A 57,671-nucleotide genomic window follows, 5' to 3' on the forward strand; every position below is an offset into this window, starting at 1 on the left:
CCGGTACTTGGGCTAGGTGAGTGAGCAGCGACATCGGCGCAAAGCGCCCAATTTAGCGCTCCATTCCGAATGCGTTTAGTCTGTAGTAAGTCTCTGAATTTAACGCTGATTGTCTTAGAAATGATTACCAGGGGCTGGCTGGCAGCCGCTGGCATGAAGCGAGGCAAAAACACAAAAAGGCCCCGCATGAGTATGCGGGGCCTTTGCCAGGTTGTGGCAGCAGTGCGCTGCGCGGATTATAAATCTGCGCTACGGCTGGGTTAGTTGGCTACTTCGCTCAGGAACTTGATGCGTACCAGGCGCAGCTCTTCCTCGGTGTAGTCGTCGGTACCCAGCTCCTGCAGGGCCACGGCGATGTTGTCGGTGCTGGCCGTCATGAAGTAGTCGTAAATCTCCTCCTGCTTGTCCTCGTCAATCATGTCCTGGATGTAGTAGTCCAGGTTGAGCCGGGTGCCGGAGTAGCAGATGTGCTCAATTTCCTCCATCAGCTCGTGCATGGTGATGCCCTTGGAGGAAGCAATGTCTTCCAGGGCCATCTTCTTGTCGATTTGCTGGATAACGTAAATCTTGATTTTTGACCGGTTCACGGCCGACTTCACAATAACATCCGACTCGGTCTCAATGTCGTTGTCCTCGACGTACTTCTTGATGAGGGCGACGAAGGGTGCCCCAAACTTCTGGGCCTTGCCCTGGCCCACGCCCGATACGTGGGTAAGGTCGTGCAGCGAAGTGGGGAAGGTGGTGGCCATCTCCTTCAGGCTGGGGTCCTGGAACAGCACGTAGGGCGGCAGGTTTTTCTGCTTGGCTACCTGCTTGCGCAGCTCCTTGAGCTGGTGGAACAGGGCCTCGTCGTGGCCGGCAGCCTGCTGCTCTTCTACTTTGTCCTCGTCAGCCTGCTTTTCGGCTTCGAAGTTGTGGTCCTTGGTCAGGGTTATCGGGTAGGGGCTCTCGATGAAGTCCATGCCCTTGTCGGTGATTTTCACCAGCCCGATGCTGTCGATGTCCTTTTCCAGGAAGCCGTTGAGCAGGCACTGGCGCAGCACCGAGTGCCAGAACTGGGCGTCGCCCAGCTCTTTGCCCTGGCCATACACCGGTAGGGCGTTGTGGGCGTAGCTTTCGATGTGGGGGTTGGTGAGGCCCAGCAGCACCTGCCCGATGTGGGTGAGGTTGAAGCGGGCTTCGGTCTGCACCACCGTGCGCAATGCCAGGCCCACGGCTTCTTCACCCTCAAACCGCTCCTTGGGGTGACGGCAGTTGTCGCAGAAGCCGCAGTCCTTCTCCAGCGTCTCGCCGAAGTAGTGCAGCAGCTGCCGGCGGCGGCACACCGCGCTTTCGGCGTAGTTGGTCATTTCCTGCAGCAGCTGGTGGGCGTTGTCGCGCTCCGTCACCGGCTTGTCCTTGCTGAACTTTTCCAGCTTGAGAATATCGTCGTAGCTGTAGAACATCAGGCAGTTGCCTTCCAGGCCGTCGCGGCCGCCGCGGCCGGTTTCCTGGTAGTAGCCTTCAATGCTCTTGGGCGCATCGTAGTGAATCACAAAGCGCACGTCGGGCTTGTCGATGCCCATACCGAAGGCAATGGTGGCCACAATCACGTCGCACTCCTCATTCAGGAAGGCATCCTGGTTTTCGATGCGCACCTGCTGGTCGAGGCCGGCGTGGTAGGGGCGGGCCCGCACGTCGTTTACCCGCAGCAGCTCGGCAATCTCCTCCACTTTCTTGCGGCTCAAGCAGTAGATGATACCGGCTTTGCCCTTGTGCTGCTTCACATACTGTATCAGCTGCTTTTTGGTGTTGTGCTTGGCCCGTACCTCATAATAAAGGTTGGTGCGGTTGAAGCTGGTCTTGAACACCGAGGCATCGTCCATGTGCAGGTTTTTCTGGATATCCAGCTGCACTTTGGGCGTGGCCGTAGCCGTAAGGGCAATAATGGGAATAGTATTATTCCCAAGATTGTCGATGATGCCGCGAATCTTGCGGTACTCGGGGCGGAAGTCGTGGCCCCACTCCGAGATGCAGTGGGCTTCGTCGATGGCCACGAAGCTGATGGTCGACTTTTGCAGGAACTCGATGGTGTCGTCCTTGGTCAGGCTTTCCGGGGCCACGTACAGCAGGCGCACGGCCCCGCTGATAACGTCCTTTTTCACCCGGTTCATCTCCGTTTTGGTCAGGGTCGAGTTGTACACCTGGGCATTCACGCCAAAAGCCCCCAGCTGGTCGACCTGGTTTTTCATCAGGGCGATGAGGGGGGAGATGACAATGGCTGTGCCTGGAACCACCAGGGCCGGCAGCTGGTAGCACAGGCTTTTGCCGGCGCCGGTGGGCATAATCACGAAGGTGTTGCGCCCGGTCAGCACATTTTTGATGACTGCCTCCTGCGTGCCCCGGAACTGGCCATAGCCAAACACTTCTTTCAGAGTGTGTTTAAGATTAGCTACGAGCGCCGGAGCTTCTTCGAGGGCGTATGAGGACATGTGAGGTGCAGCTTGGTGTTGGTGGAGTGCAGAAGCAGATGTCAACGAAGATAAGCACAAGGGCAAACTCCCGCCAAGTAATTGGACTTTTTTTGTGTTGGGTCTGAAAATAACCAGGGGCACCAGGCCGGCCTATTTCCGCAGTTTGTTGCGGCGCGGCTCGGATGCCGGTTCCGCTAGGCGAGGGCTGAGCCGGAAAAGGAGGTGCTGGCCGGTCAGCTTAGTCCTACACCTGCTGTATATGCGTGGCAGTGAAGCGGCTCAGTGCTGCGGGGCATTTCGCTCCCTGTTGGCAGGCTGGCATTTACATTTTACTGAAGCCGCGCATTTCCCCTTATCTTCCGCCGCTATTCACTTTTTCTATCCTAATTTCTAATGCTTGACTTCCGCTCGTTTTTTGCCAGCCTGGGACTGGCCTCGCTAGCATTTGCAGCTCACGCACAAAGCACTGCGCCCGAGACGGCGGCTCCTGGCACGACGGCCCCTAAGCCTGCGGCAACGGCTGCTGCCGCGGTGCGGCGATACCCGGCCGTGGCGCTGGGCCTCACCCTGGGCTATGGCGCGCCCTATGGCTGGGGCGTCGACCTGAGCAGTATGGTCACGCCCAGGCTTGATGTGGGCGGCGGCTTTGGGTTCAGCATTACCGGCGGCAAAATCGGGCTGGGTGCGCGGTATTACTTTTCGCCCGAACACAAGGTTTCCCCGTTCGCCGGGGCCAACCTGGTCTACAGCTCCGGCCTTAAGCACGTCACGGTCACGAATAGCAGCCGCAGCGGCACCTACTCAAATGGCGTGTACACCAACACGAGTGGGGTAACGGTTGTCAACTTTCGTTCGAGCAGTCAGCTGCACCTGCGCGGTGGGGCCCGCTGGCAGCCTACCAACCGCTTCGCCATGATTGGCGCTCTGGGCTATGGCATCGTGCTGGGCGGCGACCCGGTGGAGTATGTGTCCGGCGACACTTCGCCCAGTGCCCGCAACCTGGTGAGCATCTTTTCGCCCGGGGGGCTGGAGCTTTCCGTGGGGGTGTCGTTCGGGTTAAGCCCGCGCTACTAAGGCCGGGCCATGGAAAAAGCAGAAGCAGGGGTGGAGCTGTTGCCAGCGGCACTGCCCCTGCTGGCTGCGCTTGGCGGCTTATGAATAGCCGGGATACGGCCCCTGCCGGGGGCGGTGTAAGCCAGCGTCTTCGGCCGGCTTAGCTTCTGTTCCCCAATTTTGCGGTACCATTCCCTGCTTTACCATGCCCGCCTCCGCCGAATCCGCCCGTGTGTCTCTTGCCCCCGACGCTGCCATGCCGTCTGCCGATGTGCTGACCATTGCCCGGCAGGTGCTGCACGAGGAAGCCGCCGCCCTGCACGACGTAGCCGAGGCGCTGGCCGCCACGCCCGACTTTACCCGCTGCGTGCAGGCCATTCTGGGGCTGAAAGGCCGGGTGGTGGTCACCGGCATCGGCAAGAGTGCCCACATTGCCGGCAAAATCGTGGCCACGCTCAACAGCACGGGCACGCCGGCTCTGTTCATGCACGCCGCCGACGCCATTCACGGCGACCTGGGCATGATTCAGCCCGAAGACTTCGTGGTGGCCATCAGCAAGAGCGGCGACACCCCGGAAATAAAGGTGCTGGTGCCCCTGCTGCGCCGCAAGGGCGTGCCCCTGGCTGCGCTGGTGAGCAACGCCGACTCCTACCTGGCCCAGCAGGCCGACTACATCCTGCACGCGCCGGTGCAGAAAGAGGCCTGCCCCAACAACCTGGCGCCCACCACCAGCACCACGGCGGCCCTGGCCCTGGGCGATGCCCTGGCCGTGTGCCTGCTTGAAAGCCGGCAGTTTACCGCCGCCGACTTCGCTCGCCTGCACCCCGGCGGCACCCTGGGCAAAAAGCTCTACCTGAAGGTGGGCGACCTGAGCCGGCAGAACCAGCGGCCCCAGGTTGGCATTGATGCCCCCCTGAAGGAAGTGCTGCTGGAAATTTCCGGCAAGCGCCTCGGGGCCACGGCCGTGCTCGACGCCCAGGGCAACCTGGCCGGCATCATCACCGACGGCGACCTGCGCCGCATGCTGGGCTCGTTTTCCGACCTGGAAAACCTGCGGGCCCGCAACATTCTCACGCCCCAGCCCGCCACCATCGACGTCGACGACTTTGCCGCCGAAGCCCTGGCCCGCATGCAGCAGCGCAACATTACCCAGCTGGTAGTAACGGAAAGCGGCCGCTTTTCCGGCTTCATCCACTTGCACGATTTGCTGCGCGAAGGCCTGGTATAAGAGACAATGGGTGAATGGGCGAATGCCTGAATGGATGAATGAGGGGCAATGGGAGTAGCTTAGGGCTAATGGGCAAGGCTCTCAATCGGCCGATACCCACCGCTCTGGATTTTTCCTTGCAATTTTGCGGACCATTCTAGTCTACCTTACCTGGTGATGGGGCTCGAAATCATTCAGCCATTCACCCATTCACGCATTCACCCCTTGAGTAGCTCCTACCTCATCATCATGGCCGGCGGCATTGGCAGCCGCTTCTGGCCGTTCAGCCGCACCAGCCACCCCAAGCAGTTCCACGACGTGCTGGGCACCGGCCGCTCCATGCTGCAGCTCACCATGGACCGCTTCGCCGGCATCTGCCCGCCCGAGAATGTGTTTGTGGTCACCAACCGCGACTACACCCAGCTGGTGCACGAGCACCTGCCCGAGCTGCCCCTCGACCAGATTCTGGGCGAGCCCATCGGCCGCAACACGGCGCCCTGCATTGCTTACGCCTGCTACCGCATCGCCCAGCGCGACCCCCAGGCCACCGTCATCGTGAGCCCGGCCGACCACGCCGTGCTGCGCGAAGATGAGTTTCGCCGCCTGATTAACATCGCCGTGGACGCTGCCCGCAAAAACGACGTGCTTATCACCCTCGGCATTCAGCCCTCCCGCCCCGACACCGGCTACGGCTACATTCAGTTTGTGGACGACGGCGAGCATTCCCTGCCCGGCGGGCAGCTGCACAAGGTGAAGACCTTTACCGAAAAGCCCAACCTGGAGCTGGCCAAGGTATTCATGGAAAGCGGCGACTTCCTCTGGAACTCCGGTCTGTTTGTGTGGCGCGTCGACGTGATAATGCAGGCCTTCCGCAACTACCTGAGCGACATCTCTGAGGTGTTTGAAGAAGGTGCTGCCCAGCTCGGCACGTCCGACGAGGAGAAGTTCATCAGCGAGGCTTACTCGCGCTGCCGCAACATCAGCATCGACTACGGCGTGATGGAAAAGGCCGACAACGTGTATGTGCTGCCCGCCGACTTCGGCTGGAGCGACGTGGGCACCTGGGATTCCCTGCACCGCATCGGCCAGCACGACGACAACGGCAACATGGTGAACGGCGACGTGATGCTCTACGACACCAGCGGCTGCGTCATCAAAACCCCCTCCGAGCGCCTCGTAGTAATTCAGGGCCTGGAAGACTTCATCGTGGCTGAGTACGACAACGTGCTGCTCATCTGCAAGCGCGACCAGGAGCAGCGCGTGAAGGATTTCGTGGCTGATGTAAAAGCGAAGAAGGGCAACGGGTATAACTAATTCGGCTTTAGAATACACCCGCAGTGGTCAGGCTTGTCCCCGCATTTGTTCTTGCCAGCAGCTGCCTGCTGCTCACGGCTGGCGCTCCGCCTAAGGCTGTTCCGTTATGCCAAGCAGGCGAGACTACGCTGTTTGCCTTCCAAACAAAGGGTGGCAAAACGGCCTCGCTTTGCCGGGGGCCAAAGGGTAGCTACCTGGTGTACCGTTTCGGCACCCCAGGGAAGGTAGAGCTGCAATACCCCGCAGCGCTGAATGCCAGCAGCTGGCAAAAGTTTACTTACTGGTCGTACACCCGCGGGGGAGGAGCTGCCAATGCCGGACGTGAAACCAGTCAGCTAAAGTTTGAAAACGCTGGGGTGGAATACACTCTTAGCGACGAAACCATTGCAGGCTATGACAAAAACCGCGAAGAGGTTTACCGCCGTGAGGTAGGCATCGATGTGTTGGTAAAGGGGAAAAACATCCTGGTGAAGGGTAGCCCCAATACCGTGGTCGGCGGCCTGTATAAAGTCAGGGACGACAACAAGGTGAAAATCGACGAGGACATGCAATAGCTAGTCATAAAAAAGCCCCGGCACTGCGTAGTGCCGGGGCTTTTTTATCAAGGCCTTGCCATAGTAGAAGGCTGGTCGGCTTAAGAGGACGTGTTGGCTACGCCGAACTTTGTTTGCCGCGTTGTGCTGCGCTCCACTCGCAATGACAGACGGGGCGCTACTCCGCGCTCACCCGCTGCCGCGCCACCTCAAACAGCATGATGCCGGCGGCCACGCTCACGTTCAGGCTTTGAATCTGGCCGGCCATGGGCACTTTCAGCTTCACGTCGGCAATGCGCAGCAGCTCGGGCGAGATGCCGTCTTCTTCCGAGCCCATGAGCACGGCCACCGGGCCGGTGAAGTCCACATCGGCCTGGCCTACAGCCTCGTCGGCTTTTTCGGTACAGGCTACCACCGTCACGCCCGACTGCTGCAGGAAGCGCACGGTTTCCTGCAGGCTGGCCTCGCGGCACACCGGCAGCAGGTTCAGGGCACCCGCTGAGGTTTTCAGGGCGTCGCCGTTGATTTGGGCGGCGCCGCGGCCGGGCACCACAATGGCCTGCACGCCCAGGCACTCGGCCGTGCGGGCAATGGCGCCGAAGTTGCGCACGTCGGTAATGCGGTCGAGCAGCAGCAGGAAGGGCACCTTGCCTTCCTCAAACAGTCCCGACAGGATGTTGTCCAGCGGAGCGTAGTCGATGGGCGACACGAAGGCCACCGCACCCTGGTGGTTTTTGCGGGTCAGCCCGTCCAGCTTCTCCACCGGCACCAGCTGCACGGGAATGCTGGCTTCGCGGGCCAGGGTTGAAATTTCCGTTACCAGGCTGTTCTTGGTGCCGCGCAGCAGGAATATCTTTTCCAGCGTGCGCCCGGCGTGCAGGGCTTCCAGAATGGGGCGCAGGCCAAACAGCATGTCGATGCTGCGGTCGACGGCTGGCTTCTGACCGTAGCGCTGCCCGCCTCCGCGGGGCCCGGCTTCGCGGTCGCTGCGCTCCCGGAACGGCGGGCGGCTGCCGGGCTCGGAGTCGGGCTGGTTGTCGCTGCCACCCCGGCCACGGGGGCGGGCGGGGCGGTCGGCAAACTCGTCGGCCCGGCGGTCGGGCCGGTCGCCACGGTATTGCTTGGGCGTCACTTGGCGGTTTTGCTCATCGTAAAAGCGGCGGCCGGCTACCGGTTTCGGTCGGTTGGGGCGCTCGGGGCGGTCGGTGGGGTTCTCCATTGTTCAACGGCGGCATACCAGAGCAGTTCGTACTCGGGGCGGCGCACCAATTCGTAGTAGTCAGGCGCAAAGGTACTCGGCTTGGGGCGGAAGCTGAACGTAACCGGGCTGCCGCCCACGCCGGCCTCGGGGTAAAACCACCGTTCCTCGCCGCTGGCCAAGCGGCGCACGCTGGGCGGCGGCCCTAATACTACGTACAGCAGCCCCTTATCGGTCAGCCAGCCGGCCTTGTGGGCGGCAAACAGTCGGTTGGCCGCCTCCACCCGACCGTAGTAGCGCCGAATCAGCTCGCGGCCCTGGCTTTGGTTGCCCCGGGCGGCATCGAGCCAGAACTTGTCCACGGCCCGCTTGGGGGCCGGCGCATCGGTGAGACGCTGCCGCTCCTGGCTGGTAGTGAGGTAAAGCAGCGGCTCAATCAGCTCTGCGGCGGTGGTCAGGGCCGGGTAGTTATTGTCGGCCACCAGCACGGCTATGGTGTGCGGGGCCACGCCGCCCAGGCCGCCCACTTTCAGGGCGTACAGCCCCGGCTGCTCAAAGCGCAGCGGCTGCCCCGGCGCGGCCGTGGCCGAGTCCAGCACCGGCAGCACCCGCGGGCCGCCCGCCACCGAGCGCGGGTCCGTCATAGGGGGCAGCGCGGCCGAGGGCTGCACCTGGTAGCGCTTCCAGCGCACGGGCTGGTAAATGCCGAAGCTTTCCACGCCAAAGGTCTCGCCAGCCTGCACGTAGCGCCGCAGCAGCGGCTGCCCTACCGAGTCGGTCAGCACAAAAGGCCGGTTTAGCTGCTCGGGCGTGATGCGTAGCCAGGCCGTGGTGGCTGCATCCTGGTAGCTATCAGCCGAAGGCTCGCCGGCCTGCAGCTGCAGCACCAGCCCGTTGGGTAATTGCGCCAGCGGCAGGCTGAAGCTCAGGCGCAGGCCCTCACCCTCCGGCCGGGCGCGCCAGCGGCGGCGCGGGATGCTGTCCTGCCACAGCGGGGCCTTGGCCTCGAAGCTGGGCCAGCCCGCCACCCGCAGCGGGCGCCCGCCCCGCAGCCGGGCCGCATCGGGCAGGCGCAGCAGCAGGCGCAGGCTGTCGCCCTCGCGGCGGGTGTCGAGCTGCAGGGCCGGCGCGTCGCGGTACAGGCCCGCATAGTCGGGCCGCGGGGCCAGGGGCGCAAAGGCACAGAGTAGCGGCAGCAGCCACAGCATTCGGCGCCATGGGTTAAGACTTAATGACATAGTGGAGGTACGCAGCACAGCTTGTAAAGTCCTTTTATTGGCATCCGGTTTCAGGTAAATACGGCCCTAACTCACGAAAAATGGGTGAAATTCCTTGTTGATGGATTTTTTCAGCAGTAGAACAAAAGTCAGGCTATGCCAAATGTTGAGTTGATAAAGGCTAGCAAGGCCACCTAGCTTCGTATCGTCATTCATCTCACCTCAAGTCGTCTATGAAAACCCTTGCCCACCTGCTTTTGCTGACCCTTGCCCTCACCGGCTGTAAAAAAGATGCCCCGGAAGCCGGGCTGCCACCGGCTACGCAGGAAGGCCGCAACATCGGGGCCTGCCGTATTGATGGGCAGGTATGGCAAACCTCTTATTCGCAGGGAACTGCCATTTCTTCATCAGGGGTGTCGGCACTGGTTGTCAAAAGAGCCAGCCAATCAACGTACGAAGTCTCAATTAACTTGTCCAGCGGCAATCCTTCCCGCTATATCAAGCTGGACTGTAAAAGCACGCCGGGCTACGGCACCTGCTACTTTAATACCACGCTGCCGTCCTCAGCTGCTTTGCTGCCGAGCCATGCGCTTTATCAGAACCGAACGGGCAGCGGGCCACGGGGGGAGTTCACGACAAATGCCAGTGCAAATGGTCAATTAGATGTGACCTATTTTAATCTTGATAATCACACCATTGCCGGTCGTTTCTCCTTTGTAGCCCAGGATTCTCTTAGCCAGCGTCGGGTGAGCATCACCGATGGGCGGTTTGATATCCAGTTTGTTTACCTGGAGCTACCCTAAGCAAGTCGGAGGCTGAGCGGGTTCCACTCGCTTGTAAGCTTAAGCTAAACAAATAAAAAGCCGGTTCGCACCCTTGCGAACCGGCTTTTTCATGCTTAAAGCGCAGCAACAATTACCGCGGGTAATACTGGTTCATCAGCCCGATGGCCTTCTCAGCGCGGGCTTTGTCGCCCACCTGCTCGGCAGCGCGGTACACGCTCTGCAGGCTGATGAGGTGCATGCGCTGGTCGTCCTCAAACAGGGCGCCGTCGCGGCGGTTGGCGTAGTAGGCCAGCATCTGCTCCGAGCGGCGCGTGATGGTGTCCAGGATGTCGTTGGCCTTGGCCTGCTCGCCGCCGGCTACCAGGGCGGGCACCAGCAGGGGCGAGTAGTAGTCGTAGGGCACGGCCTTGTCGGGCATCAGCTCCAGGCTCTTCAGCGCCACTTCCTTGGCTTTGGCTACGTTGTCCTGCTCCAGGTAGCTCTGGGCCAGGCGCGCAAACTTGTCGCGGTAGTTGCTGGGGAAGCGCAGGTTGTTTTCGTCGTAGAAGATGTCCGGGTTCTGCAGGCCGCGGTAGCTGAATTTCTTCATCAGGCGCTCGTAGGCCAAGTCCTGGTGTACGTAGCCCTCGTCGGCGCTACGCGGCTCGTAGTTCGGGTCTTTCAGCGGCAGCAGGCGGTAGGCCAGGCCTTCCATCTGGAAGTAGGGCTGCAGGTTCATGTAGTCGCTGGGGGCCACCGTGGAGCTGAAGTAGATGGGCCGCTTCCAGTTGTTGGTCGCAATCATGTCCAGAATCACCAGATTCTTCTTTTCGATGGCGCGCTTGCCCATGCTCCACTCCATGCGCGACACCAGCTGCTTCTCGCGGCCCTTGGTTACGAGGCCCGTGGCCTTAAACGCCGCGGTATCTACCGGCAGGTAGAAGTTGGGCGTCGGGAACGACATCATGCTGGCCCCTCCTTCACTGTACTGCACCTGCAGCAGGGGGTTGTTCTGCTCTACCAGCTGAATAAACTCCTTCACGTTCACGCTCTGCACGGCCGGGTTGGCGGCGAAAGGCAGGTAGTCGTTGGTGCCCTGCGTGTAGCTCTTGTCGCTCATGCTGATGGGCAGCGGCTCCGACAGGTAGGAGCGGCGCTTCATCTGCTGAATGTACCAGTCGGTGTTCAGGTAGCTGAGCACGGCCACGCGCACGTCGGTGCGGTAGCCTTCCACCTCCTGGGCGTACCACAGCGGGAAGGTGTCGTTGTCGCCGTTGGTAAACAGAATGGCGTTGGGCGAGCAGGAGTCGAGCAGGTTCTTAGCCGAGTCCACCGAGTTGTAGCGGTTGGAGCGGTCGTGGTCGTCCCAGCCCTGGGCCACCAGCAGGGCCGGCGAGAGCACGCCCAGCAGCACGGCCAGCGCGGCCCGCAGGCCGTCGGCCTTCAGCACCTTGCGCAGCAGCTCGGCCAGGCCCAGCACGCCCAGGCCAATCCAGATGGCGAAGGCAAAGGTGGCCCCGGTGAAGGTGTAGTCGCGCTCGCGGGGCTCCCGCGGCGGCTGGTTCAGGTAAAGCACAATGGCCAGGCCGGTGAGCAGAAACAGCAGGCCCACCACGAAGGCATCGCGCGAGTCGCGCTTGCTCTGGAAGAACAAGCCAATCAAACCCAGAATGAGGGGGATGGCGAAGAAGTTGTTGTTGGCCGGGCTTTCCCCAATGCGGGGCGGCAGCGTGGTCTTGGCCGGGCTCAGCGGCGTTACCACGCCTGCCTGCTGAATGTCGGACTCGCGGCCCACGTAGTTCCACATAAAGTAGCGCCAGAACATGTGGCCCATCTGGTAGCGGAACAGGAAGCTTAGGTTCTGGCCCATGGTGGGCTTGACGCCCTCCTGAATGTCGACCCACTTCTTGTACTCGTTTACGTGGCTGGGCTCGTAGCTGTAGAGGCGTGGCAGCAGCATCATGTCGGCATCGGCGTAGATGGGCTCCTTGGCGCGGGGCAGCACTTCCTTGTAGGTGCCGCTTTGCGGGTCGCGGGTATAGCGCGGCGCCCCGTCCTTCTGGTCGACGGGCTGGGCGTTGAACTGCGGGCCGTAGAGCAGGGGCCGCGAGCCGTACTGCTCACGCTTGAGGTAGCTCACGAAGGAAAGCACATCCTCCGGGTTGTTTTCGTTGATGGTGGGGTGGAAGGAGCTGCGGATGGGCACAACCAGGTAGCTCGAGTACCCAATCAGGATAAACACCAGGCAGAGCATGGCCGTGTTCAGCAGGCGGCTGCCGTTCGTGTAAGAAAGCTTGAAGCCGAAGTAAATCAGCCCTACAAACAAAGCCAGGAAAATCAGCAGCCCCGAGTTGAAGGGCAGCCCGATGCTATTCACGAAGAACACCTCAAACCCACCGGCCAGCGAGGGCAGGCCGGGAATGATTCCGACCAGGATGATGCCCACAATGGCAAAGCTGATGGCCAGCACCAGCAGGCCGCCTTTCATCGTGGGGTTCTGGGTGCGGCGGTAGTAGTAGATAAAGCCCAGGGCGGGCAGCGTGAGCAGGTTGAGCAAGTGCACCCCGATGCTGAGGCCGATAACGTAGGCAATGAGGATTAGCCACTTGTCGGAGCCGGGCTCGTTGGCGTGGGCTTCCCACTTGAGCATAATCCACACCACGGCGGCCGTGCACAGGGTCGACATGGCGTACACCTCGCCCTCCACGGCGTTAAACCAGAACGAGTCGGAGAAGGCAAACGACAGCGCGCCCACCACGCCCGAACCCAGAATCAGTAGTTTCTGGTAGCCGGTGGGCTCTATGTGCTCGGCCACAATGTCGGTGCCGCGCAGCAGCAGCTTGCCGGCCAGGCGCGTAATAATCCAGAACAGAAACAGCACGGTAAAGGCGCTGCTCAGGCCCGACAAGGCGTTAACCAGCGGGGCCACTTTGGTGACATCCCCGAACGAGAGCAGCGACATAATGCGGCCCAGCAGCAGGAAGGTGGGAGCCCCGGGCGGGTGCGGCACCAGCAGCTTGTAGGAGCAGGCAATGAACTCGCCGCAGTCCCAGAACGAAGCCGTGGGCTCCAGTGTGGCGAGGTAAGTAACGGCGGCAATGGCAAAGACCAGCCAGCCCACGAGGTTATTCAGCGTTTTAAAGGAAGGCATAGAGTACCCGCCGCGAACAAAGGCAGGCCGAAAAATGGGTTGATAAATCAGCTAAGTGGCAAAAGTAGGCATTGCCGGGCAAGGCTGCCGCGCCAGGGCCCGCACCGGCCCACGCTATAAACGCGAAAAGCAGCCGACGGCTGCTTTTCGTTCAACACAGGAAAGAAGGGTTTGCTTAGTTCTGCAGCACCAGGCGCTTGGAGTTAATCACCTTGTCGTTGAGCAGCAGGCTGTAGAAATACATGCCCGACGGCAGGTCGCTCAGGTCCAGCTGTAGGCCGTTCTCGGCCACTTCCGGCTTCAGGGCCACCGTGCGGATTTCGCGGCCAATGATGTTGCTAAGGCGCAGCTTGTAGTCGCTGCCGGCTTTGTGCTGCTCCAGCTTCACCGTCACCAGCCCGCCCTTGCTGGGGTTGGGGAAGATGTTGAGGGGCATGGCCGCAAAGCTGGCATCGGCCGTGGCGCTGGGCATGCGTACAACCAGAGTACCCGTCATGCCCGAGTGGGCGGTGCAACGGAAGCTGAAAGTGCCGGGAGTGAAGCTGTTGGCCGGAAACACGCGGTTGGCGCTGCCCGGATTCATCTGGAAGGTAGCCCAGAGGCTGGAGGCCGTGGGGTGGCTGCCGCCGCCAACGTTCACAAACTCCAGCACATCATTCACATTCATGGTGATGGTGGAGGAACCCGATTGAACACCCTGGTAGAAATTGTCGCCCACCTCAACGGTGATGGTGGCCGCGCTGCCCAGCAGCGACGACAGCGCCAGGGATGCACTTAGAAAAAGCTTAGTAAAAACGCGCATGGGTAGCAGAAAAAACAGAGGTGGATGAGTTGATTTAAACCATGAGCAGCGCCAGGGGCCCTGCTGAAAAACGTATTTGCAAGCACCGTGCCGGGCTGGGCAGGCCCATCGCAACCAGACAAACAAGCCGGTGGCTGGTACTGCTAAGACCCCAGCGCTGGCGGAATAGTTGCGTAGCTGCTACCAACTCGGGCCGGCCGGGGCTAAGGTTGCCCGGGCCCGTATTTTTTCTTTCTGATGCCCGTTCGGATACTCAGGCTGCCTGCCCGTACCGGATTTCCTGCAGGGCAAAGCGGCGCAGCTCCCCGGCAATGAGCACGGCCAGGCGGCCGTCTTCCTCCACTCCCATGATTTGCCCGGTTACGGGCCGGCCCGCCACTTCAAACGGATGTATTTCCTGGTAGCGGTACAGCACCTGCAGGTAGGCGGTGCGCAGGGCCCCAATCTGCCCGGCCCGCAGCTGCAGGTAGCGCCGCTCCAGGCATTCGAGCAGGCGGCCAGCCAACGGCTCCCGGGCATAAAAGCGTCCGGTAAGCAGGCTCAGCGACGTGGCCGTGCCCGTGGCGAACTGCTGCTGATTGATATTTATTCCAATTCCTACAATGCTATGTTGAATCTTTGCACCGCTCAGTGCGTTTTCAATCAGAATGCCGGCCAGCTTTTGCTGTCCGAAATAAAGGTCGTTTGGCCATTTTACCTTTAGTTTGGCATCGGGCCCCAGTAAGGCCTGGGCCCAGTCGTGCAAGCCCAGGGCCACGGCCTGGCTGAGCAGGAACTGCTGGCTGGCGCTCAGGAAGGTAGGCTGCCATACCACCGACAGGGTCAGGTTCTCACCCGGGGCTGCTTCCCATTGATTGCCCCGCTGCCCGCGGCCGCTGGTTTGGAAGTCGGTGATAATAGTACAACCTTCACTGGCGCGGTTTTGGCCAAGCAGCGCCTGTGCCTCCGAATTAGTGGAGGCACACTCCGGCAACCAAATGAGTTGCCGGCCCGTGAATAGGGTTTGAGGACTGATGACCACGACCTTCTTTGCGTATCTTTAAGTAACCTTGCCCATAGTTGGCAAAGCTCAAACCTAACAAGACAATATGAAAAGCACCTTGGTCCGGCAGGATTCGGACACATTGGCAGATTTGGTAGTACGTGGGATGCAGGATAAAAAAGCATCTGACATTGTGGTGCTCAATCTGAAAGAATTGAAAAATGCCGTTGCCGATTATTTCGTTATCTGCTCGGCCAACTCCGATACCCAGCTGGACGCCGTGGCCCGCTCGGTTGAGGAAGAAGTAGAAAAGCTTACCGGCGAAAGCCCCTGGCAAACCGAGGGCCGCACCAACCGCGAATGGGTGCTGCTCGACTACGTGGACGTGGTGGTGCACGTGTTCCTGCGCGACCGCCGGCAGTTCTATGCCCTGGAAGAGCTGTGGGGCGATGCCGAAATCAGCTACATCGAAAACGACGCGGACTCCCGGTAAAATAAATACGCTGCTTGTTCGTCCTTCTGGCCGGCTCTCCGATGCACCAGGCACCTGGGGCGGCGTCGGCGGGCCGGCCATCGGCTTGTGAGGAGCTGGGCAACTACTGGTGCCAGTAGCGGGTCTTGCCCCAGAAACCAAGCCGAGCCCGGCGAACAATTGTTTTTTACGCGGTGTTCTGACCGTGACTTTTGCCTGCTTTTAACTACCTAATTCATGTCGGATAAAACGCCCAATAAGAAAAAGAAAAACATGCTGCCCTCGCCCAATCCGCGGCCGGGGGTGCAGCTGTGGGTGCTGGCGGGACTTCTGGTATTTTTGTTTGGCGTGATTTGGGCCACCAACCTGAACGCGCCCATCAAAGTAAACCAGCAGAAATTCCTGCAGTGGCTCGCCGCTGGCGACGTGCGCGACATTACCCTGCGCACCAGCAACGAAAAGAAAGAAGTTTACGTCAGCATCAAGCAGGAAGCCCTGCAAAAAGCGGAGTATCAACAAATGCTGAGCCGGCGCCCCGCCATTGGTACGGGGGGCGGCACCCAGTTCTGGTTTCCGATAGTAGACGCCAAGCTTTTCCAGGAAGACCTGGAAGAAGCCCAGAAAGACCTGCCGGCCGCGCAGCGTCTGCCCCTCAATATCGACACTACCGAAAGCTACGGCGACGTTATTGGCCGCTGGGGCATCATCATTCTCCTAATGGTAGGCTTCTGGTTCCTGATGCGCCGCATGAGCGGAGCGGGAGGGCCTGGTGGTCAGATTTTCAACATCGGCAAAAGCCGGGCGGCCTTGTTTGAGGGCGGCGACAAAGTAAAAATTACCTTCAAGGACGTCGCGGGCCTGGAAGAAGCCAAAGAAGAGATTCAGGAAATTGTGGAGTTCCTGAAGAACCCCTCCAAGTTCACCATCCTGGGCGGTAAGATTCCCAAGGGCGCCCTGCTGGTAGGCCCTCCCGGTACGGGCAAGACCCTGCTGGCAAAAGCCGTAGCCGGCGAGGCCGACGTGCCCTTCTTCTCGCTGTCGGGCTCCGACTTCGTGGAGATGTTCGTGGGCGTAGGTGCGGCCCGGGTACGTGACCTGTTCAAGCAAGCCAAGGCCAAGGCCCCTTGCATCATCTTCATCGACGAGATTGACGCCGTGGGCCGCAGCCGCAGCCGCGGCTCGGTGCCCGGCGGCAACGACGAGCGCGAAAACACCCTGAACTCGCTGCTGGTGGAAATGGACGGCTTCGGTACCGACTCCGGCGTTATCATCCTGGCCGCTACCAACCGCCCCGATACCCTGGACTCGGCCCTGCTGCGTCCGGGCCGCTTCGACCGCCAAATCAGCATCGACAAGCCCGACATCAACGGCCGCACCGAGATTTTCCAGGTGCACCTCAAGCCCCTGACCCTGGGCCCCGACGTGGATGCCCGCAAGCTCTCGGCCCAGACCCCCGGTTTCGCCGGCGCCGAAATTGCCAACGTCTGCAACGAGGCGGCCCTGATTGCCGCCCGCCGCGACAAGAAGATGGTAACCAACCAGGACTTCACCGATGCCATCGACCGCGTTATCGGCGGCCTGGAGAAGAAAAACAAAATCATCTCCCCTGGCGAAAAGCGCATTGTGGCCTACCACGAAGCCGGCCACGCCATTGCCGGCTGGTTCCTGGAGCACACCGACCCGCTGGTGAAGGTGAGCATCGTGCCCCGCGGCGTTGCCGCCCTGGGCTACGCCCAGTACCTGCCCAAGGAGCAGTTCCTCTACAACACCGAGCAGCTCATCGACGAGATGTGCATGGCCCTGGGCGGCCGCGCAGCCGAGGAGCTGGTGTTTGGTAAGATTTCGACCGGCGCCCTCAGCGACCTGGAGCGCATCACCAAGATGGCTTACTCCATCGTGACGATGTACGGCATGAACAACAAGCTCGGCAACGTGTCTTTCTACGACAGCAAGGGCCAGAACGAGTACGGCTTCTCCAAGCCTTACTCGGAAGCAACCTCGCAGATGATTGACGAAGAAGTGCGCCACATCATTGAGAGTGCCTACACCCGCACCAAGGAGCTGCTGACCGAGCGCCGCCACGAGCTGGAGGTAATTGCCAAGGAGCTGCTGGAGAAGGAAGTGCTGCTGCAGGACGACCTGGAGCGCCTCGTGGGCAAGCGCCCCTTCGACACCCAGACCACCTACCAGGCTCACATGGCCGGCACTGACCGCAGCGAAACGGCCAGCGAGCTGAAAAACGACCACCCCGGCACGGCCGGCACCCTGGGCAACGACCTGCCCGACCTGAACCTGCCCGGGGTAGACGACGACCGCCCGGCCCGCCCTGGCTCCGACGTGGGCGCCGGCAGTGCTGCCGCCCCGGTTTAGCCCCCGCCCAACCAAGATGAAAAGGCCAGCCCGCAACGGCTGGCCTTTTTTGTAGCCATAAGGCTACCTGCGGGCGTACTTTTGTTTTTATGTCCAACACCTCCCGCGAGGCTATTCTGGCCCGCATCCGCCAAGGCCTGCAGCAGCCCGCCCCCCTGCCAGTGCGTCCCGACTTTGAGCAGCCCGTGCACCCGCCCCTGTCGTCCGACGACAAGGTGGTGGCCTTTGCAGAGAGCTTCCAGCGCGTAGGGGGGGAGTTTTATTACTGTGAGTCGCTGCCGCACTTGGCTGCGCAGCTGGCCAGCTTTCAGCAGCGCCAGCAGCTGGGGCCGCCCATTGTATGGGAGCCGGCCCTGCAGGAGCTGCTGCGCCGGGCCGGCCTAAAGTACGTGGCCGACGAAACCGGCTTTATCGAGCAGGCCGACCTGGGAATGACTTCCTGTGAGGCCCTGGTAGCCCGCACCGGCAGCGTGCTGGTAAGCGCTGCCTCGGCCAGCGGGCGCCGGCTGAGCGTATACCCCGACCAGCACCTGGTACTGGCCCGCCCCAGCCAGGTAGTGGCCGAGATTGGCGAGGCCCTGCAGGTGGTGCAGCAGCGCTACGGCAGCAAGCCACCCTCAATGGTGTCGCTGACTACGGGGCCGAGCCGCACCGCCGACATCGAGAAAACCCTCGTACTGGGGGCGCACGGCCCCCGGCGCATTGCGCTGTTTCTGCTCGAAGAAGACGAATAATGATTAATAATTAGCGGTTAATGACGAATGTCGTTCAACCTCTTTTCTCATTTATCACTAATCATTAACCATTAATCATTGACAAATGATGTTGCCCGACCTGGTGCTGCCGCCCGGCAAGCGTGTGTACTTCGCTTCTGACTTCCACCTTGGCGCCCCCAATGCGGCGGCTTCGCTGGAGCGGGAGCGGCGCATTGTGCGCTGGCTGGATGCAGCCGCCAAGGACGCGGCGGCCATCTACCTGCTGGGCGACATCTTCGACTTCTGGTTTGAGTACCGGCACGCCATACCGCGGGGCTTTGCCCGCCTGCAGGGCAAGCTGGCCGAGCTGACGGATGCGGGCCTGCCCATCACTTTCTTTACCGGCAACCACGACATGTGGATGTTTGGCTACTTCACCCAGGAGATGGGCATTCCCATCATCCGCAAGCCCATCACGCAGCGCATTGGCGGCAAGCTGTTTCACATCGGGCACGGCGACGGCCTGGGGCCCAAAGACCACAGCTACAAGGTGCTGAAGAAGGTGTTTGCCTCGCCGCTGCTGCAGTGGCTGTTTGCACGCCTGCACCCCAACTTCGGTATTGGCATCGCTAATGCCTGGAGCCGCCGCAGCCGCATCCGGAACGGCGACTCCGACTCGATTTACTACGGCGACGAGGAGTGGCTGCTGGTGTACTGCCGGGAGCTGGAAGCCCTCCAGCATCACGACTACTACGTGTTTGGGCACCGCCACCTGCCGCTCGATGTACCAGTAGCCCCCGGCAGCCGTTATATCAACCTTGGCGAATGGGTCAATTATTGTTCTTTCGGCGTGTATGATGGCAACGAACTGGCCTTGCAGCACTTTGAGAAATAAGCCCCGGCGGTGGCGGCCCTGGATAGGGGTGGCTGCGCTGCTGTGCGGAGGTGAGGCTCTGGCCCAGCCCACGGTGCCTTCGGCTGCTTCCGTGGCGCCGGCTTCGGTGATTTCGCCGGTGGGGAAAGCTCCGACAGCGCCTGCCGCTGGCCCTGCGGCCCCGGCTGGCAGCTGGCGCCTGCTGCGGCAGATACCCCTGAAAAATCCCGGAGCCGCTTCCCTCGACCGGCGCGGGGCGCTTTACGTAGCCGACGCCAGCAACAACTTGCAGCAGTTTGGCGCCGAAGGCCTGCCCCTGAACCGCTACGCCCCGCCCTTGCCCGGCAACGTAGCCCAGGTAGAAGCCTGGAACGTGACCAACATCCTGCTTTTCTACGACGACCGGCAGGAGCTGGTGATGCTGGACCGCTTTCTGACCCCGCTGGCGCAGCTGCGCCTGAGCGAGTATTTTGAGGGCACGGTGCGGGTGGCTACGCTGGCACCCGACAACCACATCTGGCTGCTTGACGAGAGCAACCTCGTACTGCGGGAGTTCGACTCCAACACCCTGCGCCTCACCCAAAGCACCCCGCTGGACCTGCTGATTGGGTGCAGCCGCCCTGATTTTCGCTTTCTGCGCCAGTACCAGAACAATACCTACCTGGTAGACCGCAACTCGGGCATCTACGTGTTCGACAACCTCGGAAACTACCGGAAAAAGCTGCCTTTTGCCGGCCTGAGCACCCTGGGTTTCCGGGGCGACGAGCTGTACTTTGTCCAGGACGGCAGTTTGCGCTTTTTTCATCTGTATAACCTGACCGAGCGCAGCCTCGCGCTACCGGCGGGGGTAGATGCCGGCACGGTGCGGCAGGTGCTGTTGGGAGAGGGCTTTGCCTATGTGCTGACGTCGGCGGGAATTAGTGTATATCAGATTTGATAACCAGCTGTAAAGCAGGATGCAAAATCAGGTACGGTAACCCTGAGCACTAGGGGACGTTAGGAAAGGAAACCTTTCCCAACCTTATTCCATCTCCTATGAAAGCTCTCGTAATCCACGGCATCAAGGACGTCCGGGTCGACAACGTGCCCGACCCCAAAATTGAGGACAGCCGCGATGCTATTCTGCGGGTAACCAGCACGGCCATTTGCGGCTCCGACCTGCACATCTATAATGGGGGCATTGCCCAGCCTCGTCCCATGGTGCTGGGCCACGAGTTCATGGGCATAGTGGAGGAAGTGGGCAAAGGGGTAAGCAACCTGAAAAAGGGCGACCGGGTGGTGGTGCCCTTTCCTATTTCCTGCGGGCAGTGCGCTTTCTGCACCCACGACCTGCCCACGCACTGCGAAAACTCCAACCCCGAATTTTATGGGCCCGAAGGGGGGGTGCTGGATGGTAAAGGGGCTGCTTTGTTTGGCTACACCGACCTGTATGGCGGCTACAACGGCGGGCAGGCCGAGTACGTGCGTGTCCCCTACGCCGATTTCGGCCCGCGCCGTGTGCCCGACAACCTGACCGACGAGCAGGTGCTGTTCCTGACCGACATTTTTCCCACCGGCTACCAGGGCATAGACTGGGGCGAAGTAAACGGCGGCGAGATTGTGGCCATCTTCGGGGCCGGCCCCGTGGGCATGATGGCGGCCAAGTCGGCCTGGCTGCGGGGAGCGGCCCGCGTTATCATCGTCGACACCCAGCAGTACCGCCTCGACAAAGCCGCGCAGGCTGCCCGCTGCGAAACCATTCTGTGGGAAGACAAAAAGCAGGTGGTTGACGAAATCCGGGCCCTTACCAAAGGCTATGGCGCCGACGTGTGCGTGGAGGCCGTAGGCTTCGAGCCCGACCGCGACCTGCTGGACCGCGCCAAAGCCGTTGTAAACTTCGAGAAGGGCACCACCAAAGTCCTGGATGCCTGCATGAGCGCCGCCCGCCGGGGCGGCATTGTTTCCATTCTGGGACTGTACCCCTACTACTACGACAACTTTGCGCTGGGCCAAATCTTTGAGAAAGGCCTTACCATCCGCGGGGGGCAGGCGCTGGTGCACCGCCACATCGACAAGCTGCTGAAATATGTGGCCGAAGGCAAAGTGCAGCTCGACGACATTATCTCGCATCGCCTGCCGCTGAGCGAGGCAGCGCACGGCTACGACATCTTCCGCAACAAGAAAGACAACTGCACCAAAGTGGTGCTTAAGCCCTAGCGCTTGCCCGTCTTAGTGGTTGAACAGTACAAGAAGCCTGCTCCGAGCAGGCTTCTTGTTTTAGCCCTGGCCGGGGGCGTCCTTGCCTATCTTTGGAAGTAGCTCATGAATCCAACTTTCTGCCCACTGCCTTCCGAATGAAGTACCTACAACTAGCCGGGCTGCTGCTGTGCGGCGGGCTGCTGACGGCGCCTGCCGCCGCGCAGGGCCCGGCAACTTCCCGCGCGGCCAGCCCCGGCAAGCTGGCGCCCGGCCTGCTGGCAGCGCAGCACGGCCGCCGTATGGTGCGGGTGAGCGTAAGCGACCCAGTGGCTTTTACGGCCTGGCTAAGCCAGCACCTGCCTGGCCGCCAGCTGCGTAAGACCGGAAGCGCAGCGGTGCTTCAGCTATCCGGCATCGGTGCCGCCGACTTACCGACGCTGGCGGCCTGCCCCTGGGTGGAGTTTGTGGACGTAGGCGACCGCCCAGCCCACGAAGAGCGGCGCGTGAGCTTTCTCGACCTGGCTGCCAATGCCGTGACGGCCGTGCACGCCCGCTTTCCGCAGCTGAGTGGGCGCGGGCTGACGCTATCGGTTAAGGAGCAGCAGTTCAATGCCAACGATATCGACTTCAGGGGGCGGGTACTGCCCACGCCCGCGCTCAGAAACCCGGTTACCGACCATGCCACGATAATGGCCACCATTGCCGCCGGGGGCGGAAATTCGGGGGTGCAAGGCAAGGGGGCCGCCTGGCAGGCCCGCCTGGTCAGCTCCGATTTTGCGCGCCTGCAGCCCGACGAAGGGTCACAGCTGGCGGCAGCTGGGGTTACGGTGCAAAACCACTCCTACGGGGTGGGCATTGAGAACTACTACGGCCTCGATGCCCAGGGGTATGACCAGCAGGCGCGGGACTACCCCGAGCTGCTGCACGTATTCTCGGCCGGCAACGTGGGCAGCCAGGCCAGCGCCAACAATGCCTACGCAGGCATTGCCGGTTTCGCCAACCTGACCGGGCAGTTTAAGATGGCCAAAAACACCCTGAGTGTGGGGGCCACCAATGCCCTGAGCCAGGTGCCGGCCCAGAGCTCCCGGGGCCCGGCCTACGACGGACGCGTAAAGCCCGAGCTGGTAGCCTACGGCGACGGGGGGACTTCCGAGGCGGCCGCGCTGGTGTCGGGCATCAGCCTGCTTTTGCAGCAGGCCTACCGCGAGCAGTACAATGCCTTGCCCACCGCGGCGCTGGTAAAAGCCGCGCTGCTCAACAGTGCCGACGACCTGGGCCGGCCGGCAGTGGACTTCGTGCACGGGTTTGGCAACGCCGATGCCCTGGGTGCGCTACAGACCATCCGCGACAACCGGGTAGTAAACGGGACCATTGCCAACAACGCATCCAGTCAGATACTTCGCATTGCGGTGCCTCCCGGGCAGCAGGAGCTCAAAGCCACCCTGGCTTGGACCGACCCCGCGGCCAGCGCCAACGCGGCCCGGGCCCTGGTCAACGACTTGGACCTGGAGCTAATACACCTGGCCACCGGCCAGCGCTGGCAGCCCTGGGTGCTCAGCAGCTACCCCCACGCCGACTCCCTGGCCCGGCCGGCCCGCCGAGGTGCCGACCACCTCAACAACGTAGAGCAGATAACGCTGGCCCTGCCCCAGGCCGGTACCTACGAGCTGCACGTGCGCGGCTACAGCGTGGCGCAGGGGCCCCAGGCATACGGCCTGGCCTACGAGTTCAGCCCGGTAAGCCTGACCTGGCTGCGCCCGCTGGAAAGCCAGAACCTGCTGCCGGAAGCTACCAGCATCCTGCGCTGGCAGTGGAACGGGCCGCCGGCCGCTGCCGCGCTGCAATACCGCCCCCTTGGTAGCGGCAGCTGGCGCCAGATAGCGCCGGCGGTGCCCTTAAGCCAGCAGCTATACGTATGGACCGTTCCCGATACCACCACACTGGCAGAGCTGCGCCTGGTGCCGGCAGCAGGTGGCGCGGCCTATGCGACGGGCGCTTTTTCTATCCTACAGCCTCCCCGGGTAGGGGTAGGGTACACCTGCCCCGGCGAAACCTTGTTGCAATGGAATGCCGTGCCGGGAGCGGCAGAGTACCAGGTATACCAGCTCGGGGCTACCCGCCTGGAGCCCCTGCTGCGCACCCAGGATACCACGCTGCTGCTGAATGCCGCCCAACTGCAGAGCCTATACTATGCCGTGGCACCCGTGGTGCAGGGCCGCCTGCTCGAGTCGGGGCCCACCAGTAACTATACCGAGCAGGGCACGGCCTGCTATTTCCGCTCGTTCCGGGTGCGTCAGCTCGTGGAGGACACTATTCACTTCGACGTGGAGCTGGGCACCGTGGCCCGCCTGCAGTCGGCTACGCTGGAGCGGCTGGGGCCCGCCGGATACCAAGCCGTACAAACCCTGTCGCCGGTACCTCGCCCGGCCTTTGCCTTCTCCGACCTGCCCGCTGTCTCCGACCGTTACCTGTACCGGGTGCGCCTGCAAACCGTGGGCGGCCAGTCGATATACAGCTCTGCTGAGGAAGCGTACCGGGTACAGCCCGGCAGCCTGCTGGCCTTCCCCAACCCGGTAGTGCCGGGGCAGGCGCTGCACCTGATTGGGAGCAGCGGCGCCATTCTCCATGTTCAGGTATTTGATGCCCTGGGCCGCCTGGTTCGCGAAACCAGCGGCGATGGCGTGGTAAATGAAGTGCCTACCGGCGGCTTGCAGAAGGGCCTTTACCTGCTGCGCGTGTTCCCAACCGGACAGCAGTCCCAAACCCTGCGCGTCGTTGTGCTGGAATAACCCCAAACAGCTATTCGCAAAAAAGCCCCGGCTCACAGGAGCCGGGGCTTTTTTGTCAGGTAAGCAGGCAGAAAGCAAGAGTCAGAAAAAGAGCTGACTACTTGTACGGCTAGCGGCTTAGTACACGTAGCTGAGGGCCGTGCGGTCGTTGGCGTTGAAGTTGCGGTTTTGGCCGCTGCCAATGCAAGCCAGCATCCAGGAGTTGGGGTCGGCGCCGGCGGGCGTACCGGGAATCAGAATAGCTCCTACGGTGCTGGCCCCCTCGTTGCTGGTCGAGCCGCCACAGCTGTAGCTGCGGTCCATGTAGTCGGTGTGGCGGAAGCCGATGCAGTGGCCAATCTCGTGGGCCAGAATGGTGGCGATGTAGGTGCTGGGGTTAGCCGTACCGATGGCGTTGGAGTTCACCAATACTTTGTTGTGGGGGTTGCCATTCGACGGGAAGCCGGCCGAGGCGAGGTAGCGGGCACTGCGCGGTGCCTTGTCGAGGGTGATTTCGGCGCCTGAGCTTACCCGCACCATGCGCAGGGTCAGGTTCTCGGCATTAAAGCGGCGAATGGCTTCGTCGGTTGCGGTAATATAAGCCGAAGGAAGGGCCGTGGTAACGGCTACCGTGATGGTGCGGCCCGAGCCTACGCTCACCAGGTTGGTGGTGCGGTACTGCTCTTCGTCGCCTACGCGCAGCAGCTGGGCCGGGCTGGGCGAGCTCAGGTTTTCCGGGGTAAGGAAGATGTCGCCTTCCACCAGGTAGCCGCCTTCAACTTTGGTAGCACCCTGGGTGGTGAAGCCCAGCTGCTTAATCTGGTTGAGCTCGGTTGCCGATAGCTCATCGGTTGTGGTTACCGACTCGGATTCTTTCGAGCAGGAGGAGAGAGCAACAGCAGCAGCAAAGCACAGGGCGGCGGAAATGGTAGGTATTCTCATAGCGTACGAAAAAGGAGTGAAGTGGAGTAAAATGTGGAACTGTTAACCCAGCAGGATTTTCTATTCAGGGTTGGTTTAAGTGCTTGTTTTTTTATGGTTTATATAAAAAAAGGCCCGGCTTCAGCAAGCCGGGCCTTTTTTATTTCAGCGGATATACTGTTTTAACCAGCCTAGTAAACGTAGCGCAGCGCGGTTACGTCGTTGGCGTTGAAGGGGCGGTTGGCACCATAGCCGATGCAGGCCAGCATCCAGGAGTTGGGGTCGGCGCCGGTGGGCGTGCCGGGAATGTGAATGGCGCCTACCGTGCTGGCGCCCTCGTTGTAGTAAGAGCCGCCGCAGCTGTACTGGCGGTTCATGTAGTCGGTGTGGCGGAAGCCGATGCAGTGGCCAAATTCGTGGGCCAGAATGGTGGCGATGTACGTGGAGGCATACGAGGTGCCGATGGCACCGGTATTAACCAGCACCTGGTAGTAGGGGTTGCCACCAGAAGGGAAGCCAGCGGAAGCCAGGTAGCTGGCCCCCGATGGCGAGGGATTCAGCACGATGTTGCCGCCCGAAGTAACCCGGGTAAAGCGGATAAGCAGGCCCTGGGCGTTGTAGCGGCGAATGGCTTCGTCGGTGGCCGTTATGTAAGCCGAAGGCAGCGACGTGGAAACGCGGATGCTGATGGTGCGGCCCGAGCCCACGCTCACCAGGTTGCTGGTGCGGTACTGCTCTTCATCGCCCACGCGCAGCAGCTGCGGGTTGTTTTTATTGGCCAGGTCTTCCTTGCTGAGGACGATATCGCCCTCTACCAGGAAGCCCCCGTCCACAGCTTGAATGCCGGTAGTAGAAAAGCCCATCTGGCGAACCTGGGTAATCACATCTTCGGTAACCTCATTTTTGGAGACTACCTGCTCGCTTTCTTTCTGGCAGGAAGCGAGGGTGAGCACCGAGGCAGCGCAAATGGCGGCAGCGGAAAGTACATTTTTCATTTTCATAGAGGGTTGGGAAAGGGTTGGTGATGGAAATGGTTGAAAGATGTGCACAATTACGGCAGAATAATTATGAAATATGTGTACCAATTCGTGAAACTTTAAAATTATTTCAAAGTACGTGTGTGCGCAGGTGCCCGTTCCTTGTGATTCATGGCAATAGAGGGCGTTTTTCACCCGTTGTATAAAATTTTGTCCTTATCCATTATTGTTGAGGCTTTTAGCTGGTTTGGTTACACAGCGCCAGGATAAGGCTAGCAAAATCCCGCACCTGGGTGGCCGGCTCGTAGCATCAGCTAGGCAAGCGTCCTCCCGTATACTCTGCTATGCGCGTGGTGCCGCATCCATCCTTGCTTGAGGCGCAGCAGGGCTTTCGCGGCTATGTGCTTTTACCAGAGGGGCTTTTAAAGCTGCTTCGAACAGCGTTGGCCTTTGCTCGGCTGGGTTCATAAGCCGGCACTACAGCGGAGACGAAGCTGGCTGAGTGGCCTACCGAGCTGCCGGAGCGTCAGGTGCTCCGCATGCCGCTATTGCTAAGGCCCTGCCCCTGTGTTCGGCCGCAAACCTTTTGGCTTGCCGAAACGGTTATCTTTGCTAGATTCCGACTTCCGCAGCCCGGGCAAAGCGCTGCTTTACTATATATATCTCAGCCTAATGGCTTGTACAACTTGTTCATCCGGCGGCGGCTGCTCTACCAGCAAGGTAGGCGGCTGCGGCTCTAAAGGGGGCTGTAGCTCCGGCGGCTGCACCCGCCTAAATGTGTTCGACTGGCTGGCCGATGTGGACGTGCCCGATTCTTTTGCCGGCTTTGACGTGGTGGAGGTACGCTTTAAGGGCGGCCGTAAGGAGTTCATGCGCAACGAAAACCGCCTGCCTCTGGTAACCGGCGACGCCGTGGTGGTGGAAGCCGCCGGCTCGGGCTGGCACCTGGGCCACGTATCGCTGAAAGGCGAGCTGGTGCGCCTGCAGATGCGCAAAAAGAAGGTGCCCACCGATTCCAAGGAAATCCGGCCCATCCTGCGCATCGCCACCCCCGACGACGTGGAGCGCTGGGAAGCCGTGCGCGACCTCGAAAACAGCACCATGTTCCGGGCCCGCGCCGTGGTAGGGGAGCTGCGGCTGCGCATGAAGCTCAGCGACGTAGAGTACCAGGCCGACCGCACCCGGGCCCTGTTCTACTACTCGGCCGAAGACCGGGTTGATTTCCGGGAGCTGATTCGCCGCCTGGCCGATGAGTTTCGGGTGCGGGTGGAGATGCGCCAGATTTCCCTGCGCCAGGAAGCCGGCCGCCTCGGCGGCATTGGCGTGTGCGGCCGGGAGCTGTGCTGCTCCACCTGGCTGCAGGACTTCAAAACCGTGAGCACCACCGCCGCCCGCTACCAGAACCTGAGCCTCAACCCGCAGAAGCTGGCCGGGCAGTGCGGGCGTCTCAAGTGCTGCCTCAACTACGAGCTCGACGCCTACCTCGATGCCCTCAAGGACATTCCCCAGGTGCAGCGCCCGCTGCAAACCACCAAAGGCGATGCCTTCCTGCAGAAAACCGACATCTTCCGCCGGCGCATGTGGTTTGCCTTTAAGGGCGACAACAACTGGGTGATGCTCGACACGGCCCGCGTGCGCGAGCTGCTGGAGATGAACAAGCGCGGCGAGAAAATCGAGAGCCTGCTGCCGCCCCGCGAGGAGGCGCCCGCGCCGGAGGTATCGGCCATTGTCGAAGGCTCCCTCGACCGCCTCGATGATAAAATCAAGTCGTCGAAGCGCAGCAAGCGCAAGAAAAAGGACAAAGACAAAGAGCGCAGCGAGGCCGGTGCCGCGGTAGCTGGCTCGCCGGAAGGCAAAGCTCCCCGCGAAGGGCGCGAGCCCCGGGAGCCCAGGCCTGGCCGCGAGCCCCGCGAAGGACGTGCGCCCAAAGGTGAAAAGGGCGAAGGCCGGCCGCCCCGCGAGGGACGGGAGCGACGGGAGCGCGACGGCCGCCCGGCCCAACCCGGGCGCATCGCTGTGGCGGAAGCCCCCGGCGGCCCCCGCCCCCCCGAGCAGATGACCAGTCCCGGCCCCGGCGATGTGGACCATCTGGTGCCGGCTCTGGGCGACGTGCCCGAGCAGCGCGGCCGGCGCGGGCAGGCAGCCCGCCCCAGCAACCGCCGCGGCGGCCGCAGCCGCGGCGAGGGTGCCCGCGCAGAAGGCGAAGGCAGTGAAGTGCGCATCCCCCGGGAGCCCCGGGAGCCGCGGGCCGACCACCGCCCCGACCCCGCAACCGCCCCCCGCTCCAAGGCGGAAGCCAGCGGCGAGCCCCGGCCCCGCAGCGAAGCCCGCGAAGGGCGAGGCGGCCGGGGTGGGCGCGACGGCAGCCGGCGCCGCGGCGGCCGGGGCGAAGGCGGCCCCTCATCATCGACGCCCCCGCCTGCCGCTGGCTAGCTTGTAGCAGTTGTTTACCATGAAAAAGCTTGTTCTCTGCCTGCTGGCGGCTGCGCCGCTGCTGCTCACTGCCTGCGACCCCAACCGGGTGTTCGAGAAGAATACCGACTTCGAGAATTACTCCTGGGACGTGCAGCAAAAGCCGGCCTTCACCTTCGCCATCGACGACACCACGGCGCGGTACGACGTCTATTTCAACGTGCGCAATGCCTCGGCGTATGGGTTTTATAACCTGTACGTAAAGCACACGCTCACCGGGCCAAAGGGCCCGGTGGGCCGGCCCCTGCTGCACCACATGATACTGATGGACCCCAAAACCGGGGAGCCGCTCGGTAGCGGTACCGGCGACATCTACGACCATCAGATTCGGGCCCTCCGCCAGCTGCGCTTTCCGCAGGCCGGCAACTACACCCTTACCCTGGAGCAGTACATGCGCCAGGACCAGCTGCCCGGCCTTATGGCCATCGGCGTACGGGTGCAGAAGCTGAAATAGCTGATGGATGTGCTGAATGTGCGGAATGTGAAAATGGGGGAATGAGGTTTCCGGCGGTTGGCAGGTAAGGCAACTCCGTGGCCATCCTTCCTCTTTGTAGTGACCACCTTCTATTGTAAAAAGCCCCAACGCCATAAAAGGCATTGGGGCTTTTTACTTGTCACAATTCAAGGCAGTGCGATGCCAGGGCAGGGATGGCCACGACAGCAGCCGGAAACCTCATTTCCCATTTCCCCATTTTCACATTCCGCACATCAGCACATCAGCACATCAAACAATCCGGGTCACATCAACCGCGTTGGGGCCTTTCTTCCCGGCCTTGATGTTGAACTGCACCCGGTCGCCTTCCCGGATTTCGTGGACAAGGCCGGTTTGGTGAACGAAAATTTCTTCGCTGGTATCATCGGCAATGATGAAACCGAAGCCTTTGGTGTCGTTAAAGAATTTGACGGTGCCGGTAAGCATGGAATAAAGAAAAATGAAGCCGGCTGAAAAAAGCAACCGGCTGGTGGGAAGTAAAACTGCCAGCGGGGGATAGGAGCCCAGGCAGAACTGCAAATGTAAAAATGCGGGTTGAAATTGGCAGAGCTCCTGCTGCAGGCCCGGCAAGTTGGCTTTTAGGAAGAAAACCACCGGCCTGAGGGTGCGTATAGATGAGGCGCTTATGCGCGTCCTTCCACTCCATACCCACCCTACTTGCGCCATGAAAAACGAGGAAAACCTGAATACGGAATCGAATAGCATTGCCGGTAATCCCACCAATGGGCCGGCGGGCAATACGGCGGCGAGGCCCTTGCCGGTATCTACCAGCGCCACGCCCGAGGGGGGCTCGCCCACCCAGCTGCCCACCGCGGCCAGCATGGGCGCTGCCGGAGCAGTCGGCCGGCAGAATGCTACCTCCAGCGAGGAGCTGGCGGCCTCCGCAACCAGCGCCGGCATGGGTGGGGTGGGACGCCCCGGCAGCCTCCAGGAAAACAAAGCCGCCGACCCCTCGGCGCTGAAGCAGCCGGCCCGCCGGGGCCGCAAGCCCGGCTCGACCAATAAGGCCAAGGAAACCCCAACGGCCGCCGCCAGGCCCCAGGGCCGGGCCAAAAAGGAAGAACAGGACAGCACCAGCCGCCAGCCGGAAAACTACGGCGGCAACTTTGGCAACGACATGCACGGCAGCTACCAGGACGAGGCCCGCTACGACAACCAGGCCAGCGACGCCAGCCGGGGCGAGTTTGGCGCTTTCGGCCGGCACGCTACCCACGGCGGCTATGGCAACCAGAACCGCGAGTTCGACTATAACCGCCAGGGCTCGGCCGAGGACGGCTATTACGGCGGCCCGGGCCGCTACGGCCACCAGCACAACGCCTACCGGGACTACGATGGCCGCAACGAGCGCTGGGACGAGCGCCGCGACTATGGCTACGACCGGGGCTTTCATCCATCCGAGGAGTACTATGACCGCCGCGGAAGCTACGACCGGCCCCGGGGCAACTTCAGCAACGGCTACCACGACTACCCGGACCGGGAACAGCACAGCGGCAACTACAACGATGGGCGCGGCAACCGCTTCGACAACCGCAACCAGCCCGACCGGGGCGACTACTACAGCGGCCGGCAAAACGACAACGGCTCCCGGCAGGGGCGGGGGGGCGGCTACGCCGACGACTACGGCCGCAGCTCCCTGGGCGGCCGCGACCCCTACGGCCACTCCCGCTACGACGAGCGCCGTGACGAGCGCGGCGGCTATTCCCAGGGCGGCTACTCCCGCCGCAACCAGGACGAGGACTACCGCTCCTCGCGGGGGGGCTACGACAACCAGGGCAGCTCCGGCGGGCGGGGCGGCCACCGCGAAGACGACTACAGTGCCGGCAACCGGCAGGGCGGCGTAGGCAGCACGGGGCAGCGCAACCGCTACGGCGAAGGCTACGGCTACGGCCACAGCCGCAGCGAGCAGCCCCGCCGGCCCAGCTACGACACCGGCGACGACCGCAACGGCTACGGCCGCAGCTACCAGGGCAACAGCAGCCAGGGCTACGGCTCGCAGGGCGGCTCTTACAACGATGCCTACGACGATAGCCGCCGCGACAGCCGCCAGGGCTCGCCCTCGCGGGGCGACTACCGCCGCGAAGATGCCGACCGCAACTACGGGCAGGACCAGCGGCCCCAATATCGCAGCGACGACGACCACGACTACGGCACGGCACCGCGCCGCAACCGGGGCCGCGACGGGGAAGGCGACGAGTAAGCCTGCCCACCTCTCAGTTAAAGGCCCGCCTGAGCTTCAAGCGGGCCTTTTTGCGGCAGGCAGCGGCTCTTATAAGGGTTGGCTGACGCCCTGGCACTGAAAGTGCTACTGGCGCCATTTTCAGAAGAGTGACCGCCAAATTGTATGTTTACGGCTTGTTAGATGCAGTTGCCATGCCCACTGAAGTTCGCGATACTTCCGAGTTTTTCGACCAGCTCACCAACGAGCTGCTGGCATTGCGCGTGCTGGCCCAGCAGCGTTTCCGCCCGCTGAGCCCGGAAGTATTGAACCGCCGCCCGTCGCCGGGGCGCTGGAGTGTGGGGCAGTGCCTGGAGCATCTCAACATCGTGGGCGGCCACTACCTGCCCGAAATTGCGGCCCGCATCAACAAGGCCATGGCCCAGGGCTCCAAGCCCGCCCCCACAGCCAGGCACGGCTTTGTGGGGCGTAAGTTTATCGAGGCCATGCGCGCCCCGGCCAGCCAGCGCAGCTATTCCTCGCCCGAGCGGTATGCACCCACGGGCACGCGCCTGCCGCGCACCGTTACGGAGGTGTTCAGCCGGCAGCTCGACGAGCTGCTGCGCCTGGTGCTGCTGGCCCGCCAGGTAAACGCCAACGCCGTGCGCATTCCCAATCCGCTGATTCCGCTGCTTTACTTCCGCCTCACCGACCAGCTGGAGTTTCTGATTGTGCACATCCAGCGGCACGTAGCCCAGGCCGAAGCGGTGCTGCAAAGCCTGCCCGTAATCAATGCCGCTAAAACGGCTTCGTAGGCATTAAGCTAAAAAGCAAAAAGCCCATTCAGCCGTGCTGGGTGGGCTTTTTGCTTTTTAGCGCTGTGCTGAGCCCGGTGTAAAGCGCTGAGATGGCCAGGACCCGAACATGCCTTTTGCCGGGCCTGAAGCACGGATGTTTCACATACTTACTCTGAGAGGTTCTGAGGAGTAAGAAATCGGTATGGCATGTGCAATAAAGCCAGGGTACTCATCTTTATAGTCCTGGTTACCCTCTATCTGCCGAAACGTATGCGTTTTTTTCTGCTTGCCTTTTTACTGCTGCTCATGACCATTCACTCGGATTCGGCTACACCGGTTCCGCCGCCGGACCCCTTTGCCAAGCAGTGGAAAAAGGTTGATGCGCTGCTGGCAAAGAACATGACGGCCTCGGCGGCGCCCGTGGTGGAAGCCATATATCAGCAGGCCCGCAAAGAGCAGAACACGCCGGCATATGTGCGGGCCCTGCTTTACAAAGTCCGGCTGCTGGAAAGGAAAGAGGAAGATGCGGATGAAAAAGCCATAGCCCTGCTGGAAAAAGACTTGCAGAAAGCCTCGTTTCCCGCGCGTCCCATTATTCACTCTATTCTGGGGGAGCTGTACACTAATTACCTGAATAGTAACCGGTATCGCATCTATGACCGCACGGCCGGCGCCACGCCTTCCAGCGACAGTACCGCTACGGCCGACGTCGGCACCGGAATTTCAACCTGGGACATTGGGCAGCTCGGCTCGGCCATTGTGCGGCACTACTACCTGTCGGTAGAAGACCAGCCTCAAAAACAGCTAAAAATCACGTTGGCGCAGCTGGGCAGCCTGGTTACCGGGGGCAATGACGAGGGCCGGGCCCTGCGCCCCAGCCTCTATGACCTGCTGGCACACCGGGCCATCACAGGCCTGCAAAATCAGGAGCTGTACATCACCCGGCCTGAGCAGCAGTTTCAGCTCACCGAGCCCAAGCTGTATGGTGCCGCCGCCGAGTTTGCCGCCCTGCGGCTGCTGGCCCCCGAGCCGGACTCGTTGAACGGCCAGCTGCATGCCCTGCACGTGTTGCAGCGCCTCACAGCCTCGCGCCTGCAGCTGGCCGGCGACAACCAGGCCGCACTGGCCGATGTGGATTTGCTGCGCGTAGCCTACCTGCACGGGGTGAGCCAGAACAAGGACTTGAATAAGCTTTACCTGCCCGCTCTCGAGCGCATGGCCCAACAGTACGCGGCCCTGCCCATTGGCACGGAGTTCCTGGTTCGACAGATAGAGCTGCTGCGGACGATTAACCCCGTAGAAGCAGTGCGCCTGGCCCGGGTGGCGGAGTCGCGTTTTCCCCAGTCGCGGGGAGGCCGGCAGGCCCGGCGTATCCGCGAAGAAATTGAACTGCCTTCGGTCGAATTTCGCGCCGCCGACATTGTAGCACCCGGCCAGCCCTGGCGGTTCGACGCAACGATACGGAACGTAGAACGCTTACACGCCTGGGCCTACCGCATTACGCTAAGCGAATGGCAGCACTTCAACAGCTACACCGACCGTCGCAACCACACCTTTGCCGAGCGCTATGCCCGGGCCCTGAAAGCGCGTCCGGCCGCCACCTGGTCGGTACCCATGCCGCCCGCCGCCGCGAAGTACCAGCCACAGGCGGTGCCCGCCGCCGGAGCGGCGCTGCCCAGCGGCTACTACCTGGTCATGCTCAGCAGCAAAAGCACCAACCCTACCCAGCAACAGCGGGGCGAGGTGACCAGCTATGCTGTGCTGGGCGTAAGCGGGCTCTCGGCACTCAGACAGTTTGAACCCAAAACCGGGGACCAGCGGCTGCTGTTGCTGCACCGCCATACCGGTGTGCCCCAGAGCGGGGTAAAGCTGCAGAGTACATTCGCCCGCTTCGACCAGAAAACCCGCAAGGAAACGTACCGCAAGGGCAAGGTGCTGGTAACAGCCACCGACGGTGAGGTGCTGGCAGAGCGGCCCGATTTGGTAAAGAAGGAGTATATAAAGGAAGTGCGGGCGTGGAGCGCGGCCGACACGCTGATAATCACTAGCAATGACCGGCGCTACGAATCCTATGAGGAAAGCTGGCGCTCTAGCCAGCAGCCCAGTGAAAGGCAGCGCTACCGCACCACGTTCCTGTATACCGACCGGGCCATCTACCGGCCGGGCCAAACGGTTTATTTCAAGGGAATATTGACTGAAACGGAAGGGGAAAAGAGACGACTGCTCCCACAGGAGTCAGTATCGCTGCGGCTGGTCGATGTAAACGGGCAGACGGTGCAAACACTGACGTTTACTACTTCCGAGTTTGGCTCTTTCAACGGCTCCCTTCTGCTGCCAACGGGCCTGCTCAATGGCATGATGAGCCTGCAGGCCGACAACGGCGGCCATAGCTTTACGGTTGAAGAGTATAAGCGGCCCACATTTGCGGTCGCTTTCGAGCCGGTAAGCGGCCGGCCCGAGCTGGGCAAGCCCATAACGGTAGAAGGGCAGGCCAAAGCATATGCCGGGCAGGCGGTGGACGGGGCCACCGTAAGCTTTCGGGTGGTGCGCCAGGAGTTGTGGTACATGTACGGCTACGGCCGGCATGGGGGAAATAATGCGCTGGAAATTGCCCACGGACAGCTCACAACCGATGTCCAGGGACGATTTGCCATCACCTTCACCCCCCCTTTACCCGAGGAAAACCCTTCGCGTCGCTGGCGACCAGGCTACCTTTTTCAGGTCACGGCCGACGTCGTTGACGCCGCCGGCGAAACGCAGACTTCCACCCAGACCATCGTTATTGGAGAAGTGCCAATTAACCTGCAGCTGGACGGCCCCCCGGAGGTAGATAAGCAGCGCCCGGCCAGCTTCCGCTTATTTAGCACCAACGCCACCGGCGAGCCAACGCCGGTAGCGGGCAGCCTGCGCATTCTGGCCCTTCGCTACCGGCCCGAGCCGGCCGGCGTGCCGGCCCCCATCGAAGGGGAAGCTGCCGACGACAAGCCGGAGCTGGTAAAGACCCTGCCTTTCGACACCAAGGCCGGCCCGGATATAAAGCTGGCGGCTGCCCTGGCCGAGCTGCCCACCGGCCGCTACCGGCTGGAAGCGCAGGCGGCCGATACCGATTCGGCACAGGCCCGGCACGACTTTGTGCTGTTCGACTCCAATGCTTCGGTGGTACCCTTTGCCGCGGCCAGCTGGACGAAGGTGCTGCAGGATTCGGTGGCGCCCGGGCAGCCGGCTACTTTGTTGCTGGGCAGTAGGTACGCCGGCACCCAGGTACTGCTGGAAGTGGAAAGCGCAGGAAAGCTGCTACGAAAAGAGTGGCTGACGCTGGCTGAAAACGAGCAGCGTAAACTCACCATTGCCCCTAACCAGGAAGATGCCCGCGCTCCGCTGGTGATTCATACCACCCAGGTGCTACACAATCAACTCTATCGCTACGATGCAACGGTGGCCATGCTTGAGAACCCGGAGCCGCTTCGCATCGACCTCAGCACTTTTCGCGACCGCCTCGCGCCGGGGCAGCGGGAGACCTGGCGGTTGACCATTCGTCAGGCCGACGGCAAGCCAGCAGATGCCGAGCTGCTGGCTACGCTCTACGACCAAAGCCTGGACGTATTTCAGCCGCACAGCTTTGGTGCACTGGTCTTTAGTGACTGGCGTTATTATCCAACGCTTTATGCCTGGAATGGCAGCTTCGGCCGCCTGCACTCGCAGCTGTTGTTTGTGGACCGGCTCTCGGATGTAGCAGGGTACGTCTCGTACCCACGGCTGATTAACTGGAATGAGGTTGGGTATGGACTGTCGGGATGGGGCTATGGCCACGCCCGGCCGCAAAGCATGAGCAGCAGAAGCAAAGCCAGAATAAGCTCCACGGCAGCAACCGATGAGGAGGTTGGGGCATACTCCAGCAGCGATGATGCGTCCTTCTCCGCCCCGACGCCAGCCGGGGCGGCGCCGGCAGCTGCCGCCGCTCACCTGAAAATGGAGGATATGCTTGGCGCTGCCAAGCCCGCTGCAGCCGACCTTTCGGGGATAGTGGCCCGCAAGGACTTCCGGGAGACGGCCTTCTGGCAGCCGGCGCTGCGCACCGACAAGGACGGCAACATCGTGCTGGAGTTTCAGATGCCGGAAGCCGTGACGCGCTGGCAGCTGTTTGCCCTGGCGCATGACAAGCAGCTGCACACCGGGCAGCTGGCCCGGCAGCTGGTTACGCAGAAGCAGCTGCAGGTGACGCCCAATATGCCCCGCTTTTTCCGGCAGGGCGACCAGATTACCCTCACCGCCAAAGTCAGCAACCTTTCGGAAAGCCAGCTCAAGGGCCAGGCCCAGCTCTTTTTGCTGGACGCGGCTACCGGCCAGGATATTACCAGCCAGCTGCTGAAAGGCGATGCCCAGCAGGCCGTGACAATTGAAGGGCTGCAAAGCACCGTGCCGGCCTGGAATGTAAGCCTGCCCGCCGGCTTTGAGCCCGCCGCAATTACCTGGCGCGTGGTAGCTCAGGCCAGCAGCGAAACAGGCTCGAAGAAGCGCAAGGCCAGAAACCAGGCGGCGTCGTACACCGACGGTGAGGAAAACACCCTGGCGGTTCTTCCCAACCGCATGCTCATCACCGAGAGCCTGCCCATGACGGTAGTAGGCGCCACAACCCGGGAGTTTGAGCTGAAAAAGCTGAGCAGCACCAGCAACAGCACGCGCCAAAACCATTCCCTCACGCTGGAGATGACCCCCAGCCCCGCCTGGTACGCGGTGCAGAGCCTGCCTTACCTGGTGGAGTATCCCTACGAGTCGGCCGAGAACGTATTTAGCCGGCTCTACGCCAACCTGATTGCCGCGCATATACTGCGGTCGAACCCCCGCATCGTGGATGTGCTCAAAGAATGGCAGCGGCAGGCCCAGAACGGTACGGCCGCGCAAAAGAATGCCCTGGAAAGCAAGCTGGCGCAAAACCAGGAGCTGAAAAACCTGCTGCTCCAGGAAACGCCCTGGGTGCGCGACGCTCAAAGTGAAACCGAGCGTCTGGCCCGGCTGCTGACCTTATTCGACCAGCCCCGGCTGGAAGCCGAAACGGCCCGGGCCCTGGCCAAGCTCCAGCAGATGCAACAGCCCGATGGCGCCTTTCCCTGGTTTGAGAAGATGCCCGCCGACCGCTACATCACCCAGCTAGTGGTGGCGGGGTTTGGCAAGCTGCGCAAGCTGGGCGTATTCAATGCCTACGATAGCAAAGACCAGGAAACCCAGCTGATGCTGGCCAACGCGCTGAGTTTCCTCGACCGGCAGCTGGAAAACGACTACCAGGAGCTGCGCCGGATGAAAGGCATTAAGCTGAGCAACGACCATTTGGGTGACCTGCAAACGCAGGCTCTCTACGCACACAGCTTCTGGCACGACATCAACCAGAAAACCGATAAAGACCAGGGCCATACGTATTTTCTGGAGCAGGCGGCAAAGTATTGGCCAAGCCGCACGCGCTATCTGCAGGCAGAAATTGCCCTGGCGCTTTTTCGGGCAGGCAAAGCGCCGGCTGCCAAGGAAATTATGCGCAGCCTCAGCGAGAATGCCCTGCACTCGCCGGAGCTGGGCATGTACTGGAAAGAGGTACGCGGCGGCTACTACTGGCGCGAGGCACCCACCGAAACGCAGTCTACCTTGATTGAAGCCTACCACGAGGTCGACAACGACCAGAAGGCGGTCGACGAGATGAAGCTCTGGCTGCTCAAGCAAAAGCAAACCCACAGCTGGGAAAGCACCCGGGCTACCGCCGATGCCTGCTACGCCCTGCTGCTGCGGGGCTCCGACTGGCTGGCTCCCCGGCAGCCCCTGAAAATTACCGTGGGCGGCGAAAAGCTGAAAGCGCCGGCTGCCCAGGCGGGTACCGGCTACATCAAAACTTCCTGGGCTGCCAGCGAGGTGAAGCCAGCGCAAGGCCGGGTAAAAGTGGAGAAGGCCGACGGCGGCGTGGCCTGGGGGGCACTGTACTGGCAGTACTTCGAAGAGCTGGATAAAATCACGCCCGCGGCCACGCCCCTGAGCCTGGAGCGCCAGCTGTACCGCGAAACGCGTACCGCCGGTGGCCCGGTGCTGGAAATGCTTACGGCTGCCTCTCCGCTGAAAGTAGGCGATGCCCTGGTCGTGCGCCTGGTGCTGCGCACCGACCGCGAGCTGGAATACGTGCACCTGAAAGACCAGCGGGCCGCCGGCCTCGAGCCCATCGGCCAGACCAGCGGCTACCGCTACCAGAATGGGCTGGGCTATTACGAAAGCCCACGCGACGCAGCCACCAACTTCTTCCTGGGGGCAGTGCCGCGCGGCACGCATGTATTTGAGTACCGGCTGCGGGCCGCCCAGGCCGGCAGTTTTTCCGGTGGCCTAAGCCAGGTGCAGTGCCTCTATGCACCAGAGTTTGGCGCCCACTCCGCCGGAATGCGAATCGGTATTGTGCGGTAGGCAGCCGGCACTACCCATTGGGCGGCTGCGGGAGGGAGTTCGGCTGGCAAGGGGCGCCTTTGGCCGGGCTTGAGGTAGAAAGATGCGGGTAAATTTGGATTCCTTCAAGCAGTATGGTATTTTTGCCAGTCAACGCCCACCCTAACCATTAGCTATGCGATACTTGTTCTTCCTTTTTTCGCTGCTCTTAAGTGTTTCGACAGCTTTTGCCCAAACGGAAAAGGCGCCCGTGGTAACCAAGCTGCCCGGCGAAGAAAACCTCAGCCTGCGCGAACGAGCCGAGCGGGATTTCCTCATGCCAGTGCGTCGTAAGAAGGTAGTAAGCGAAGCGGCCCGTGCCGCCGCCGAAGATGGCACCGCCGCTCCCGAGTCTGATGTAACCGCCCATGCCACCGAAGTAGCCGACGATGTGCGGACGGTGGAAGAAGCCGCAGCGCCGGCTCGCGAAGTCCGCACGGTTCGCCATGCCTCGCACCGCTCGGCCCACCGCACCCACGCTCCTGCAAAGGCACACACCAGCAAGAAGTCGGTTGCCACTAAAACGAGCCACCATGCCGCAAAGAAGAGCAGCTCACACAAAGCCAGCGCTAAGAAGGTTACGGCAAAGAAGGCTCCTGCAAAGAAGGCAGCCGCGCCTGCTAAAAAGGCCTCAACGAAAAAAGCCGCTTCTACCAGCGCTCACAGCAAGAAAAAGAAGCACCGTTAATCAGCTCACCAGTGGTTAACAGCAAAAACGGCCCGGCAAATTATGCCGGGCCGTTTTTATTGGGGGTAGCTACGCTCCTTAGCTTGGTGGTCGGCAGCCCGTTGGTTTGAGAAAACCATGCCCAGGCCAGGAAGCCGGTCTCTGCCTACTGGCTAATGAGCGGCGGGTTACTAGTCCCGGGCCACCATCAGCTTGGGCTTCGGCGCCGGGTCGGCCGTGATGGTAGCCAGCACAGTATTGGCCTGCAGCTGGTTCTGCACCGAAACGTTCGACAGCGTACCGCTGATGGGGGCGTCTACATAGTGGAACTGTACCTGATGGGGCGCATCGCCCAGCAGCTTGGCTGCCATCTGCATCTGAAATTTAGCAGTAGCCACTTCGTTGGCCGAAGTCTTACCGGCCTTCTGCAGAGCCAGTATTTTCAAATAGCTCTGCTTGGCTACGTCGTAGTCAATCTGATGGCCGGGGTGGACCGCGGTAGGCGCCTGGGTGGCGATTTTAAACATGGTTTGGCCTTGCTGCACATGCTGGCCATCTTTTATATATACCTCCCATACGCGCCCGCCCTTGCGGGTTTGCACTTCTACCGACTCGGGCGGGGAGGCTTTGCCGGCTTGCCGGGGCTCAGGGCTGGAGTGGGCAGGCTTGGCGGGAGGCCCCGAAGCCAGGCTGGAAAGAGCAGGGCTGGCCAGAGCCAGCAGGGTAGTCAGGATAAAGAAGTAGGGCGATTTCATAAGGCTGGATAGTCGGCAGGGGGCAAGACGCTTTCCTGCGGAGCATGTTTTAAGCTGGACTAGAATAAAAACTAAGCAGGCAACGAATGTCAGCGGCTTTTGCTGGCTACGTTGGAGCTTTGGCGGGTAATTATTAAACGAGAGACAAAGTATTTTGGATGTAAATTCGAAAAAATAGACTAAATTTTAGAAAGGCATAAGCAAAGTTCGCACCGTGGAGCTAATAAGCGGCGGTGTTCATTAAAAAATAAAGTTAAGTTAATGTTGTCACGGTACAGACTCCTTGTATTCCTTAGGCAGCGGCCCGTGAAAACCGCTGATTAGGGCACTATGCCGGTTGGCATTTCCTTATTGAAGTGCAAGGCAGCTCCCTGTAAACAATAGCCTGCCGCAATGCTAACGCACGGTTTAGCTGACGCGAAGGGCCAGGTATCCGCCTCGTAAGCAAGATGCTGCGGCCCAGAAAAGCTGAACAGTGGCGCGGGGCAATGCACTGCCTGGGCTTGCTGTCCAACAGCGCCCCGGGGGCTGCTACTGTGAAATGGCAGGCCGCAGTTCCGGGCGGCGGGCTGTGCTTAGCGACTGGTGCTAGGCTGCGCCGAAGCGGTACTCGGTGGCGGAGCGGAATACGTGGCCAGGCTGCAGAATCGTGCTCGGGAAGGCCGGCTGGTTGGGGGAGTCGGGAAAGTGCTGGGTTTCGAGGCAAAAGCCCGCGTGGCGGCCATAGCGCGTGCCTCCCTTGCCCTGCAGGCTGCCATCGAGAAAGTTGCCGGAGTAGAACTGCACCCCGGGCTGGTCGGTGAGCACGCGCATGCGGCGGCCCGAGCGGGGCTCGTACACGTCGGCGGCCAGCGCCAGGTCGGCCCAGGTATCGGGACCGGCCGCACGGGCCAGCACCCAATTGTGGTCGTAGCCGCCAGCAACCTGCCCAATGCGGGCCCCAATGGCCTGGGCGCTGGTGAAGTCCATGGCCGTGCCCGCTACCGGCCGCAGCTCACCGGTAGGAATAAGCGTGTCGTCGACTACGGTGTAGCGGTCGGCGTACAGCGTTAGCTCGTGGCCCAGCACATCGGGGTGCTGCCCGGCGCTGAGGTTGAAGTAGCCGTGGTGAGTCAGGTTGAGGGGCGTGGCCTGGTCGGTGGTGGCCTCGTACTCGATGCGCAGCGCGTTGCTATTGGTGAGGGTGTAGCGCACCTGCACGGTAAGGGTGCCGGGGTAGCCTTCTTCGCCATCGGGGCTAACGTAGCGCAGAAACAGGCAGGGTCCCTCAGGCCCGTTTTCGGTATGCGCCTGCCACAGCACTTTGTCGAAGCCGCGCAGGCCGCCGTGCAGGTGGTTGGGGCCGTTGTTGGTGGCCAGCTGGTACGCCTTGCCATCGAGCTCGAAGCGGCCCTGCCGGATGCGGTTGCCGTAGCGGCCTACGAGGGCGCCGAAATACGTGCCGCCATCGGCCAGGTAACCCGCCAGGGTATCATAGCCCAGCACGATGTCGCCCAGCTCGCCCGTCCGGTCGGGCGTGGTCAGGCTGGTCACAATGCCACCGTAGTTTGTGATGGTGGCGGTGAGCCCCTGGTTATTGCGCAGGGTAAAGAGCTCGGCCGCGGAGCCGTCGGGCAGCTGGCCGAAGGGCGCGGAAGTAATAGAGGCAGCCATAAGCAAAGAAGCGTGGGAAAGGAAAGCGAATACGTTTACGAGCTAATCAAAAAAAAGAAGCCCCGGTCGGAGCAGACCAGGGCTTGCTTTTGCTGAAGAAACAGCCGCATCAACGTTGGTTCACGATGGCGAAGTGGCTGAAGGCTACTTCGGCGCCGGCTGCGCCCTGGGCCAGCACGGCCACGCGCACGCCCCGGTCCCAGGGCGGCAGCCAGGTGCCGTTCACGGTGAAGCCTTCGGTTTCCAGCGGCTGCCAGGTGGCGTTGTCGGTGCTGTAGGCGAAGCGGTAGCGCTGCCCGCCCCAGCATTCCAGGCGCAGGGTGAGTGAGGCGCTGGGCTCAATCTCCACCTGGGCCAGGCGCTGCAGCTTGCCGGCCTGTACGCGCCAGGCTTCCAGCAGGCCGTTGGCGCCGGCTACCAGGGCCAGGCCGTTGTAGGGGTCGCCCACGGCCGCAATGCCGCCGTAAGTGCCGGGCTGCAGGGCTGTGGCATCGAGGGTAGTAGCGGCGCGGTAGGTGGCGGCAGTGGTGCGGCGGGCCAGCAGCGTACCCAGACGGGCCGCCGAGGTGGGCACCAGCAGCTGGCCACCGCGCAGCTCGGTGCTGGGCCGCGGGGCAATGATGGGCCACTGCCACTCATCGCCCAGCACCGCGCCGTCGAAGCTGTCTTCCACGTGCAGGGCCAGCACGTTGGGGGCGGGGGCCTGCACGCTGCGGCCTTCAAAAGCCGGCCAGCCATCGGCGCCCCAGGTAAACTCGCTGATGATGCCCTGGCGGCCTACAAATTCCTGGCTCATTACCGAGTAGGCATGATGAAACAGGAAGTAGCGGCCATTGGCTTCAATGGGAGTGCCGTGGCCGGCGCACTTCCACACGCTGTTGTCGGTAAGAATGGGGTTGAGCGGGCACTTCTCCCAGGGGCCGAGCAGGGTTTTGGCGCGGGCTACGCCGGTGGCGTAGGTGCAGTGCTTGCCGCAGCAGGCATTGCCGGCGTAGAACATGTAGAGGTAGCCGCCGTGGCGGATAAAGGACGAGCCTTCCACCAGGCTGCCTTCCCAGGCGGCATCGTTGCGGAACAGCTCCACCTTTTTGCCGACCAGGGCCGTGCGCTCGGCGTTGAGGCGCTGGGCCCAGATGGGGGTGGGGCGGAAGCAGGAGTTGCCGTCTTCCTTCCACACCAGCCACAGCCGGCCTTTCTCGTCGTATACCGGGCAGCCGTCGATGGAGCCGGCGCGCTGGCTCACCAGCGGGCCATGGTCGCGGTAGGGACCCTCGGGGCGGTCGGCGCTGGCTACGGCTACGCTCAGCACACCGCCTTTGCGGCGGGCCGTGTAGTAGATGTAGCTGCGGCCGTTTTCCTCAAAAATCTCGGGGGCCCAGGCGTTGGAGCCGGCCCAGGCGGGCAGGCCGTTGGGAAACACGCTGCCGGCCGGCTCCCAGTTCACCAAGTCGTCGGACTTGAACAGGGGAAACACGCCGCCCCATTCGGCCGAGGTGGCGCTGGCCCAGTAGCTGCCGTTGATTTTGGCGATGGTGGGGTCGGGGAAGTCGCCGGGCAGGGCCACGAGGTCGTAGCTGCGGCGGGGCGCCTTGATAAGGGGCGCTGCGAGAGTGTCGAGCGTGTCGTCGAAGTGGACAACGGGCTCAGTAACTGGGGCAAAGTAGTTGCCCGATTCCAATTCAAAAGACACGGTGGGAAGTGCTAGGTGAATAGAGAAAAAAGCGCCGAGAATTAAAGTCGAGCTTTTCAGTTTAGAAAGGTACAGCTTCGAACGCAATAAGATGTTCTAAAGTGTGATTTTTTTGGGTGAGCGACGAGCTTTTGCCGACGAAGGAGGAACTACTGCCGGCGAATTAAACAGCCAGCCAGAGGATAGTGATTAAATGCAGAAATAGCTTAAAAAGTGCCATAGCAATGCACTCAGGGCGAATTTTAATAACAACTCGGCATGCAGCATATTTTGAGCCAAACTCTGTGATAAGCCCTGTTTTATTTTTGAAATAAATTGCATTTTTTAAGTAATTGGCTTGGCGTGAGCTAGGATAGTATATGGCCTTATAGACCAGCTTAAGCTGTATTTTCGCGATAAGCAGCAGCTAAAGCGCCCCATATTTCGTAAAACACCAGCTTTGTTTCGAAGCCAGTTTTTTCACAGCTAACCTTCTGCTTATGCCGGCATCTGCTGTTGTCGCTACTTTTCAGGCGCATTTCGGGTATGCGCCAGCCCTGTTGGTGCGGGCCCCCGGCCGGGTAAACATCATTGGGGAGCATACCGACTACAACCAGGGCTTTGTGCTGCCGGCGGCCGTAGACAAGCAGATGCTCTTTGCGGTAAGCCTGAACCAGGAAAATACCATCCGGCTGGTGGCGCACGACCTGAACGAAACCTTTTCCATTGCGGCGGATGAAGTACGCCGCAGCGACACGGCCTGGGCCAACTACATCCTGGGCGTGGTGGCGCAGCTGCAGGAGCGGGGCGTGGCAGTGCCGGGCTTCGACTGTGCTTTCGGGGGCAACGTGCCCATTGGCTCCGGCATGTCGTCGTCGGCGGCCGTGGAGTGCGGCATTGGCTACGCCCTGAATGAGCTGCTGAACGCCGGCCTCGACAAGATGGAACTGGCCCGGGCCGGGCAGCTGGCCGAGCATACCTACGCCGGGGTGATGTGCGGCATCATGGACCAGTTTGCCAGCCTGTTTGGTAAAGACGGGCACGTGGTACGCCTCGACTGCCGCTCCCTGGAGTACGAATACTTCCCCTTCGATACCCAGGCCTGCCGGGTAGTGCTGTGCAACTCCGGCATCAAGCACGCCCTGGCCGATTCGGAGTACAACAAGCGGCGGCAGGAGTGCGAGCGGGGCGTGGCCATCCTGCAGCAGTATCACCCGGAAATCCAAAGCCTGCGCGATGCCAGCCCGCTGCAGGTAAAAGCCCATCACGACGCCCTGGGAGACCTCACCTACCGGCGCTGCCTGTATGTGGTGGAAGAAAACCAGCGCGTGGAGGCCGCCTGCCGCCACCTGCTGGCCGGGGAGCTGCCCCAGGTAGGGCAGCTGCTGTATGCTTCCCACGCCGGCCTGCGCGACAATTACGAAGTGAGCAGCCAGGAGCTCGACCTGCTGGTGGAGCTGGCGCGCCCCCGGCCCGGCGTGTACGGTGCCCGCATGATGGGCGGCGGCTTCGGCGGCTGTACCATCAACCTGGTGCAGGCCGAGCACGTGGCCGACTTTGTGGCTTACATGAGCCAGGCCTACGAAGCGCAAACAGGCATTAAGCTGGAAACGTACGAGACATCTATTGTGGACGGCGTTTCGACCGTCGGTAATTAAAAATTATAAATCAAAAATTATAAATTCTGAATTAGCGGTTGCATGTAACCTCACTCCGGAGGCCTAGTCTGCCTTTTGGTCAACTCATAACTCATAACTCAAAATTCATAACTCAACAGTATGGAGTTCGACCTTGCCCAGCACCCACACCGTCGTTTCAACCAGCTTACGGGCGAGTGGCTTCTGGTGTCGCCGCACCGCTCGCTGCGGCCCTGGCAGGGGCAGCAGGAGAAGCCCGAAGCCGATACGCGCCCGCCCTACGACCCGGGCTGCTACCTCTGCCCGGGCAACGAGCGGGCCGGGGGCATTCAAAACCCGCCCTACACGGGCACGTTCGTGTTTGAAAACGACTTTGCGGCCCTGCAGCCCGAAGTGCCCGAGGGCACCCTGGACAAGCAAGGCCTGCTGCGGGCCGAAGCCGAGTCGGGCCGCTGCCGGGTAATCTGCTTCTCGCCGCGGCACGACCTGACATTGCCGGAAATGGCCCTGGCCGACATCCGCGGGGTCATCGATGTGTGGGAGGCCGAGTATCTACGGCTGGGCGTTGACCCCCACATCAACTACGTGCAGATATTCGAAAACAAAGGCACCATGATGGGCTGCTCCAACCCCCACCCGCATGGCCAAATATGGGCGCAGCGCACCGTGCCGGGCGAGCCGGCTAAGGAAACCGTGCAGCAGCTGGCCTACTTCGAGCAGCACGGCCGCACCCTGCTCACCGACTACCTGGAGGTGGAGCTGCAGGAGCAGAAGCGCATTGTGTTCGAGAATGCCCACTTTGTGGTGCTGGTGCCGTTCTGGGCCGTGTGGCCATTTGAAACGCTGCTGCTGCCGCGCCGGGCCGTGGCTTCCATCGAGCAGCTCGACGATGCCGAAAAGGACGCCTTTGCCGAGGCGCTGCAGCAGCTCACCATTCGCTACGACAACCTGTTTCAGATGTCGTTCCCTTACTCGGCGGGCCTGCACCAACGGCCTACCGACGGGCTGCCGCACCACGAGTGGCACCTGCACATGCACTTTTACCCCCCGCTGCTGCGCTCGGCCACGGTGCGCAAATTCATGGTAGGCTACGAGATGCTGGGCGACCCGCAGCGCGACATCACCCCGGAGTGGGCCGCCGAGAAGCTGCGCGGCCTGCCCACGGTGCACTATAAGCAGGCCGGCAGCTAAGCAGCCGCTACTCTCCGGACAGGCGCTGCAGGTCGAGGCGGCGCTGGGCTTCGCGGAGCTCGTGTACGTCGAGCATGTAGCCGTAGCGGTGCACCAGGCGGCCGTGGGCATCAAACTCGGGCACGGCTTCGGTGATGTGCCAGCGGTACTGCCCGTCGTGGCGGAGCAGGCGCAGCTCAATGCGGCCCAGGCGTCCTTCGGTAATGCTCAGGTGGATTTCCCGGGCCGACACCTCCCGGTCGTCGGGGTGCAGGATGCCCGGCCAGGCTTCGTCGACTTCACTCCAGGGCCCGCCGGCGGGCAGGCCGGTGTAGGTGTACCACTGCGGGCTCATGTAGGTGGTGCGTCCCGTGCCATCGGTAATAAAGGTGATGACGGGCAGGGCCTCAGCCAGGTGGCGCAGGCGGGCGTCGGCGGCCGATACCTGCACCTTCAGCAGCTCGGCCCGCTGCCGGGCCAGCACCTGCTCGGTCACGTCGAGCCAGGAGCAGAGCACGCCGCGGGTGCCTTCGCGCTGGTCGAGCTGGGGCAGCAGCTGGCAGCCGAAGTTGAAGTAGCGCTTCTCCAGCTGGCCCTGGCTGTTGAGCAGCGACAAGGGCTGCTCTACGGCCAGGAAAGGCTCGCCGGAATAGTACACGCCGTCGAGCAGGTGCATAAAGCCCTGGTCGACCATCTCGGGCAGGCAGTGGGCCACCGACTGGCCCACTACGGCGCGGCCCTGCAGCAGCTCGTTGATGCCCGGCGACAGGTACACAAAGCGGTGCTGGGGCCCTTCGGTGGTGTTGAGGTAGATGGGCAGGTGGTGCAGGATGCGGCGCAGCTCGGCGTCCTGGCGCTCGAGGCGGCGCAGCAGGCGCTTCTGCTCGTCAATCTCCGTCAGCGAGCCCACCCAGCGCAGCAGGATGCCTGCCGCATTGCGCACGGGCTCGGCCCGTACCAGAAACCAGGCGTAGGAGCCATCGTGCCGGCGCAGGCGCAGCTCCTGGGCATAGCGCGGCAGCTCAGCCAGCTGCTGCAACAGGCTGCTGAGGGTGCGCGGGTGGTCGTCGGAGTGCACGGCCAGCTCCCAGAGTCCGTTGAGGTCGGCAATGGCTCCATCTTGCCCGGTAAAGGCAAACCATTGGGGGCTGAGGTATTGAAATGCCTTTACTTCGGCATTGAGCACGAAGGTGATGAGCGGCAGGGTCTCAACCAGGTGGCTGAGCTCTTCGCGCAGCGCATTGGTGGGTTGAGGCTGGGTAGTTGGTGCAGTCACGGAGCAGGAAGAGCAAACGAGTATGCGCCGCTCTATAAAGGGGCAGACACTTGGGAAAGGATAAAAGTACGACCTTTTTTGGCTGCATTATGCCCTGGAATGCGTTTCCGGCCGCAGTATTTAAGCGCTAAGCCTGAGGCTTATGAGGATTCTCAGATGAACCCGGTTATTTTCTGATGCCAGGGCAGAGTGGGGCCAGCCAGCAGGACTGGCGGCAAGAAAAAAAGCTGCCCGCTCCAGACCGGAGCGGGCAGCTTTCTTAAAGAGAGCAGGGGGAGGGGCTAAGCTGCAGCGCGGGTGCTGCTGCCCGTCCCCAGCTTTTGCATCAAAGCCACAAACTGCTCGCCATAGCCATCTATCTGATTGAGGCCGCGGCGCGACTCTTCAATCTGGCCACGGCGGTACTGGCTAACCAGGTCGCGGCCGGCATTGAACATCTGCTGGAGCAAGCGTTCGGCCTCGCGTACCTCGCTGCTCGCCGGGTACTTGGGTTTCACCACCGTGCTGAGCCATTGGCCCAGGGCATTGCCTTGCGGTGAGAAAAGGGAGTCGTCGGCCTCCCGAACCCCGTACAGTACCGAGCGCAGCTGCGACTTAAACAGAATCTGCTTAATGCGCGCTTGCTGAAAATCGAGGGTATTTATATCCATAAGTAAGCGGGTTGCGCAAACACGAATAGCACACGTTCTTACTTAGGAAGCAGTAGGCGGCAGGGTTTCAACCAAGGTTTCTAACCTTTTTCGGGCCTTAACTAGTTCCGTTACGTCGAAGGCAAAGCTGAAGATGCCCACTATTTCGCCGTTTTCCCGGTACGCCTGGTAGGCAAAGTCGAAGTATTTTTCCTCTAGCTCGCCGGTGTCGCGGCGGTGCATCTCCAGGCGCATCTCCTTGCCATAAAACGTCTCGCCCGTCTGATACACCTGGTCGAGCAAGGCAATAAATCCTTGCTCGCCGGCTTCCGGCACTACTTCCAGTACGGTGCGGCCTATCAAATCGGTGGTGAGGAACAACTCGTGGTAGCGCGGGTTGGCAAACTCAAACACGTAGTCAGGGCCCTTAACAATGGCAATAAGGGCCGGGGCCTGCTGAAACAGGGTGAAGAACGTTTCACGCTGCGAGTGAGCCAGCTGATAGGCCTGATAGGCCTGGTCGGAAAGCATGGCCTGCTCTTCGTTGGCCCGGAGCAGCTCTTCCACCATCTGCTTCTGCTCGTGAATGTCGACGGAGCAGCCTACCCACATGGTAACCTGCCCGGCCCCGTTGCGCCGCGGGATGCCCCGGGCCAGGACCCAGCGGTACTCGCCGTCGTTGCAGCGCAGGCGGTACTCGCACTGGTAGGGTTCGCCCGACTCGTAGGCTTTCTGCCAGGCGGCACCGGCCTGGGCCCGGTCGTCGGAGTGTACGCCTTCCAGCCAGCCAAATTGTTCTTCCTCGGCCGACGGCTTCCCGGTAAAGCTGAGCCAGCGCTGGTTGAAGTAGTCGGCTTCTCCGTTGGCACGGGTTGTCCATACCATTACGGGCAGGGCTTCCAGAATAAAAAGGGAGCGTTCCTGCAGCTCCTGCAGGTCCTGCTCCATGGCCCGCCGCCGGCTGTCAGCCAGGTGCTTTTCGGTTACGTCTTCGGTCTTCAGCAGGATGGCCTGCAACTGGCCCTGGTCGTCGAGCTGGGGGTAGTTCGTCGTTTCCCAGTACCGCTCCTCTAGGCTGCCGCCCTGCTCCGGCGTGCGCTGCATGTCGTAGCGGATGCGGGGCATGGTGTGGGGAGTGCGCTGTTGGCGCACGTGCTCCAGCGAGTCGGTGAAAATCTTCCAGTCGTTTTGGTCTTCCCGCGGGAAAACGTCGAACACGTTGCGGCCCACAATGGCTTCCCGTTGCTTAAAGGTAGCGCTCAGGTACAGGTCGCTGGCATCGAGGATGGTAAAGTCCGGGGCCATGAGCAGATAGTGCTCAGGCAGTTGCCAGAGCAGGTCGTAGGTGCCGGGAGCAGAAAGCGGAAAAGCCATAACAATAGGGGCCGGGGTCGGAAAACAAAGTTAGGGTTGCATGCGCTGCAACCACTCGGCAGCAGTGGCTACATCGTGAAATGTCATGAAGATGATGCCTGCCGAGGTGTGCTGCATCGCCAGCTCCGCCGACAGCTGACTATAGCGCTCGGGGGAATGCACCCAGGCGAAGTAGCGGCAGCCCGCCTCGTAGAGCTGTGGGAAAAAGACCTCGCCGCCCCAGCGGGCGGCGTCGGCCCAGAGGCCGCTTATGTGGGTGTTATCATTGAGTACTTTGCTGCATTTCTCCTGCCGCAAAAGCTCCAGCAGCTTGAGCGCGCCTTCCATCGCGGAAGCATCGTCGAGGTTGCCCTGCCAATGCAGCTGCAGCCAGTCGTGGATATAGTCGTAGTTAATGGTAAGCGAGGGTGCTTCGTGTAGGGTGCGGTGGGCCATGGTAAGACTATAACAGAGCAGATACGGACAAGGCCACCGAAAGGTTAGCGCCACCAGCCGGGGTGTTGCTGGGCGAGGCAAGCCAGCCCGGGAAGAAAAGCGTCGGGAGAGGGGCTGGAAAAAAAGATGCCGGCTGTTTTTCACTTGGAAAAACAGCCGGCTGTAAAGGCTTTAGGGCCAAGTAGCCACGAGCAGATTCGAACTGCTATCAAGCGTTTAGGAAACGCCTATTCTATCCCTTGAACTACGCAGCCATGCCGCAAAGTTAAGAACGCCGGTGCCTCGACTGCTTCCGGCCCTGCTTTTTCTTCTGCATTAAGATTTGTAGAGCAGCACAATGCCAAAAGAGAGAACCGTGAGGATAAGGCCAACCATAAACACGGTGTAGCTGGTGCGCAGCAGGCCGTACTTGCGCGAGAGTACCTCGCCGAGGTAGTACACGTCGGTCACCATGTTGGTGTAGAGGCCTTCCTTTTGCTGCATGAGCTCGCGGATGCCCTGCTGGAAGTTGTCGAGGCTGAGCTTGGTAAAGTTGCCGAAGAAAAGCAGGTTTACGCGGCGGTTGGTGGCAATCTGGGGGCTGCGCTTCAGCCACTTGAAGCTGGTTACGTCGGGCTGGGCCGACAGAATGGCGGTAATAACGGAGGCCAGCGAGGTAAGAATCAGAATGCCCATGGGAATGGCCAGCACCGGGTTGCGGGTGAAGGCCGGGCCCAGGGAAGAGGTTTTGGCGCCCAGGTAAGTAATAATAATGGAGAGAAGCACCGCATTAAGCGAAATCATCATGCTGGCCTTTTTGTCGGCCATGTCCGAAAGCTTGATGTGGTTGTTGTACATGGTGCGGAACATGGTTTCGACGCCGCGCTTGGGGTCGGCGAAGGTGCCGTTCAACTCTTCATCTTTCTTCTTGGCTTTCTTCTCCGTCTTTTTAAGCTGGTCGCGCTGTTCCTTGATGTTGGCCTTAAACTGCTTGCGGTAGCGCTCCTTGCCTACTTCGGAATAGTACTTATGGGCCGACATAAAGGCCAGCTGCAGGTCGGCCCAGTCGGGGCTGGAGTAGGTTTTGCCCAGCACCAGCTCCCACTCCGTGCGCAGCAGCTCGGCGGTAGAGCGGAAGTCGTCGGCGGCAAGGTTGCTCATGTCGGCATCCACCAGCAGCTCCTGCAGCTCGGTGTCGGGCTTTTCGTCGCGGTGCGTGGCTTTGATAATGTCTTTTATCAGCTGGATTCGCCCGGGGTTTATCTTTTTTTCGGCTAGCCAGGCGGCGGCGCGCTCCATGGAGCGAAACTCGTGGCCGTCGTACACATCGAGGTAGCCGGTATCGTGAAACCAGGCCGCCAGCAGCAGCGCTTCGGTGTCGTCGGCGCTGAGCTTGGCGGCGGCGGCCAGGATGCGGCATTCCTTTACCACGGTTTCGGTGTGGCGCAGCGAGTGGTAGGTAAGCGTGGCCGGCAGCTCCGCTTCAAACAAGGCCGTTACATAGGCTTTGGCTTCTTTCACCAGCGGCGAAGCTTCGGCTTTGGGGGCTTTGCCGGGCTTAGCAGCCGGGCTTTCCGTAGCCTGGGAATCGTTGGGGGCAGGTGTGGAAGCAGCCGGCTCTGCCGCCGCCGCCAGTGGCAGGGTGGCGACCGGGCTAGCGCCGGGCGTGAGGTGGGCAGGCGCGGGGGTAGGGTTTTCCATCTGGGGTAAAGACAAGGCAGACCAAATAGTTTTCTGCCAACCGGCTTTGAACGCGAACCAGGGGGCAGAAGTTGAAAAGGCCGCCGTGCGGCACCTGCCTGCCTGCCCCAAGCCAGCGTGACCATACCAAGCAGAGCAGGGGAGGGGCAAGGCAGGCAGCTGGCTTAACCGCGCTACCGCCCTTTGCGTACCATGCCATTACCAAGGCTACAGCCGTGTGCACGATGCCCATTTGGGAATTGTCGGCCAGGGCCTTGTTCTGCTTACCCATTCTTGTATGTCCTTACTTTTCCGCCTTCGTTCCGCGCTGCTTTGCGCGGCTTGTGCGTTGCCCCTTCATCTGCTAGCCCAGGGCGAGTCTGACCAGAACCCCCATTACTCGCGGCCCAACTACCGCCGGGAGGCTACCGGCTGGCAGGCCAAGACCCCGCCCGACAGCACCCGCATCCGCTACTCCGTCTTTCTGATTGGCGACGTAGGCAAGCCCGCCGATACCAAAGACGGTGGCGAGCCTTCCCTCAACTTCCTGCACAAGCAGATTCTGGCTGCCGGCGCCAAAAGCACCACCGTCTACCTCGGCGATAACATCTACAACTACGGCCTGCCCGAAGAGGGGGCCTACGACCGCCAGGTGTCGGAAGAGCGCATCATTGCCCAGCTCGACGTCTTTAAAGGCTACCAGGGCGAGAAGTACATGATTCCCGGCAACCACGACTGGAAGCAGGGCCTGCCCGGCGGCCTGGCCCAGGTAAACCGCGAGCAGCGCTTTGTGGAAGACTACCTGGCCAAAGACACGGTCAACTTCCGCTACACCGGCGACTTCTTCACCCCAGCCAACGGCTGCCCCGGGCCCTACGAGGTGCGCCTGCAGGATAATATTGTGCTGATTACCATCAACTCGCAGTGGTTTCTGACCCAGCGCAGCGAGCGTCCTTTTGGCTCCGACAGCGGCTGTGGGGTAGAAGACGAAGCCGATTTCTTCACCCAGCTTGATGACATCATTGCCCGCAACCAGGACAAGCACATCATGGTGGTGGGCCACCACCCGCTGTACTCCGACGGCGTGCACGGCGGCTACTTCACCCTGGCCGACCACCTCTTCCCCATCAGCATCGTGTACAAGTACGCGTTTCTGCCCTTGCCCGTCATTGGCTCCATTTATCCGTTTGCCCGCAAGTACGGCGGCATCAGCCAGGACATTCCCCACCCGCTCTACCAGGGCTATAAAAAAGGACTGGAGGAGATTTTCAATAAGTACCCCAACGTGGTGTATGCGGCCGGGCACGAGCACAACCTGCAGTACTTCAAGGAAGGCGCTACGCACTACATCGTGAGCGGCTCGGGCTGCAAAACCCAGCACGTGAAGCCCGGTGCCGGTGCCGGGGCGCTGTTCTCCGACAAGGAAAAGGGCTTTGCCCGGGTGAACTACTACGACGACGGGCAGGTATGGACCGAGTACTATGTGCCCCAGGGCAAAGGCGAAACGGCCCGGCTGGTGTTCCGCACCCCACTGTACCGCGAGCTTGGCCGGGGCGGGGGCCTGGCGACAGGGGCCGGGAAGCCGGCGCCGCGCACGCCGGAAAAGAAAAAGAAGAAAAAAGAAGAGCAGGGCGCCGGCCAGGCGCTGGTGGTGCCCGCCAGCCGGCCTTCATTTGCTGACAGCACCGTGACGCTGGCCATCAACCCCCGCTACAACAAGCGCAGCGGCCTGGGCCGGCTGTTTCTGGGCAACCACTACCGGAAAGAATGGGCCACGCCGGTGCAGTTTCCCGTGCTCGACCTGGCCCGGGCCAAAGGCGGGCTTATGCCTTATAAAGTGGGAGGCGGCAAGCAAACCGCTTCCCTGAAGGTGCGCAACGAGGAAGGCCACCACTTCACCCTGCGCGGCATCGACAAGGACCCCGCGGCGGTGCTGCCGGAAGCCCTGCGCACCGGCGCCGCCAAAGACATTCTGCAGGACCAGATTTCGGCCCAGCACCCGTTTGCTTCCTTTGCCATACCGCCACTGGCGGCGGCGGCCGGCATTTTGCACACCAACCCCACGCCGGTGTTCATTCCCCAAGACCCCCTGCTGGGCCAGTACTTCGACCGGTTTGCCAACCTGCCCGCGGCACTGGAAGAAGACGCCAAAGACGACCAGAGCAACGTGGCCAGCCTGGGCTACGCCAAAAACCTGGTGAGTACCGAAAAGGTGATTGAGCGCCTGCTCGACGACAACGACAACAAAGTAGATGCCGTGGCCTTTGCCCGCTCCCGCCTGTTCGACATGTGGGTGGGCGACTGGGACCGGCACGAAGACCAGTGGCGCTGGGCCGAGAAAAAAGACAAGGACGGCGACCGCACCTTTACCGCCGTTCCCAAAGACCGCGACATCGCCTTTTTTAAAGGCGACGGCCTGTTGCCCTGGCTGATTAGCCGGCGGTTTGCGGTGCGAAACTTTCAGAACTTCGGCTACGACTATGCCGACTACAAGGGGCTTAACCTGACGGGCATGGCCAACGACCGGGTGTTTCTGGGCAGCGTTACCCGGCAGCAGTGGGTGGAGCAGGCGCAATACATGAAAACCCAGCTCACCGATGAGGTGATTGAGAAAGCATTCCGGGAGCGCTGGCCCAAAGCCATCTACGACCTGCACGGCCCCGAAATTGTGGCCAAGCTCAAGAAGCGCCGCGACCTGCTGCCCGACGTGGCCGCCAAGTACGCCGACGTGCTGGCGCAGGTGGTGGAGGTGCGGGGCTCCGAGAAAAACGAGAAGTTCGTAGTGCAGCGCCTTAAAAACGGCGATGCCCGCGTGACGGTGCGCAAAATCAACAAAGAGGGCCGCCTCACCAAAACGCTCTACGACCGGGTGCTGGAGCACAAAGTAACCGACGAAATCCGCCTGTATGGCATCAAGGGCAACGACGTCTTTGACATCCGGGGCGAGGCCGGCAAAGGCATCAAGATTCGCGTTATCGGGGGCAGCGAGCGCGACAGCATCGTGAACCGCAGCAACGTGAGCGGCATCGGCAACAAGCTGCAGATTTACGATGCCGATACCGGCAACGTGATTGTGGCCGGCAAAGACGCCCGCCTGCGCCTGGAGCACGGCACCGACGTAAGCCGCTACGACCGTCCGCTGCGCTCCGACCTCAAGGACTACCGCCTCAACTACACCGGGCCGGCCCTCTACTTTGGCTTTAACATCGACGACGGCATTCTGGTGGGCGGCGGCATCACGCACCGCCGCTACGGCTTCCGCCGCGCGCCGTTTTCGTCGGAGCAAACCCTGGTGGCCAACGTGGCCCCGGCCCGGGAGGCTTTCAACATCCGCTACACCGGACAGTTTACGCGGGTGTTCGGCAAAAACGACCTGCGGGTGGTGGCACAGTACTACGGGCCGCAGCTGCTTTACAACTTTTTCGGCCTGGGCAACAACACGCCCAACCTGGCCAATGAGGACCCTACCGTGGAACGACCCACGGTGCGCACCGTCAATGAGGACTACCGCGTGCGCTTCGACCGGATTTACGTGGCCCCCACGCTGGAGCGTAACCTCTTCAGCTTCCTGAAAATGGGCTACGGCCCGCAGTTCGACCGGTTCCGCATCGAAAAGAGCCCCATCGGACGCATTATTGCCGACAGCATCGGCGTGGACAAGGGCCTGTACGAAAACCGCCGCTTTGGCATCCGCAACTCCGACTTTCAGGCCAACACCTACCTTGGGGGGCTGCTTTACTTCAACCTCGACGCCAGCTCCTCGGCCCGCAACCCGCGTATTGGCATCCGCTGGTACAACGAGGGCCAGTACAACTGGCAGCTCAACGGCGAGAAGCTCAACTTCGGCCGCCTCACCTCCGAAATCCGCTTTTACCTGACCCCCAACTTCCCCTTCCGGCTTACCTATGCCGGCCGCATCGGGGCTGCGCGCAACATCGGCGACTACCGCTTCTACCAGGCCAACACGCTGGGCGGCACCACCAACCTGCGGGGCTACCGCCGCACCCGCTTCTCCGGCCGCTCCTCGGTCTACACCAATTTTGAGGCCCGCCTGGAGCTGTTCCGGTTTAATGCTTACCTGTTTCCCGGCCGCGCGGGCGTTCTAGGCCTGGCCGACTTTGCCCGCGTATATTCCGACAACGACCGGCGCTCGGGACTCAGCGCGTTCCACTCGGGCTTTGGAGGGGGCATTTACTTCGACATTCTGCAACAGGCCGTTATTAACGCTACCTATTCGGTGGGAGAAGAAAAGCTATTCTTTGTAGGCTTTGATTTCCTGTTCTAGGCGCCTTAGCGCTTGGTTAGGCCGCGGGCATTCAAGGTGCTGAATAGCAGTGGTTAAGTTGATGGATTTGCAAAAGCCCTGGCTGTGGAGCCAGGGCTTTTTTTGTGTCGCTACACAGAAATCAGGCTTGCAAGCAATAAAAGAATGCGAAAGAAGATTTTGTCAAATTTCAAAAAAAGACAACTTGTCAATTAACAAGTTCGTAAAGGCGCTTCATTCGAATTTTGGCAATAAAATTCGGGTTTTTGACAACTGTTTCCAACTGATTTCGGCAAACAGACGTTTGATTTTGCAAAATGTGCTTTGGATTAAGTAAATTTTTATTTGTTTTGCATTCTGAGCTATTCACACAATTTCTTTTTTTCTCCTCTTTTCCCATTCCCCATACCCATGAACAAACTTTACATTGCGGCACTAGCCCTCACCGGGTTCGCCACTACCTTCTCAGCCCAGGCCCAGGAAGGCCGCGCCTCCCTTGCCAATCCTGCTTCCGCTGTGCTCGGCCGTAACTGCGCCACCATGGAAGTGTACGAAGCCCAGATTGCTGCCGACCCCGCCCGGGCCCAGCGCCTGGAGGCCATTGAAGCCCAGACCAAGCAGTATCTCGCCCAGCCGGCCGTGATGCAGCGCCTGACGGCAGGCACCATCGTTACCATTCCGGTAGTAGTGCACGTGGTGTACAACACGGCTTCCCAGAATGTGCCGCAGTCGCAGATTGATGCGCAGATTCGGGTGCTGAATGAAGACTTTGCCAAGACCAACCCCGATGCCGGCCTGGTTCCCTCGGCCTTTGCCGGCTCGGCAGCCGCCACCAACGTACGCTTCGTGCTGGCTAAGCGCGACCCCAACGGCAATGCAACCACGGGCGTGGTGCGCCGCTCCACGAAAACCCGCTCCTTCAGCAGCAACGACTTTGTGAAGTATACCAGCAAAGGCGGCAGCGATGCCTGGCCGGCCGGTCAGTACATGAACCTCTGGCTGTGTAACCTGGGGCAGGGCCTGCTGGGCTACGCCCAGTTTCCCGGTGGCAACCCTGCTACTGATGGCATTGTATGCCTGTTCTCTTCGGTGCCCGGCGGCACGGCCTCCAACTACAACGGTGGCCGCACGGCCACGCACGAAGTAGGCCACTGGCTGAACCTGCGCCACATCTGGGGCGATGCTACCTGCGGCAACGACTTCGTGAGCGACACGCCCACCCAGCAGACCAGCAACGGCGGCTGCCCGGCCTTCCCCCACGTAACCTGCTCCAACGGCCCCAGCGGCGACCAGTGGATGAACTACATGGACTATACCTATGACCGTTGCATGTACATGTTCACGTATGGGCAGAGCGACCGGATGGATGCTCTGTTTGCCACCGGTGGCGCCCGTGCCTCGCTGCTGACGTCGCTGGGCGGCACGGCCCCGCGCTTCAGCGTAACGACCACGCCCGTAGCCATGTACCCCAACCCGGCTACCGAGGTGCTGCACCTCTCGCTGCCCGCCGATGCTGACGCCGCTGCCACTTCGGTGCGCGTGTACGACCTGCGCGGCCATGAGATGACCCAGGCCCGCTACGATGGCCACGGCGACGTGCAGGTAAGTGCCCTGCCCAAAGGCCTGTATTACCTCACCATCGCCAACGGTACTCAGGTATCGCACCAGCGCTTCGAGAAGGAGTAAGCAGGGAAGCGCCCGCCAGGCACCGGCCGCACTGATAGTTCCGGTTTGAGCCGGCGGCCCCGCAGCTTCTGACTTCCAAGTTAGTTCCCAAGCCTGACGCATAGACCAGGAAACGCCAGCATAAAGGCGTAAAGCCTAAGCCTTAAATGCGGAATTACCCACAAAAAGCCAGAATTTTTAACAAAATTTTGGCTTTTTGTGGGTAAATGGATTAATATCTAGCAATAATGGTGGTTTTGTTGAATTGTTTTCAATAGATTCGCCCCTCACTTGCAGCTCTCTATTCTCCCAACCATTCTCAACCCATTTCCCATTCTCACCCTTTACGCATGAAAAAAACCTTTTACTCGGTAATGCTTGGCCTTGCAGGGCTGGCTTTCTCTTCTTCGCCGGTACAGGCTCAGGATGCTCACAAGCCCGGCCGTAACTGCGGCAGCATGGACGTGCTGGCTACCCAGCTGGCCCGGGACCCCTCCCTGGCCCAGCGCATGGCCAGCATCG

Annotated in this window: 40 protein-coding genes and 1 tRNA gene (1 of these 41 running past the window's edge); 23 read left to right on the forward strand and 18 right to left on the reverse strand. The window is 61.3% G+C overall.

Features of this window, described 5'->3' with window-relative positions:
• Positions 1-260 precede the first annotated feature (260 nt).
• Positions 261-2,471, reverse strand: coding sequence for a DNA helicase RecQ (gene recQ / locus ABD919_RS19565; RefSeq protein WP_345237753.1), 2,211 nt, complete (start codon positions 2,469-2,471; stop codon positions 261-263).
• 375 nt (positions 2,472-2,846) lie between these two features.
• On the opposite strand from recQ, the gene ABD919_RS19570 reads away from it, so the two are divergent.
• From ABD919_RS19570 to ABD919_RS19585, 4 genes are all read left to right on the forward strand, one after another.
• The gene (locus ABD919_RS19570; protein WP_345237754.1) at positions 2,847-3,527 is read left to right on the forward strand and encodes a hypothetical protein; all 681 of its coding nucleotides are present in this window, start codon (positions 2,847-2,849) and stop codon (positions 3,525-3,527) included.
• Between the two features lie 235 nt (positions 3,528-3,762).
• Complete coding sequence (locus tag ABD919_RS19575) at positions 3,763-4,734, forward strand: KpsF/GutQ family sugar-phosphate isomerase (protein WP_345237838.1); 972 nt, start codon at positions 3,763-3,765, stop codon at positions 4,732-4,734.
• A gap of 204 nt (positions 4,735-4,938) precedes the next feature.
• Positions 4,939-6,027, forward strand: a complete 1,089-nt coding sequence (locus ABD919_RS19580) for a mannose-1-phosphate guanylyltransferase (protein WP_345237755.1) — start codon at positions 4,939-4,941, stop codon at positions 6,025-6,027.
• 197 nt (positions 6,028-6,224) lie between these two features.
• The gene (locus tag ABD919_RS19585; protein ID WP_345237756.1) at positions 6,225-6,581 is read left to right on the forward strand and encodes a hypothetical protein; all 357 of its coding nucleotides are present in this window, start codon (positions 6,225-6,227) and stop codon (positions 6,579-6,581) included.
• 157 nt (positions 6,582-6,738) lie between these two features.
• On the opposite strand, the gene rlmB is transcribed toward ABD919_RS19585, so the two are convergent.
• The gene (gene rlmB / locus ABD919_RS19590; protein ID WP_345237757.1) at positions 6,739-7,779 is read right to left on the reverse strand and encodes a 23S rRNA (guanosine(2251)-2'-O)-methyltransferase RlmB; all 1,041 of its coding nucleotides are present in this window, start codon (positions 7,777-7,779) and stop codon (positions 6,739-6,741) included.
• A complete protein-coding gene (locus ABD919_RS19595) occupies positions 7,728-8,966 on the reverse strand; it encodes a GWxTD domain-containing protein (protein ID WP_345237758.1) in 1,239 nt (412 codons plus the stop codon). The genes rlmB and ABD919_RS19595 overlap by 52 nt, the downstream gene beginning before the upstream one ends.
• A gap of 242 nt (positions 8,967-9,208) precedes the next feature.
• Here ABD919_RS19595 and ABD919_RS19600 point away from each other — a divergent pair, with 242 nt between their 5' ends.
• The gene (locus ABD919_RS19600) at positions 9,209-9,778 is read left to right on the forward strand and encodes a Riean_0653 family protein (protein ID WP_345237759.1); all 570 of its coding nucleotides are present in this window, start codon (positions 9,209-9,211) and stop codon (positions 9,776-9,778) included.
• Positions 9,779-9,890: 112 nt separating this feature from the next.
• Here the strand turns inward: ABD919_RS19600 and ABD919_RS19605 are convergent, their stop codons facing one another.
• From ABD919_RS19605 to ABD919_RS19615, 3 genes are all read right to left on the reverse strand, one after another.
• On the reverse strand, positions 9,891-12,890 hold the full coding sequence (locus tag ABD919_RS19605; protein WP_345237760.1) for a glycosyltransferase family 117 protein: 3,000 nt from the start codon (positions 12,888-12,890) through the stop codon (positions 9,891-9,893).
• A gap of 175 nt (positions 12,891-13,065) precedes the next feature.
• A complete protein-coding gene (locus ABD919_RS19610) occupies positions 13,066-13,692 on the reverse strand; it encodes a T9SS type A sorting domain-containing protein (RefSeq protein ID WP_345237761.1) in 627 nt (208 codons plus the stop codon).
• Positions 13,693-13,945: 253 nt separating this feature from the next.
• A complete protein-coding gene (locus tag ABD919_RS19615) occupies positions 13,946-14,665 on the reverse strand; it encodes a biotin--[acetyl-CoA-carboxylase] ligase (RefSeq protein WP_345237762.1) in 720 nt (239 codons plus the stop codon).
• 115 nt (positions 14,666-14,780) lie between these two features.
• Here ABD919_RS19615 and rsfS point away from each other — a divergent pair, with 115 nt between their 5' ends.
• From rsfS to ABD919_RS19650, 7 genes are all read left to right on the forward strand, one after another.
• Positions 14,781-15,167: a ribosome silencing factor gene (rsfS, locus tag ABD919_RS19620; protein ID WP_345237763.1), complete on the forward strand. Its 387-nt coding sequence runs from the start codon at positions 14,781-14,783 to the stop codon at positions 15,165-15,167.
• 216 nt (positions 15,168-15,383) lie between these two features.
• On the forward strand, positions 15,384-17,516 hold the full coding sequence (ftsH, locus tag ABD919_RS19625; RefSeq protein WP_345237764.1) for an ATP-dependent zinc metalloprotease FtsH: 2,133 nt from the start codon (positions 15,384-15,386) through the stop codon (positions 17,514-17,516).
• Between the two features lie 89 nt (positions 17,517-17,605).
• The gene (locus ABD919_RS19630; protein WP_345237766.1) at positions 17,606-18,250 is read left to right on the forward strand and encodes a LutC/YkgG family protein; all 645 of its coding nucleotides are present in this window, start codon (positions 17,606-17,608) and stop codon (positions 18,248-18,250) included.
• A gap of 85 nt (positions 18,251-18,335) precedes the next feature.
• A complete protein-coding gene (locus tag ABD919_RS19635) occupies positions 18,336-19,106 on the forward strand; it encodes a UDP-2,3-diacylglucosamine diphosphatase (protein WP_345237767.1) in 771 nt (256 codons plus the stop codon).
• Positions 19,096-20,022, forward strand: a complete 927-nt coding sequence (locus tag ABD919_RS19640; protein ID WP_345237768.1) for a hypothetical protein — start codon at positions 19,096-19,098, stop codon at positions 20,020-20,022. Before ABD919_RS19635 ends, ABD919_RS19640 begins: the two co-directional genes overlap by 11 nt.
• A gap of 98 nt (positions 20,023-20,120) precedes the next feature.
• Positions 20,121-21,281 carry a zinc-dependent alcohol dehydrogenase gene (locus ABD919_RS19645; RefSeq protein ID WP_345237769.1) on the forward strand — a complete coding sequence of 387 codons (1,161 nt, stop codon included), beginning with the start codon at positions 20,121-20,123 and terminating at the stop codon, positions 21,279-21,281.
• Positions 21,282-21,418: 137 nt separating this feature from the next.
• Positions 21,419-24,052: a S8 family serine peptidase gene (locus ABD919_RS19650; RefSeq protein ID WP_345237770.1), complete on the forward strand. Its 2,634-nt coding sequence runs from the start codon at positions 21,419-21,421 to the stop codon at positions 24,050-24,052.
• 117 nt (positions 24,053-24,169) lie between these two features.
• On the opposite strand, the gene ABD919_RS19655 is transcribed toward ABD919_RS19650, so the two are convergent.
• Complete coding sequence (locus ABD919_RS19655; protein ID WP_345237771.1) at positions 24,170-24,973, reverse strand: M57 family metalloprotease; 804 nt, start codon at positions 24,971-24,973, stop codon at positions 24,170-24,172.
• Positions 24,974-25,143: 170 nt separating this feature from the next.
• The gene (locus tag ABD919_RS19660) at positions 25,144-25,947 is read right to left on the reverse strand and encodes a M57 family metalloprotease (protein ID WP_345237772.1); all 804 of its coding nucleotides are present in this window, start codon (positions 25,945-25,947) and stop codon (positions 25,144-25,146) included.
• 654 nt (positions 25,948-26,601) lie between these two features.
• Here ABD919_RS19660 and ABD919_RS19665 point away from each other — a divergent pair.
• Positions 26,602-28,362 carry a PSP1 domain-containing protein gene (locus ABD919_RS19665; RefSeq protein ID WP_345237773.1) on the forward strand — a complete coding sequence of 587 codons (1,761 nt, stop codon included), beginning with the start codon at positions 26,602-26,604 and terminating at the stop codon, positions 28,360-28,362.
• 19 nt (positions 28,363-28,381) lie between these two features.
• Positions 28,382-28,855, forward strand: a complete 474-nt coding sequence (locus ABD919_RS19670) for a gliding motility lipoprotein GldH (protein ID WP_345237774.1) — start codon at positions 28,382-28,384, stop codon at positions 28,853-28,855.
• A gap of 270 nt (positions 28,856-29,125) precedes the next feature.
• Here the strand turns inward: ABD919_RS19670 and ABD919_RS19675 are convergent, their stop codons facing one another.
• The gene (locus ABD919_RS19675; RefSeq protein ID WP_345237839.1) at positions 29,126-29,320 is read right to left on the reverse strand and encodes a cold-shock protein; all 195 of its coding nucleotides are present in this window, start codon (positions 29,318-29,320) and stop codon (positions 29,126-29,128) included.
• A 238-nt stretch (positions 29,321-29,558) separates the two neighbouring features.
• Here ABD919_RS19675 and ABD919_RS19680 point away from each other — a divergent pair, with 238 nt between their 5' ends.
• From ABD919_RS19680 to ABD919_RS19695, 4 genes are all read left to right on the forward strand, one after another.
• A complete protein-coding gene (locus ABD919_RS19680; protein ID WP_345237775.1) occupies positions 29,559-31,091 on the forward strand; it encodes a hypothetical protein in 1,533 nt (510 codons plus the stop codon).
• A 173-nt stretch (positions 31,092-31,264) separates the two neighbouring features.
• The gene (locus tag ABD919_RS19685; protein ID WP_345237776.1) at positions 31,265-31,864 is read left to right on the forward strand and encodes a DinB family protein; all 600 of its coding nucleotides are present in this window, start codon (positions 31,265-31,267) and stop codon (positions 31,862-31,864) included.
• A gap of 288 nt (positions 31,865-32,152) precedes the next feature.
• Positions 32,153-38,278, forward strand: coding sequence for an alpha-2-macroglobulin family protein (locus ABD919_RS19690; RefSeq protein ID WP_345237777.1), 6,126 nt, complete (start codon positions 32,153-32,155; stop codon positions 38,276-38,278).
• Positions 38,279-38,432: 154 nt separating this feature from the next.
• Entirely contained in the window at positions 38,433-38,984 is a 552-nt protein-coding gene (locus ABD919_RS19695) for a hypothetical protein (RefSeq protein ID WP_345237778.1), read from the forward strand.
• A gap of 170 nt (positions 38,985-39,154) precedes the next feature.
• On the opposite strand, the gene ABD919_RS19700 is transcribed toward ABD919_RS19695, so the two are convergent.
• The 3 genes from ABD919_RS19700 to ABD919_RS19710 all read right to left on the reverse strand — a co-directional run bounded on the left by ABD919_RS19700 (position 39,155) and on the right by ABD919_RS19710 (position 43,061).
• Positions 39,155-39,718 carry an efflux RND transporter periplasmic adaptor subunit gene (locus ABD919_RS19700; RefSeq protein WP_345237779.1) on the reverse strand — a complete coding sequence of 188 codons (564 nt, stop codon included), beginning with the start codon at positions 39,716-39,718 and terminating at the stop codon, positions 39,155-39,157.
• 588 nt (positions 39,719-40,306) lie between these two features.
• On the reverse strand, positions 40,307-41,371 hold the full coding sequence (locus ABD919_RS19705; RefSeq protein ID WP_345237780.1) for an aldose epimerase family protein: 1,065 nt from the start codon (positions 41,369-41,371) through the stop codon (positions 40,307-40,309).
• A 109-nt stretch (positions 41,372-41,480) separates the two neighbouring features.
• Positions 41,481-43,061 carry a family 43 glycosylhydrolase gene (locus ABD919_RS19710; RefSeq protein WP_345237781.1) on the reverse strand — a complete coding sequence of 527 codons (1,581 nt, stop codon included), beginning with the start codon at positions 43,059-43,061 and terminating at the stop codon, positions 41,481-41,483.
• A 479-nt stretch (positions 43,062-43,540) separates the two neighbouring features.
• Here ABD919_RS19710 and galK point away from each other — a divergent pair, with 479 nt between their 5' ends.
• A complete protein-coding gene (gene galK, locus ABD919_RS19715; RefSeq protein WP_345237783.1) occupies positions 43,541-44,698 on the forward strand; it encodes a galactokinase in 1,158 nt (385 codons plus the stop codon).
• A gap of 120 nt (positions 44,699-44,818) precedes the next feature.
• Positions 44,819-45,868 (forward strand): UDP-glucose--hexose-1-phosphate uridylyltransferase, encoded by a 1,050-nt coding sequence (locus ABD919_RS19720; protein ID WP_345237784.1) that lies wholly within the window; start codon positions 44,819-44,821, stop codon positions 45,866-45,868.
• Between the two features lie 7 nt (positions 45,869-45,875).
• Here ABD919_RS19720 and ABD919_RS19725 read toward each other — a convergent pair whose 3' ends face one another.
• The 6 genes from ABD919_RS19725 to ABD919_RS19750 form a co-directional block, all read right to left on the reverse strand.
• Entirely contained in the window at positions 45,876-47,123 is a 1,248-nt protein-coding gene (locus ABD919_RS19725) for a PAS domain-containing protein (protein ID WP_345237785.1), read from the reverse strand.
• Between the two features lie 281 nt (positions 47,124-47,404).
• A complete protein-coding gene (locus tag ABD919_RS19730; protein ID WP_345237786.1) occupies positions 47,405-47,773 on the reverse strand; it encodes a histidine kinase in 369 nt (122 codons plus the stop codon).
• Positions 47,774-47,815: 42 nt separating this feature from the next.
• Positions 47,816-49,126 (reverse strand): PAS domain-containing protein, encoded by a 1,311-nt coding sequence (locus ABD919_RS19735; RefSeq protein ID WP_345237787.1) that lies wholly within the window; start codon positions 49,124-49,126, stop codon positions 47,816-47,818.
• Between the two features lie 30 nt (positions 49,127-49,156).
• Complete coding sequence (locus ABD919_RS19740) at positions 49,157-49,561, reverse strand: hypothetical protein (protein WP_345237789.1); 405 nt, start codon at positions 49,559-49,561, stop codon at positions 49,157-49,159.
• Positions 49,562-49,743: 182 nt separating this feature from the next.
• Positions 49,744-49,815 (reverse strand) — tRNA-Arg (locus tag ABD919_RS19745).
• Positions 49,816-49,876: 61 nt separating this feature from the next.
• The gene (locus ABD919_RS19750) at positions 49,877-51,241 is read right to left on the reverse strand and encodes a Pycsar system effector family protein (protein WP_345237790.1); all 1,365 of its coding nucleotides are present in this window, start codon (positions 51,239-51,241) and stop codon (positions 49,877-49,879) included.
• Positions 51,242-51,569: 328 nt separating this feature from the next.
• Here ABD919_RS19750 and ABD919_RS19755 point away from each other — a divergent pair, with 328 nt between their 5' ends.
• From ABD919_RS19755 to ABD919_RS19765, 3 genes are all read left to right on the forward strand, one after another.
• Complete coding sequence (locus ABD919_RS19755) at positions 51,570-55,505, forward strand: metallophosphoesterase (protein ID WP_345237791.1); 3,936 nt, start codon at positions 51,570-51,572, stop codon at positions 55,503-55,505.
• A 390-nt stretch (positions 55,506-55,895) separates the two neighbouring features.
• Complete coding sequence (locus ABD919_RS19760; protein ID WP_345237792.1) at positions 55,896-57,170, forward strand: M43 family zinc metalloprotease; 1,275 nt, start codon at positions 55,896-55,898, stop codon at positions 57,168-57,170.
• Between the two features lie 329 nt (positions 57,171-57,499).
• Positions 57,500-57,671, forward strand: partial view of a GEVED domain-containing protein gene (locus ABD919_RS19765; protein ID WP_345237793.1) — the 5' end (the start) only. 1,832 nt of this gene lie beyond the right edge of the window; 172 of the gene's 2,004 nt are visible here — the first part of the coding sequence; its start codon is at positions 57,500-57,502; its stop codon lies off the right edge, out of view.

This window comes from Hymenobacter saemangeumensis (assembly GCF_039541835.1).
Lineage (GTDB): Bacteria > Bacteroidota > Bacteroidia > Cytophagales > Hymenobacteraceae > Hymenobacter > Hymenobacter saemangeumensis.

Bases quoted from the DNA above. Each gene is read 5' to 3' on its own strand.
- recQ (WP_345237753.1), bottom strand. From the start codon at position 2,471: ATGTCCTCATACGCCCTCGAAGAAGCTCCGGCGCTCGTAGCTAATCTT.
- ABD919_RS19570 (WP_345237754.1), top strand. From the start codon at position 2,847: ATGCTTGACTTCCGCTCGTTTTTTGCCAGCCTGGGACTGGCCTCGCTA.
- ABD919_RS19575 (WP_345237838.1), top strand. From the start codon at position 3,763: ATGCCGTCTGCCGATGTGCTGACCATTGCCCGGCAGGTGCTGCACGAG.
- rlmB (WP_345237757.1), bottom strand. From the start codon at position 7,779: ATGGAGAACCCCACCGACCGCCCCGAGCGCCCCAACCGACCGAAACCG.
- ABD919_RS19595 (WP_345237758.1), bottom strand. From the start codon at position 8,966: ATGCTGTGGCTGCTGCCGCTACTCTGTGCCTTTGCGCCCCTGGCCCCG.
- ABD919_RS19600 (WP_345237759.1), top strand. From the start codon at position 9,209: ATGAAAACCCTTGCCCACCTGCTTTTGCTGACCCTTGCCCTCACCGGC.
- ABD919_RS19605 (WP_345237760.1), bottom strand. From the start codon at position 12,890: ATGCCTTCCTTTAAAACGCTGAATAACCTCGTGGGCTGGCTGGTCTTT.
- ABD919_RS19610 (WP_345237761.1), bottom strand. From the start codon at position 13,692: ATGCGCGTTTTTACTAAGCTTTTTCTAAGTGCATCCCTGGCGCTGTCG.
- rsfS (WP_345237763.1), top strand. From the start codon at position 14,781: ATGAAAAGCACCTTGGTCCGGCAGGATTCGGACACATTGGCAGATTTG.
- ftsH (WP_345237764.1), top strand. From the start codon at position 15,384: ATGTCGGATAAAACGCCCAATAAGAAAAAGAAAAACATGCTGCCCTCG.
- ABD919_RS19630 (WP_345237766.1), top strand. From the start codon at position 17,606: ATGTCCAACACCTCCCGCGAGGCTATTCTGGCCCGCATCCGCCAAGGC.
- ABD919_RS19635 (WP_345237767.1), top strand. From the start codon at position 18,336: ATGATGTTGCCCGACCTGGTGCTGCCGCCCGGCAAGCGTGTGTACTTC.
- ABD919_RS19645 (WP_345237769.1), top strand. From the start codon at position 20,121: ATGAAAGCTCTCGTAATCCACGGCATCAAGGACGTCCGGGTCGACAAC.
- ABD919_RS19650 (WP_345237770.1), top strand. From the start codon at position 21,419: ATGAAGTACCTACAACTAGCCGGGCTGCTGCTGTGCGGCGGGCTGCTG.
- ABD919_RS19655 (WP_345237771.1), bottom strand. From the start codon at position 24,973: ATGAGAATACCTACCATTTCCGCCGCCCTGTGCTTTGCTGCTGCTGTT.
- ABD919_RS19660 (WP_345237772.1), bottom strand. From the start codon at position 25,947: ATGAAAAATGTACTTTCCGCTGCCGCCATTTGCGCTGCCTCGGTGCTC.
- ABD919_RS19665 (WP_345237773.1), top strand. From the start codon at position 26,602: ATGGCTTGTACAACTTGTTCATCCGGCGGCGGCTGCTCTACCAGCAAG.
- ABD919_RS19670 (WP_345237774.1), top strand. From the start codon at position 28,382: ATGAAAAAGCTTGTTCTCTGCCTGCTGGCGGCTGCGCCGCTGCTGCTC.
- ABD919_RS19675 (WP_345237839.1), bottom strand. From the start codon at position 29,320: ATGCTTACCGGCACCGTCAAATTCTTTAACGACACCAAAGGCTTCGGT.
- ABD919_RS19680 (WP_345237775.1), top strand. From the start codon at position 29,559: ATGAAAAACGAGGAAAACCTGAATACGGAATCGAATAGCATTGCCGGT.
- ABD919_RS19685 (WP_345237776.1), top strand. From the start codon at position 31,265: ATGCCCACTGAAGTTCGCGATACTTCCGAGTTTTTCGACCAGCTCACC.
- ABD919_RS19690 (WP_345237777.1), top strand. From the start codon at position 32,153: ATGACCATTCACTCGGATTCGGCTACACCGGTTCCGCCGCCGGACCCC.
- ABD919_RS19695 (WP_345237778.1), top strand. From the start codon at position 38,433: ATGCGATACTTGTTCTTCCTTTTTTCGCTGCTCTTAAGTGTTTCGACA.
- ABD919_RS19700 (WP_345237779.1), bottom strand. From the start codon at position 39,718: ATGAAATCGCCCTACTTCTTTATCCTGACTACCCTGCTGGCTCTGGCC.
- ABD919_RS19705 (WP_345237780.1), bottom strand. From the start codon at position 41,371: ATGGCTGCCTCTATTACTTCCGCGCCCTTCGGCCAGCTGCCCGACGGC.
- galK (WP_345237783.1), top strand. From the start codon at position 43,541: ATGCCGGCATCTGCTGTTGTCGCTACTTTTCAGGCGCATTTCGGGTAT.
- ABD919_RS19720 (WP_345237784.1), top strand. From the start codon at position 44,819: ATGGAGTTCGACCTTGCCCAGCACCCACACCGTCGTTTCAACCAGCTT.
- ABD919_RS19730 (WP_345237786.1), bottom strand. From the start codon at position 47,773: ATGGATATAAATACCCTCGATTTTCAGCAAGCGCGCATTAAGCAGATT.
- ABD919_RS19735 (WP_345237787.1), bottom strand. From the start codon at position 49,126: ATGGCTTTTCCGCTTTCTGCTCCCGGCACCTACGACCTGCTCTGGCAA.
- ABD919_RS19740 (WP_345237789.1), bottom strand. From the start codon at position 49,561: ATGGCCCACCGCACCCTACACGAAGCACCCTCGCTTACCATTAACTAC.
- ABD919_RS19750 (WP_345237790.1), bottom strand. From the start codon at position 51,241: ATGGAAAACCCTACCCCCGCGCCTGCCCACCTCACGCCCGGCGCTAGC.
- ABD919_RS19760 (WP_345237792.1), top strand. From the start codon at position 55,896: ATGAACAAACTTTACATTGCGGCACTAGCCCTCACCGGGTTCGCCACT.